Origin of the sequence: Mesorhizobium sp. ES1-6, assembly GCF_020164775.1 — a bacterium.
GTDB lineage: Bacteria > Pseudomonadota > Alphaproteobacteria > Rhizobiales > Rhizobiaceae > Mesorhizobium.
In genome coordinates, this window is sequence record NZ_JAIUGU010000012.1 from 1 (window position 1) to 56,912 (window position 56,912).

Consider the following 56,912-nt stretch of genomic DNA (forward strand, 5'->3'; position numbering starts at 1 on the left):
GATCGAACCTCGAAGTTCGCCTATACCGAATTGCACGTGCGCGTTCCAACCCGCGTTGCAGCCGAGTTCCTGCGGAACCTCATCAAAACTGTCCCCTACAAGATCCACACTGTTCTTACGGACAACGGCATCCACTTCACCGACCAAGCGGTGAGAGTTGGACCGCAGCCGACATCAAGGAGAAGATCGAGCGGAAGGAACCCTTCTGGGCCCATGCCTTCGTCGCGGCCTGCGCTCGCAACAACATCGATCACCGCCTCACCAAGCCTAGGCATCCTTGGACCAATGGGCAGGTCGAGCGCATGAACCGCACCATCAAAGATGCGACCGTCAAGCGCTTCCACTACGAGAGCCACAACGAGCTGCGCAGCCATCTCACCGATTTCGTCACCGCCTAAACTTCGCTAAGCGGCTCAAAACCCTCAAAGGCCTCACACCCTACGAGTTCATCTGTAGGGCCTGGACAAAAGAGCCCGAACGATTCACCCTCAATCCGCTCCAGCAAATGCCGGGACTAAACATCTAGCATAGAGGTTGGGCGACGCCTCGGCATCAACGAGCTCGATGCCAGATCCAGACTTGCCGCGCAGAATGGACAGGGCGCCGCAATCGGCGCGTTCTTGTTCGACCATCCCAACACGCCTTTCAATGAAGTCGACCTGCTGGTACGCATCAAGTTCCGCCCAGAACCCGTCCGTCGCAACCAGCAGTGGCCGATCGTCGAGTTGGATCGAATTCAGATCAGGAGCAATGAAGCGCTTCGAGCGGAAGCTACGCGTGAGCCTGTGCCGGGCGGGGTTCTTCGCGACACTCTCGATCGCCACGGGCAGCAGCGGATTGGCGAGCGTATGCGGCTGCATCAGCCATGCGATCCGTCCATCCTCTTCGTGTCGGCCTACCAGGCAATCGCCTGCATGCAACACCAGCGCTGGGCCTGTTGCTTCAAGGTGAAGAAGGGAGTAGCTCGCTGAATCGGTGCGAAAGTCCGTCGCGAGCGCCGCGTGGGTCATGCGAAGTTGCGCGATCAGGGCGTCGGCGGTCACCTCTTCAGTCCCGGTTACGAACCAGTCGACCATGCGGCGCGCAATCTCGCGCGCAAAATCGCCGCTGGCCGAACCTGATGTTGATCCATCGAGAACGATGGCCAGGACGGCGTCGCCGCGGATGCCTATGCCTGCATGGTCTCGGTTGTCGGCCGTCCGCATCCCATGCCGGCAATGCCACCGGATTTGCAAGGTGATGTCAGTGCGAATCCAGGGTGCTGATCGTGACCAGCCGCTCGTAAACGATGTCGACACGGCCCGCCGGTCCGCGAATGTTTCCCTCCAGGAAATGGTCGAAGTTCGGATCGTCGAGCAGCGCCGCAATCTGTTCGGCGATGTAGACCCGGATCTCCGGCTCGCCGCTCGCGATCTCCTCGACGAGCTCCTCCCGCCCATCGACCAGAAGGAGAATGTCCTCGGCATCGCGGCTGCCGATGAGATCGCCTTCGCCGCGTCCGCGGTATGCCTCCAACTTGGTTGCGACAAACAGCTGCGGCGTAAGGCGCCGGATCTCGAGCGCCTCCTCCAGCTGTTCTGGTACGGCCGTTGCGATCCCCTTTGCGTACCAGCGATTACTGAACCCGAGAATCGCCTCGTCGTCCGGCATGAAGTCGACCTTGAGCTCGCCGAGCTTCATACGGCAGATGACGGTATCGTCAGCCGCCTCGGTAAAGCCGCGTGCGCGCAAGCGCTCCGTCAGCTCAACCCATTCTGCAAAGCCAGCGAGATCGACGATCAGGTCGACATCGTCGGTCGCTCTCACCCCTTCGAGAACGATGGGGTCGGTGATGTAGAGCGCGGTCGTGCAGCCGCCGACGAAGACCAGGCGCGCGCGCAACTCCTCGCCGAGCGCCTCGGCAACGGTCTTCAACATCGCTTTCAACTGACCCTGGACAGTCATTCCAGCCTCTGTACGAGCAGGTTGGCGGCGTGCTTGCTTTCGCGCTGATTACCGATGCGGATCGCGTCGATGAGGGCGAGATAGGCGTAGAGCCGCTTATCTTTCTCGCAGGCCTCCGGCACGCTTTTGAACAGTGGATCGACCGATTGACCCATGTCTTTTGCGTGCGCGTGGGGCCAGACGCAGATGAGATTGCCGGCGCTGCGCAGGGATTCCCGCAGCACGGGGGCGGCGAACGCCGTCGGCAACCCGCGCTGTACGGCGCCAGGTTTCGCCGGAAAGACGAATTTCAGACCGTGGACGATGAAGTCGCGCAGATGGCGCCGGCTCGGTTTGGGCCGACCTGTCTCCCTGTCCTTGATCGCGAGGCCCGACGCGATGCTGCGCTTGAGCGAAGCGCTGATCTCGGTCTTGCTGATTCCGAGTGCTGCCTCGAGAGCGCGCACAGAATAGGGATCCTCGCCCGCGGCTAGCCCGGCCGGTGGAGATTCATGACCGATATCCTTTGCGTCGTCCTCCAAGCTCGCCAGCTTGAGCAGGACGACAACATCCTGGCCCTTCATCATAAGTTCCGTCCTCTGTCCTCGGACAGAGGACGCTAGCACTGCGCGGCCCTGCCAGTCAACGATCACGGCTGCAAAACGGGTTGGTCACGGATGGTGCAGCAGCGCAACCGAAGTCCTTAAGCTTTGTCCTCAGTCCCGGGACAGTGGACAAGCATGGGATTGGCGGCGCACACCAGCATAGCGGTTCAGCTCCGGTCAGCGGGCTGTTCGGTGTCAGCCGACGTCTTCGGTCCCAGCAACTGGGCGTTTCGCTGCTGACGTATGCCTAACGCATTGGCTGATTATATGTGGCGAAGGTGTTTGCCTCGAGATGGTTTGGCGGACCAAGTGGGTTCGTAGCGGCTGTGTTCCACAGATCAGGCATGTTTTAGCTTTGAGGCGCTGTCGGTTCCTCTAAATCTTTGAAAATATTACATTATTCGGAATATTTCTGGCGGAGAGAACGGGCACGCAACTTTGGCACATGACCCTCGAAAACCCGAAACCAGAACTGATAGTCATCTTGGCGGCCGTCGCAGCGTGCCGACAGGGCATGCCAGGCTGCGGTGAGGGCCGCAGCGTGGTGCTGGTCGCCGGTAGAGGAGGGGGCATCGGTTACTTTGATACCGACGTTTGAATCGCTCTTTCCTTTTCGTTTGGTCATGGCAATGTTCCCGCGTGAATGTCCGACGCAGGGTTTGAAGAATGGCCGGACGTTCGAACTCTACGTGAGCCACGATCGAGACGGATCGTCTCGACTTTGCCGTGTCGTCCCTGGCACACATAGCCATCATTCTGCCGTCAAATCCGCTCCTTCCAACAATTGACGCCGTTTGCCGAACAAGGCGTCAGGCAGCAACCTCCCGCGCAAGCGTCTCGATATGTTCGTTGCAGATGGTCCCAACGAGATCATGGAGGATTGCAGTCCGCTCGCCGAGCCATTCCAACGCCTCAACGCTGATCTGGTAGTGCTCGGAATAGCGCGCCTTCACGTAGGCCTCGTTCAATGTGTTGAACCATGCCCGAAAGCGCTGCTGATCCCGCGGCCAGGCTTCGGTCAATCGCCGGTCACGCTCTTCCGCAAGGGTGCGCAGGAAGTTAAGATTATGCGATGGAGGGCTGTAGCTTGTGAGTGTCAGAAGTAGGGCCGAATACGAGTGCTCAATCGCTTGATGCAGCAAGAAGGCAGCCCGTGCATTCCAACTGTTTTTCAGAGCAAATTTATAGGTTTCAAAAAACTCGACTCCGGCAGGCATCCGATCCTGAAGATGCTTCTTTGCCAACTTCAGAGCATCGGCCGGGCTCTGTAGCTTGGGTTCCGCCAGCGGCTCGTCGTCAAGCTCATACAGAACAATCCCTTCGCGCCGTATGTCGGAGAAGAAATACTGCCCCTGCCGAAGCGCGGTGTTCACCTCACGACGAGAGTGAACGATCAGGCCCACCTGGGTGGAAACGCCGCGGTCGCGCAGCAGCCTGTCACTGGCCTTGTACCAATAGGTCGCAAAGTCGGTCAGCTTGCGGTTGTTGACGATCACCAGAATGTCGAAATCTGATCGGTAGCCTTTCATCGTGTGCGGCTCGTCGACCCAGTCGCCACGGGCGTAGGAGCCGAACAGGATGATTTTCAAGATCCTGCCCATTTTCTTGAATTCGGCCGAACTGCCTTTCAGCGCATCCTCGAGTTCCTCGAGCAGAATCTCGATGATGCGGGCAAGCTCGCGCTGCTTGGTCGAGGGCAGATGATCAAGACTGGATTTCATCATTGGATAATGCATTGTTTTTCACAATCTCTCCGAAAGCGACAGACTACGCCAGCGCCAAAATTCGCGGATGCCGCATAGGCCGTCTGCATCGCTCAGTTGAGCGTCATCCACAACTCCTGCTTGTCATGAACAGATCGAACGATTATGTTGCAACATAATCGTAACGTCAAACGGGACGTTGCGTCAAAGTGTATAAAAACGCCCGCCACAGGAAATACTTGCCCCCGCTCTTTAGTAGCTACATCTAATTTTACTAGGGCAGTTTCCTTGGCCTTGTTGCAACATCAGTGCGATGTCTCGAACATAAGTTCGAGGTGTCTCATCAACTGTGGGTCTGATCTGGATGAGGCCTTCCATTCTGGTTTGTTCCGCCGACGCCGGCTACTATCTGCTTATCAGCTACATCCTCGACGTTGAAGGCTTTGCCTGCGTGCCAGCCAGCGATTGCGCCAAGGCGCTGGAACTGTTGCAGCAACGGAGCTTCACGGCCGTCCTGCTCGATTGCGATGATCGAGCCTCGTTTGGATCCGATGCCATTGATCGTGTCTGCAAGGCAAGCCGGGAGCAGCATGTCCCGCTTGTCGCCCTGGTGCCGGCGGGCAACGAAATTCTCTACCTTGAACTTCTCAAGGCCGGCATCGACCACATCTTCGTATCGCCTCATCCGCCGGCGCAAATCCTGCGCGCGCTGCGCCTTCTGTCTGAAACTGGCGAGGAGCCGGCAGCCGCGCCGGAGGTCGATGAACGCATGCTGTCCTGGGGAAAGCTGACGCTCTCCGCGCAGCGTCATCAGGTCCAGTACGACGGCAAAGACATTGTCGTGGGCGCGATACAGTTCAAGCTTCTGGCAATGATGCTGCATCAGCCCGGCCGGATCTTCAGTCGCGAAGAGCTCATTGCGGCCGCGTGGGCGCCGAACATTTACGTCGAACCCCGCACCGTCGACGTGCATGTCGGTCGCTTGCGCGACGCCTTGCGCAAGGTGACCGGGCGCAATCTCATCCGCACGGTGCGCGGTGCAGGCTACGGTCTCAACGGAGGCGTTGAGCCGGCAAACTCCTAGCGTTCGATCATGTGGCTTCGCTGAAACGTCATAAAATCTTGTCGCAAACTTGTTGCCGGCTTTGTGGAATTTCCCGAAGCCCGGACCGACTATTCCAGTTGAGGAGGCAGGTGCTCGGATCTCGTTCAGAGCTTGCCTCCTCGTTCGATGTGTCGTTGCCTCGAACGCTGGAGGAAGTCGATGGTTACGCAACACGGAGATGTCGGTGCGAAGAGGAACAAGCGTGTTCGCCGAAACACCCAAGGGTTGATCGACAAGGCCGGAGGTCATTTCGCCGCTGCGCGCCTCGAAGGGCTGATGGCGGTCTACGCGCGCCCCCTCGCCGGAAGGGCCGTGGCCATCAGCACCGGCAAGGACGAGGAGCGGCGGGTCGTCGATTTCGTCCGGTGTGCCTATCTCGGCCTCGACAACCATCCAGACATCGTGCGCGGTGCGATTGAGGCCGTCGAGCGCTATGGCACGCTGCATTGGTCGTGCGCCCGCACCCGCCTCAATTTCGGTCTGATCGGCGACCTTGAAGGCAGCCTTTCCGATCTTTTCTCGGCTCGCGTCATCGCTTACACGACGGTCCTGGCCGCCAACATGGGCGCGTTGCCGATCCTGGCATCCGGCCATCTTACCAACGGCAAAAAGCCGGTCATGGTCTTTGACAAACTGGCGCACGCCTCGTTGGCCTTTCACAAAGGCACGATCGCCGAGGAAACCGAAGTCGTCACCATCGCCCATAACGATCTGGAGGCATTGGAGACCATCTGCCGCGGGCAGCGTCCCGTAGCCTACATCTGCGATGGTATCTATTCCATGGGTGGTAGCGCGCCGATCGCGGACCTGCTTTCCCTGCAGCAGCGCTATGGGCTTTTCCTGTACATCGACGATGCCCATGGCATTTCGATCTTCGGCCGCAATGGCGAAGGTTACGCCCGCTCGCAGATCCCGGGCGAGCTCGGCGAGCGCACCATCATCGCGGCCTCGCTCGGCAAGGGGTTCGGGGCGTCCGGCGGCCTGATCATGCTGGGCACCCAACGACAGGAGGACCTGTTTCGCAACTTCGCGGTGGCGCATGCCTTCTCGGCATCGCCGAATGTGGCTGCGATCGGCGCGGCCCTGGCGTCGGCCAGCCTGCACCGTACCCCGGAACTGCACCGCCGGCAGGCGGCGCTCCAGGACCGGTTGCGCCAGTTCGACGGGCTGTGCGAGACGAGCCATGCCCAGAGCAGGCTGCCCATACGCATGGTCACCATTGGTGACGAGCTCGCAGCAATCGGCGCGGCGCACGCTATCCTGGACCGCGGATTCTACCTGTCGGCAGTGTTCTTCCCCACTGTCCAAAGAGGGCGAGCAGGTCTTCGCATCTGCCCGACCGCCGGACACGTGCCCGAAGGCATCGAGAACCTGTGCCGGGCACTCGCGGCGATCGTTCCGATCGACGAAGCCGCCAAAGAGAGCCTGAAGCCAGCGCCACCAGCAGGACACCGCAGGAAAAGCCAATGATGATCCTGGAAACCGATCGCCTCTTCCTGCGTCCCCTTCAGCGATCGGACGCTGACGCCTTGTTTCAGCTTCATCGGGATCCGCTTGTCGTGGAGTTGACCACTGACGGGCAGCCGATGAGCCGCAACCAGTCGGACGAACGGCTCGACCTTTATCTGCGAGAGGCGAGGGACCTCGGATTTACCTTCTTTGCCGTTTTCGAAAAGCAGCCGAATGGGGATCTGCTCTTCGCCGGGCGCTGTGGTCTGCGAAGCCTCTCGGACGACGCCGTGGAATTGGGCTACAGTTTTTCTCAACGCGGCTCCGGACGCGGGCTGGCCACCGAGTCAGCCCGCTTGATCGTTGAAGACGCTTTCACCAGGCTTGGTTGTGGCAGGCTGGTCGGGCTGGTCAGGCCGGCAAATCTCCGGTCGCAAAACGTGCTCCGCAAACTTGGCTTCACGCAGCGCGGCATGAGGCGTCATCGCGATGTCGACTATGTCTGCTTCGAGCTTGATGCGCAGGACGCTCGGGCTTAACGAAACCTGTTGAGGCTTTTGTCCCTGTCTGTGCGCCATACCCCAAAATGAGGAACATATTCCTGTGAGGTCAAGGGGGATTGACTCTTTTGTTCTCATTTCGTTCACTGTCGGCGAAATGGAGACATTCCAATGAAACCGCTCCGTGCGACTGAATCTGAGCAACCTGAGATTTTTGCCACCGTCAGACGCGAACTGCCTGCAATCCATCGTGCGGTCTTGAAGATGGCAAAGCCAATGCGCGGTCTCTCCGACGTCAGCCAGAAGATGGCTATCGCGCAAATGACGGCCGCCTGGATCAAGGCCTACTATCCCGATAACCTCGAATTGCAGTTGTCGCTCGCTGATGCGATACGCGACCAGATCGACATCGATCTGAAGGCGGCCGCTCGCCTGGAAGGCCGGCAGCAACAGCACTGATGGTTAGCCGCAGCGTCACTGCCGGTGGTTGGTTGACGGGGAAAGTTTTATCTAGACCTCAAACAGGTCGCTCGGACCCCGGCCGATCTCGTCGATGATGTCGGGAGTGTTGTTCCGCGGCGATCCGGCCATGCTGCCGATGGGCCACATCTTCATCAGATCCGAGGGGAACGGCTTCATCAGGTCGCGAGGATCCGGTTCCGGGCCGAGCCAGCGCATGTAATCTGTCGGCGCCAGGATGACGGGCATGCGGTCGTGGATCGTCGCCATCAGGGAGTTTGGCTCACAGGTGACGATGGCGAATGTCCGGATCAATTCGCCCGTCACCTTGTCCGCATACTCTTCCCAGATGCCAGCCATGGCGAAGGGCTGATCGTCCTTCATGGCGATGGCGTAGGGCTGCTTCTTCTTCCCCGATGCATCGAGCTTCTGCCATTCGAAATAGCCGTCGACGGGCACCAGGCAGCGGCGGGACGCATACGCCTTGCGGAACATGCCATTGCTGGCGATGGTCTCGCAGCGGGCGTTGACGGGCGGCGGCCGACCGCCACCGTCCCAGCCCGGCACCAGACCCCAACGGGCCGAGACAAAGCCGGCCATGCTGGTCGACAGTTCTTCGCGGATGATGATCGGATAGGTCAGGCTTGGCGCGCCATTCCACAACGGGAAGCTGTTGCCCAGCCGCTCAACCTCGCCTGGATGAGCGAATTCGAACCGGGGAACCATGTCGGGATTGTGGTCTTTACGAAAACGCGTCCGCACATTTTGAAGCCGGCCCGATTGCGATAGGGAAGACCAAAAATGGGAACGCATTGAGAACGATTCAAGCCAACGCTACTCGGGCACGCCGGCGTCATGGTGCACGATGGCCTCAAGCACCGTTTCATAGACGCTGCCGTTTTCTTCCTCGATTTCGGTGCTGCTGATCCCGATTGCCTTTGCGTCGGCGAAAAGCTTCTGGATTGCCGTCGGCGACGGAGATCACGTCTGAACTGACCAAGCCAGACACATTGCTGCTCAGCCACTTGTCAAGAAAGTTGACGCCGCGCGTGCTCATCAAGCCCCCTTTGTTCCGCCTTGGCTCTTGAATAAAGGTTCTGCCCATGCCGGAAACCTTATGTGAATCGAGCGAATAGATCAGGCCGACATCCCTCGATCCGCAGACTTCGCATTTCAACTTCGGTCGTAAATCCCATTCCATAGCAGGAGCATCCGGGCCGAAGCGGGTGCGCAGCTCTTCCAGCGGTAGGGTTTTGCTGTGATTGCAGCTCCCCTTGTGGCAGAACGCCGTCACCGTCATCTTGCCGTCGATCAGCGATTGGAGCGTCCAGTTCTTGCCGATCATTTCGGGTCTCGGTCGACCGCCGAGGCGTCAAGCTCCGCCTCCATCTGACCGCTGACGGCCTTCGCTGTGGTCGCGCCCGCCAGGGGGACATCGTCGAAGCCTTGTAGCCACGCCTCAGCGTGTTCCTCCCAATACTCCGGCACGACGCGCTCCTTGCCGTCCTTGCGCGCCTGGGCGCCGTACATCCAGGCATAGTTAGCGCGCTCCTGGTCCTTCTTGGCTACGGCCATCAGTCGTCCTCCCAATAATCGAGCAGCTTCGCGTGGTGCAGCTTGTCCTCGCCTTTCAAGGTTTTCACCCTGCCAACGAGGCCGGGCTTGAGCCATTCAACTTTGTCTCTCTTATGCCTATTTGGCACCGGGCCGCCAACCATGCCCTGTACGCGGTCCCAGAGCGCTTTCCGCTTGTCGGCTTGAACGCGATGAAGGCACCGCCCTTGTACCGGCCAGCGTCCGCCATGAGCACCTGTGCAGCGTTACCCGGCTCGCGCTTTACGCCGATGATGTCCATATCCTTCTCTTCGAAGCACTTGATCTTGCGCCACTGATTGGTCGGCACGCTGAGGTAGACGCTTCCCCTTCCGCTTCGACACCACCCCTTCGAGATTGGCCTTGTCGACGAGGTGGAAGACGGCGTCGCCAGTGCCAGGCATAGCCTCGCTGAACTGGATGCGTCCGCCTTCCGGGATCACACCCTGCAGCATCTGGCGCCGGTCCTCCACAGGCATGGAGCGCAAGTCATGGCCGTTGAGATGGAGGAGATCGAACGCGACCAGGTACAGATCAGGTGACGGCCGGCGGCCACTGACCGCCGCTTGCAGCCCGTGGAAGTCAGACAGGCCGGCATCATTGATCATGATGGTCTCACCTTCGAAGATGAAGGTCTCGGCCTCCATCCCGGCGGCTTCTGCGGCGAGGTACTGATACCGCCTGGTCCACTCGAAGCCACGCTTGGTGTAGAACCGGATGCCGTTCTCATCCTTGATCACCTGGGTGCGATAACCGTCGAACTTGATCTCGTGAATCCAGTCGTCACCCTTCGGAGGGTCGTCGTACAGTTCGGGCTCCATCGGCCGGATGAACGTCAAACGCATGCACACACTCACGAGACCGCGACTCAATCAGCTTTAGCTAAAATGGTTCCGAAACTGCAAACGGCATGCCGATGCAACAAAGCTGAGTGCGCCACGTTGCCACCCACCGGAGTGGCGACGATGACGAAGTACCGGGTGGAAGAGATCTACGGCGACACAGTCGTGGTGTCTGGCGACGTTGTGGAGATCGATCCAAGGACGGCCGCAGAGAAGTTGGCCGGTCAGCCTGTGTCGCCAGGGGTTTTGCAGGATCACTGGTTCCGAGTGGTCGATGAGGAGAAGTCCGCCGTATATGGATACAGCCTCGTTGGACCTGACCAACGGCCTGATTTCCTGGCATGGAGCGAAAGCGCCGACTTCGGTCCGCCGATTAGCGGCAAGGTGCACGGGGGCGAACTCGCAGACGAGCAAGATCATTTCTATAATTGTCCGGCATGCGGTCAGCGCGTTGACATGCGTGATTCCGCCAGGTGGTCTGGCACGAAGAGCCGGGTCACGCTCCGATGAAGCCGCAGACCGAGGCCACGGTGATCGAGTTTCCTAAACGGAAATGATTTTTGCGCCCGGAGCTAACGGTGCTCGACGCGCCGGAGTGCTTCAGTTGCACCCTTCATGCTCTTACGCATGCTCTCAAGCAGGCGCTTGTCCTGCCCCAGAGGCCGACCCTTTGCCCGCTCTCGCTCGATCGCCCTGTCCTGGATCGACAGAGCTTTCTCATAGTAGTGAACGACATTAAAAAGATACGATCGGACGGTGCTCATGCTCCATCTCCCTGTTCGGGGCGAAAGCATGATGTTCACTTCCAAGCGTCCGATTGCCGGAAACCGTCACAGACGACCAAGGCACTGTACGCCCTGTTGGGGCAGATAGCGAATCGAGAGCCATCACACCGGCCGCGGCGCCGCCGCTCTTGTCAGTGCCTGGCAGCCCTGCGGCCAACCGCAGCCGGCACGGGCGCGACGGGGGACTTCTCGTCTTTTGAGGTCGCCTCGGCCCGCCTGTCGAGCGCCGCCTGCAAACGTGCGCCGGCCAGGAGAATGCTGTCCGGTATCGGTTCAGTGGGATCGGCCTTTTCCATAGGCGTCTAACAGATGTGAATCTCGATTGTTCCGATCCGGACAACGCAAAAAGCCCGCCGGCCGGAGCCAGCGGGCTTGATGGTTAACTAGGCTTAATTGTCGAATAGATCAGTCGAGCGCTACAGGCGGCGGCGGCGGTGGCACCGATGGGCCGGGTCCGGCCGTCACAAAGGAAAGTCGCTCGCGCTTGGTCAGAACAGGTTTCTCATAGGTTTTCTTCATAGGTCTTCCCCGGTCAGCCCTCAATGGGCGGAAACTGCCGTCACTTGGAGATTCTTGTCAAGCCATCAAGAAGCCCGCGCTCGTCGCCGCTCCGATATGACTTCGCCAAACGTCTCCTCCAAGAAGGTGAACAAATGGCGCACGGCGGACGAATTGCACGAGTAGTATATCGAATGGCCATCTGGCCGAGTGTCCACCAGTCCGGCTCTCCGTAGCTTGCCCAAGTGCTGAGAGAGTGCCGACTGAGTGTAGGTGAAACCCAACTTCTCCGACAAAGCGTTTACCGAAATCTCGCCATCCAGCAAAATGGCTAAAATCAGTAGCCTGGTTGGGTTGCCGACGGCTTCGAGGAGTTTCCGCGATTTTACGCACCAGCCCTTGGATGTCTTCGAAGCCATCTGATTAATCTCGCGCCGCCGCCCGGGAGGTTAACCATACGCGCCCGATTTAGTCCATCGGTTGTCTGGCGCAGTTGGTTCCATAAAAGGCCCGCCACTCTTTGGGGAGAGTAGCGGGCAAGTTTTGGAGTGTGCTGGATCAACCAGCATAGGTCAACGGGTGGCGAGTAGGTCGGTTGCTCGGACTATGCTATGATTCGAGCCGTGGGAAAGAAGCAAAAACCAATCACCGAACCTGTCGCCGATCGTGAGATTACGACGGAGGCGGATTACTTTGCCCGCAAGTGCGGCCTCACCCGAGAAGAGGCCCAGCGCATCCTCGACGAAGCCAACCACCGACCCAGCCCCCAACGTGACGCTCGCAAAAAGAGCCCGCCACCGGAGAGGTCTTGGTAGCGGGCGGCTCATTCGAAGTTACGGAACTTTAACTTTCCAGGTGCATTGACTTGGCATCAACACCTATCATATTGATAGGCCATGGCAGATGAAGGTTTGCTACGTCCCGTCGCCCAAATGGCGATGCGACCAGATGAATTTACGCAGCGTGTCCGTTTTTTGGCCTCGGACACAGGTTGCATTGGCTAGTCTCGACATGCACGCGACAGGATGCACGAGCGCGACATCTCGATAAGAGTAGCCTTGACCGTCATTCGGGAAGGGCTCGTGTCAGGTGCGATCGAGGCGGGGAACTCGCAAGGCGAGTGGAAGGGCAAGATCGTTCGAAACGTGAAAGGACGCAGGGACGTGGGTGTCGTTGTTCTTCTCATCAGGAACAACAAGCTTTTCGTCAAAACAGTGGAATGGGAAGATATGAGATGACTATCCAACAGTTTTACCGACCCGGTGAAAAGCTCTCCAAGGAGCCTCTGCATTACCAGGATTGCGGCTTGGATAACATCTATCTGAGCAACGGCTTTTCTGTGGATACAGTTGATGGCGAGGAGTACCTTACGGTCAAGGACATGGACGGGTTGCACCGTGCAATTGGCTTGCACATAGTACTGGAGCGCAAGGCTCCGTCCGGCAAAGAACTGCGCTTTCTGCGCGGCGAGCTTGATATGTCACAGGCCGACTTGGCGAGGGTGTTAGGGGTAACCGACCAAAGCGTAGCTAGATGGGAAAAAGGGCAGTGCGAGGCCAATGGTCCGGCGGTGCTGTCACTACGAATGATCTATCTACTATCACTCCTGCCGCCGAAGGAGCGCGAAGAGGTCATGAATGGCCTCTTGCAAAAATTGGAGCAGCTGTCCGAGCAGGACGAGACCGACGACAGCATCGTGCTGTCTTATTCAGGCGAGCGCTGGCACGATCAATTGGCAGCGTAGAGTCTCATTGAAGCCGCCAGGATTGGCGGCTTCTTCGTTGGCTTTCCTCGAAGATTGAACCAATGCGCACGGCGAACTGCGAACGGCAGGCGCTGCACTTGTAGAGACCATGACGCTCGACGCCGTGGGGGTTCTTTTTGGATGGCTTGGTGCGAACGCCCTTCAGGGAATAGTGGCGATCGACGCTACTGCACTTGGGCAAACCGGGCCGTTCGCCCACAGTTTGGATTCCACATGTTCGAAAGCCTTGGCTTCGTCGTGGAACTCGGGGCGGGACAGAACGGACATGGAAATCCTATGTCCTTACCCCACGTAATCAGATCGGGTCTGTCAACCAGATAATCGCCCTGCGGTAGCGAGGTCGTTCTGGCCGGCACCGAAAGCGCGCATGCCGCCCCAGGCCTCTCTATGGCCAACCTTGTCAAGACAGGTCCTGCCCCGGAAGGGATGAACCGACCGTGCCTGGCTTGATTGATGGTTGGATCGGGTTGGCGGCAAAGATGCGACCGTTGCCGCTTGGTTCGGCGATCTCATGTTCGGGCCAGAACCGGGCCTTGCGATAGGTCAGCGCACCTTTGGTGTAATATCCGACGCCTGGCGTGCGAACCATCAGCGGGGTAGCCTCGGCGCCGAAGTTCAGCTTGAAATGATATCCCGATTTGACCACGAAGAAATCGCATGTGCCAAGGCCAATCCCTTGGCTCGTGAACACGGCCGGGTCATGGCTGAACGCTGCCTTGCTCGTGAGCACGATCATCAGCCGGCCGTCGATCTCGATCACCGCGGTCGGTCCCATGTTGGATTGTTCGCCGCCCTGAAAGGGGCCGGCCAAGGTGAACGCGCCGTCGCTGAGATGAACGACCTTGCCGGAAATCGCGAATGATTCAAAACCCGGTGTGATCCGCCCGCCGACCGCACATGAAATCCTGCCGCCCAGCCCTGCCGCGAAGGCGGCATCGACGCTATGGGGATCCGTGATCGGAATGGCGCCACGCAGGCCATCCTCACGGGCAAGTGCCGCCGCCAGGATGGCCGTGCTATCGCCCGGCGCACCGGCGAGCACGCGGTCGCCCATGTCGGCGACGACGAAAGGCCGGCGATGCGGTTCGAGGGCAACCGTGTCGAGCGCTTCATCAATCGACATCAGGTCGTCACTGAAACGGTCCCGCTTTTCCCAGAAGGCTTTTGCCAGCGTATCTGCCACCTGCTGGCCTTCCTGAGCGGCATCATTGGTCAGTACCACAGCGGCCTGTCCGATGTCCTCGTCGTCGGCATAGCGGAACACATTGAACAACGAGACGTCCCAGATCGCAGCATTTTCCTGCTCGGCGGTGCGCGCCTGATCGTGAATCTCGCGCAGTGGCCCCGCCGCGGTTTCGGCCGCACCGGGCAGGATCATCGCAACCTTGGCCATTGCCGTCACCGGCCGCAGGGAGCCGTCAAGCATCGCCAGCAGACAGGCCGCGACTTTGTGGCCGCATTCGACCACGTCGGAATGCGGGTTTTCCTTGCAGGCGATACAGATGTCGACGGCGGTTAGCATGGCGTCGGTCATATGGGCGTGGAGATCGAGCCCGATACCGATCGGCACCGTCTCGCCCACCGCTTCCCGCAGCGCGGCAAGCAGATCGCCCTCGGCGTCCTCAATCAGGGTGGTTCCCATGGCGCCATGCAGCTCAAGCGCGATGGCGTCAGGTTTGTGCTCGATGGCATCGTTGACCAGACGCTCCTTCACGGCGGTGAAGAAGGCATGATCGACAAGCCCGCTCGGCGGTGCGACCACCGAAATACTGGGAAGGACCCGTGCCCCACCCTTGGCGAGCTGCTGGATGATGCCGGCCAGCGTCGAGCCCGATGAGCTGGCTGCCGCCAGCAGCGCCTGGCCTTCCAGGATTTGAAAGTCGGCAGCAAGCGTCGGCTGCGGATTGAAGCCGTTCGACTCATGCCAGAACCGCCCGACCAGCACGCGCGGTGAGGAATTGTCCATGATAGTCTGTTCTCCATGCTTGCTTGTCATTGGACCCACGCGTTCCAGCGCTCGAGCAAAAGGGCGGCATTGTCGTTGATCCATTTGGCATCTGGTACGACCGCATTGCTGTCCGCCCCGCCCGGCATGTCGGCGCGCGCTTGCGATGACATCAGTTTTACCGCTTCGCTGCTCGGCGGCTTGCACGACAACGCTTCACAGACCTTGGCCTGCGCCGCCGGCGTGCTCAGCCAATAGTCCGCAAGCTTCAGCGCATTTTCGCGATGGGGCGCATTCTTGATCAGGGCAATGCGGTCGCCGACGAGGAACGATGCGGCATGCGACCAGGCGATCGGCAACCCTTCCGCTTTGAGGGCCCTGGCGCGGGTCAACCAGATCTGGCCGATGACATACTCGCGATTGCGAAAGCCTTGCATGCTTTGATCCCCGGTCTTCCACCAGAGCGAGACAGCCGGCCGGATGGTATCGAGCTTGGCCAGGGCGCGGTCGATGTCGAGCGGAAACAGCTTGTCGGGGCTGACCCCGTCGGCCAGCAAGGCCGCAGCCATCACGCGCCAGGGGTCGTTGAAGTCAGGGAACGATCGCCCGCCGGGGAATTTCCGCAGATCCCACATGTCGGCCCAGGTCCGGGGAGCCGCTCCTCCGAAGGCATCCGACCGGTAGGCAAGCAGGGTCGAATTCGACACCAGCCGAACCCCGGCGGCGGTGCAGTCGTCGGGCGCGAGGTCCGTGCGCGTAGCGAACCGCTTGCAGAAGTCCGACAGGTTTTCAGCCGCCTGCATGTGTTGTGCCGAAGCCGTCTGGATTTCGCCCTGCAGATAGAGATCCCAGCTGACATTTCCGGTCTTGACCATGGCCGCCGCCTTGGCCCGCATCTCGGCGTTGGTCGCCGCCACGGTGACAACTTCGATGCCGGTCTTGGCGGTGAAAGGGCCGAACCAGGCCTCACGCAGCGCTTTTTCATAGGCGCCACCGGTCGTCGCGACGATAACCTGTTCGGCGGCGGCCGCGGCATTGATTTGCAAGGCCGCGCACGCTGTCACGACCAAAGCCGATCGGATAGATCTGAGCATTGAACATTCTCCCTGTTGCGTTAGCTTCGATTCTATTGGTGCTGACGCGCGCTTCGAATGAGCGCCATCAGGAGCAGCGACACCCCGGCCAGGATGGTCGAGACCGCGGCAATCACCGGCGTGAGATTGAAATCGATGTCCTCGAACATCTTGCGACTGATGGTCTTTCCCCCTGTATCGGAGATGAAGAAGGCTACCGTTGCTTCGTCAAAGGAGGACAGGAAGGCAAACACCGCGGCGACCGCGATCGAAGGCGCGATGTTTGGCAGCACGACCAGCACAAAGGAACGCGTCCGGCTGGCCCCGCAGCTCAGCGCTGCAAGCTCCAGCGTGAAATCAAACCGTTGCAGCGCCGCAGTCACCGTTATCAGCACATAGGGGACCGCCAGCACGGTGTGGGCGATGAGAAATCCGACAAAATTCCCGGTCAGCTGCAACGGCGCGAAGATGAGATAGAGCGCCACGCCGAAGACGATGTGCGGGACCACCATCGGACCCAGCGACAGTGCCTGCAGGGCCTGTTTTCCCGGCAGGTCGCCACGTACCAGGACCAGGGACGCCAGCGTGCCGACCACCGTGGCGGACAGGCTGGTTGCAAGCGCGATTTTCAGGCTGAACCAGGTCGCCGCCATCCAGTCGGGATCGAGCAGATACTGACGGTACCAATGAAAAGTGAGCTCGCGTGGCGGGAGCTCGATATAGTCGGCCCGGCCAAGTGAGATCGGCAGGATGATGAGGGTCGGCAAGACGAGGTAAAACAAGATCACCGCCAGCACGGCGCCCTTGAGCAAGACAGCCAGCGTCGCCCCGTAAGGTCGATCGATTGCGGTGGCAGGACGCTTGACGCGTGCAGCACCAGGGTTGGCGATATTGGTCTCAATCGACACTTGCGAATCCTTTGGACAGGGAAAAGGCCTTGCGAAAGACCAGCACGATGACAAGCGTTGCGACGAGCAGCGTGGTCGAGAGGGCAGCCGCGAAGGGCCAATCGAGAAGGACGGTCGCCTGCTGGCCGATCAGTGTCGCCACCATCATGGACCCTGATCCGCCGACCAGCGCGGGGGTGATGTAGAAGCCAAGAGCGAGGATGAAACACATGACGCTGCCGGCGAAGACGCCGGGCAGGCTGAGCGGCAAGGTCACGCGCAGGAACGCTGTCGCCGGACCTGCCCCAAGATTGCGTGCGGCAGGGACAAGCTCTCGCGGGATTGACCGAAGCGCCACGAAAATCGGTAGGATCATGAAAGGCAGCAGGACATGGGTCGTGGCCAGGATGACCGCTCCCTCATTGTACAGGAGCTTGACCGGCGCGTTGATAAGCCCAGCCTGCGCCATCAGCGTGTTGACGACGCCATTTCGCTGCAGAAGGACGATCCAGGCGTAGGAGCGGACAAACACCGGCGACCAAAGAGCGATGAAGACGGCCGCCGCGGCAATCGTTGCCAGACGCCGGTTGAGGCTGGCCATGGCCAGTGCCACCGGATAACCGAGCACGAAACTAAGAATGCTGACGAGCAACGCGATGCGGAATGTTCGGGCCATTATGGCCAGATAGATCGGCTGCTCGACGATCTTCCTGTAGGCCGACAGATCAAGCGTCGGCATGAACAGGCTAAGCTTGATCAGCGCTCCTATCGGGTACAGGAAACCAACCGCCAGCAGCAGGAGCAGCGGTGCCGTCAGGGCAAGCGACAAAACCGGCGTGTAGCGGCTCGCGGCGCGTCCGCGTCGGGCGGATCTGAAACCGGCTGGTTTCACGGTTGGCGAAGGCCGCTCCGGACTGGCAAGCAGATCAGCCATGGTCAGGCCTCAGGCGCGGCAAAGACATGGAACGCGTCCCTGGCGGCGTACAAGGTGACGCGCTCGTCGCGTGCGAAAGGTCCGACGTGGGTGGAGGTCGCCAGCTGAGCCTGCACCACCGGCTGGCCAAATGTCGCCAGGCGCAGGAGGTAAAGGCGGAAAGGGCCGACGAAGATTTCCGCCTCGACGGTGCCAGGAAGCGCCAGCGCGCCATCAGTCTTGGCGAAGGACAGGCTTTCGGGCCGCACCGCAAGCCGTACGGCACGGCCGCGCCGCAGCCGATCGGCACCATGCAGGGCAGGCGAGGGGACAGCGAGGGTAAGCGAGGTCGAGACGCGAATGTGGCAGGTGTCGGCATCGTCATGCTGGCATTCGCCATCGATGAAATTCATCTTCCCCACGAACTGGGCGACAAAGGCCGACCGTGGCCGATGGTAGATGTCGCTCGGCGCGCCGACCTGAACCAGCGTGCCTCCCGCCATGACGGCCACCCGATCGGACATGGTCATGGCCTCGTCCTGATCGTGCGTCACATAGACAACGGTCGCCCCGAGCTTGGTCTGAATGCGTTTGATTTCGAGTTGCATGGCCTCGCGCAGGTTCTTGTCCAAGGCCCCCAGCGGTTCGTCCATCAGAAGAACGGGCGGTTCGCCAACCAGGGCGCGCGCCACGGCAACACGCTGCTGTTGACCTCCCGAGAGCTGGCTGGGGTAGCGCTCGTCGAAACCGACGAGCTGCACCAGCTCCATCATCTGTTTCACGCGATCCTTGATCGCCTCGCGCGCCAAACCGCGCATGCGCAGCGGGAAAGCGACGTTCTGAAGCACGGTCATATGGGGAAACAGCGCGTATTTCTGGAACACCATGCCGATGTTGCGCCGGTTCGGCGCCACACCGGTGATGTCGTAACCGCCAATCGCAATCCGGCCAGCACTTGGCGGCTCGAACCCGGCAATCATTGTCAACAGGGTGGACTTTCCCGAGCCCGAAGGTCCCAGCACTGAGACGAATTCGCCAGCGGCGATGTCGAAAGAGACGTTGTCGACAGCGGCGGCGCGGCCAAAGTGCTTGCTGAGGGATTGAAGGGAAAGCGATTGTCCAATCAAGCTAAATGTCTCCCCGAAGATGTGAGCGCGCGAGTTTGCCGCGCCGGCCCGGATTCGCGATTTTCGTCATCAAGCGTTGCACGTGGCTGCCGCGGCTCAACTCGACCATCACAAGGCCTGAAGGAGAGACGCGAGACCCAATTTATGTTATGCAGATGTCACACTGGCTTTACCCAGGCTTCATAATCTAGTTTGATGCAACAAAAATATCACCCTGTCAACGCTGAGACTCTTTGATGATCACCTCGACCCAGTTCGTCGCTGAAGACGACAGGCAGCAACCCCGTCTGGGCGATCGCGTCTACCAACAGATCAAGGAACGACTGATCAGAGGAGCGCATGGACCTGGCGACAAATTAACGGTTCGCGCGCTTGCCGAGGACCTGGGTGTCAGCTCGACGCCCGCACGCGATGCGATCAATCGCCTGGTTCTTGAGGGCGCCCTCGTTTACGCTGGCCCCAAGACGGTTATCGTTCCCTTCCTTGACGCTCAAGCTCTTGAAGAGATTACGCTTATGCGCCTTGCGCTCGAAGGCCTTGCCGCCGAGAAAGCCGCGGCACGGGTGAGCGGCGAGGACATCGATTTGCTCAGGGAGACCCAACTCCGCATCAATGCCGCTCTCGACCAAAGGCGCTACGCGGACGCGCTTTGGAGCAACAAGGAGTTCCATTTCGCCATCTACAGACTATGCGGCATGCCGCACCTGCTGGCGACAATCGAGACCCTATGGCTCCGGATCGGCGCCTCCTTCAACGATCTCTACCCTGAATTCGCCGAAGCCAAATACGGCGTACACAACCATATGGCGGCGATGGAGGGTTTGGCTGAAGGCGACAGCGGCGCCGTTCGCGCCGCCATAGAAAGTGACATTCGGGATGGTTATCGACGCTTGAAACGCGCAGATCGAGAGCGCACGAGCGCTCAAACGCGGCCAGACTGACATTTTATGTTGCGTCAATGCGATTTGTGTGATTTTTGTTGCAACATAATCTTGCAACAGGGAGAGAGCCACAATGATCGCGCAGAACCTGCCGTGGCGGGGGAACCGCCAGGTGTCGGCCGAGCTTTACGACCGTGGGCTCGCCGTCTTTCCAGACGGCACGACGCGGATCACCGTCGAGCGCGACCCGACCCCGCGCTACATCAAGGCAGGGAAAGGAGCCTATCTTGAGGACGTCGACGGCAACCGGCTCCTCGACCTGAACAACAACTTCACCACCCTCATTCACGGACACGCCTTCGGGCCGGTAACCGAAGCGGTTTCATCACAGCTTGCCCGGGGCAGCTGTTTTGCCAACCCGACCGAGCATGAAATCAACCTTGCCGAGCTTTTGATCGATCGCATCCCCTCGATCGAGCGTGTCCGCTTCGTCAACAGCGGCACCGAGGCGGTGATGTTCGCGATCAAGGCGGCTCGGGCGTTCACGGGCAGGCCTGGGGTCGCGCGCATAGAGGGCGCCTTTCACGGTGCCTATGACTGGGCCGAGATAGGCCAGGCCGGGACCCCCGCCAATTGGGGGGCCCCGGAAGATCCGGCCCCGGTCCCGCTCTATGCCGGTGTTCCTTCAAGCGTCGCGGACGATGTGCTGGTCTTGCGGTTCAATGATGTCGAGGGGCTGCAGCGCCTGGAGGACGCCGCCGAGAGATTGTCCTGCGTCCTCATCGACCCGATGCCCAGCCGCGCAGGCTTGATCGCGGCCGTTCCCGACTTCCTGAAGGCGCTGACGGCGATGGCGCGCCGCAACGACATCCTTCTCGTTGCCGACGAAGTGCTCAACCTGCGCCAGGGTTATCACGGCGCCTCGGCGCGATACGGGCTCAAGCCCGACCTTGTCGCCATGGGCAAGATCATCGGCGGCGGCTTTCCAATCGGCGCCATCGGCGGCCGCGAGGACGTCATGCGGGTCTTCGGTACGCAACACGGCAAGGCGAGATTGCCGCAAGGCGGTACGTTCTCCGCCAACGCCGTTTCCATGCTTGCCGGCTACGTCGCGATGCAGGCGTTGACTGAGGACGAATTCGATCGGCTGGATCAGCTGGGCGAGAAAATCAGGACGGGCCTGATCGAAGCGATCAAGCGCCACGGCGCGGCGTTCGCGGTGACCGGCGCGGCCTCGCTGTTCCGGATTCATCCGAAACAAAAACCGCCCCGCGAGTTTCGCGACGCCTTCTGCACCCCCGACGAGGCAGTCCGATCGACTGAACTCCAGCGCCATTTCCTGGCCCACGGCATTCTCCTGCCCGGTGGCGCGGCAGCATCACTGTCGACGGCCATGGGCATGGCGGAAGCAACCATGATCGTCGATTGCTTCGACGATTTTCTCAGCCAAGCCAATCAGCATTGAAGTGGGATACATGTCAGCAGATCTATCCAATACAGTTGCCGGCCGCATAGCGCTTGCCCTCAAACGCCATGACGTCTCCCATATATTTGCCCAGAGCCTGCCATCCGCGGTTATCTTGGCGGCCGAAGCCCTTGGCATCCGGCAGGTCGCTTACCGCCAGGAGAACATGGGCGGCGCGATGGCGGACGGATATGCCCGCCGCTCCGGCAAGGTCGGCGTCGTGGCCGCGCAAAACGGACCGGCGGCCACGCTTCTGGTTCCTCCGCTGGCCGAGGCTCTCAAGGCCAGCATCCCGATCGTCGCGCTCGTTCAGGATGTCGAGCGCAACCAGGCCGATCGCAACGCTTTCCAGGAGCTCGATCATTTGAGCCTGTTTCAATCCTGCACCAAATGGGCGCGCAAGGTCGTGGTGCCCGAGCGCATCGAGGACTATATCGACACAGCATTTGCCGTTGCCGGTTCAGGGCGCCCCGGCCCAACGGTGCTGGTCTTGCCGGCGGACCTGTTGCGGTCGGCCTGGACGGGCACCGACTTCACGCGGACCGCGAACCTCGGACACTGGCCCATCGACCGGTTGCGTCCGTCCGACCAGGATATCGCCGCGGCCGCAAGGCTTTTGAGCACGGCGCGTCTGCCCGTCGTGATCGCGGGCGGTGGTGTGCATGCGAGCGGAGCTTCAGGGGAACTCTCTTTGCTTCAGGACGAATGTGCAATTCCCGTTTTTACGACGTTCATGGGTAAGGGGGCGGTCGATGAGTTTCATGAGCTCTCGGCGGGTGTCCTCGGATCGCTTGTCGGCCCTTCGTCACTCGGCCGTCATTCGCTGGAGCTTCTGAAAGAGGCGGACGTCGTTTTGCTGGTCGGAACCCGAACCAACCAGAACGGCACGGACAGCTGGACCCAGATATCCGCGGACAAGGCCATCATCCACATTGACGTGGATCCGGCGGAAGTGGGGCGCACCTACGAGGCACGGATAAGGCTGGTCGGCGATGCAACTGAGACGTTGCGCGCGTTGCGCGGCGCCCTTTGCCGGACGGACCTTTCCGGCCGCAGCGCCGGCAGGGTCGTGATGGCCAATCGTATCGGTCGTTTCTGGAGTTTGTTTAACGAGGAGCGCCGAATTCGCCTGGAAGGCCGTCAGGGTCCCATCCGCCCCGAACGAGTTATGGTCGAATTGCAGGCGCAGCTAACCCCTGAAACAACCGTCGTTGCCGACGCCAGTTACTCATCGATGTGGGTTTGCGGCCAATTGCGCGCCTTGTCGCCCGGCATGCGTTTCCTGACGCCTCGCGGGCTGGCGGGCCTGGGCTGGGGGATTCCCCTTGCGATTGGGGCCAAGGTGGCGCGACCGGACCATCCTGTCGTCGTGCTGGTCGGCGACGGCGGATTTGCGCACAGCTGGGCAGAGCTTGAGACCATGGTGCGCAGCAATCTTCCGATCACGATCGTCGTGCTCAACAATGGCATTCTCGGCTTTCAACGCGATGCCGAGTCGGTCAAGTTTGGTGCTTATACGAGCGCCTGCCACCTGGGTCCGGTCGATCATGCAATGATCGCCAAGGCCTGCGGCTGTTCGTCGGTCAGACTTGAAGCGGCTGATCAGCTCGCCGATGCCTTGCGGAAAGGTTTGGCGTCAAAATCTCCATTTTTGATCGAAGTCATGACAGATCCTGCCGCCCATCCGCCTTTGTCGCTCTTTGCAACCGTCGACGCAGCAGCATGACAATCCCTGGCAGTCAATCGCAAGTGGCCGTCATCACCGGCGGCACCTCCGGTATAGGGCTGGCCACCGCCCGCCGGCTTCTGGCGCGCGATCACAAGGTTGCGGTGTTCAGCCAGCGAAGCGAAAGCGTAGACGCGGCGCGCGAGGAACTGACCAGGGAATTTGGTCACGAGAGGGTCATTGCCCGATCTGTCGATTTGGCCGTGCCGGCGCAGATCGACGCATTCTTCCGCGACCTTCGCGCGATCTGGGGCCACCCGACCGTGTTGGTCTGCAATGCCGGGGTCTCGCCGAAGGGGCCGGACGGCGCCACCGTCTTTCATGATATCGAATTGGCGGAGTGGAACGAGGTGCTGGCGGTCAATCTGACCGGAGCGATGCTTTGCTGTCAGGCGGTTTGCCCAGCCATGATGGAACGGCGATTTGGACGCATCGTCATGATCGGCTCCGTCGCTTCGCGGACGAGGCCCAAGATTGCAGGCGCAAGCTACGTGGCATCAAAGGCAGCATTGTCGGGTCTGGCAAGGTCGTTGGTAAGCACCTACGCTCCCTACGGCATCACCTCGAATCTGGTCGCTCCCGGGCGCATCGCGACCAATATGGCCGGAGAGCCGGACTCACCCACCAACAGGGCAGCGCTGGCTGCGATTCCGTCAGGCCGGCTCGGCCAGCCTGACGATGTCGCGGCGGTCGTTGAGTTCCTGATCTCTCAGGAAGCAGGATTTGTGAATGGCGCAATTATTGACATCAACGGCGGCGAATTCATCCCGGTCTAGGGTCCAGCCAGGGATGCCGATGCCGAACGCAAGTGAGGCGTAAATGAAACCTGTCGTGGTCTTAAACTCCGTGGACGCCGAGTTCTGCCTCCTCCTTCAGTACATCCTTGAAGCCGAAGGGTACGCCGTTTGTCTTGCCACCAGACCCGACCATGTCCTCCGTCTTGCGCATCATTCCGGGACCCGCGCCATTCTCCTGGATTGCTCCCAGGACGTTCGTGCGATTTGCGAAGGTCTGAAGCAGAACGGCCTCGACGAGCGCGTGCCGATCGCGGCGCTCGTCGGCGCCGACAGCAATTATCACATCGACCTGATCGAAGCAGGAATCGATGAAAGTCTGGTGCGCCCCTTGGCGCCCGCGCGCCTTCTTCACTTTCTGAAAGCGGCTGCTGCCCGTAACTCATCTTATGAAGAGGGCCGGGAACGACAGCTCGACATCAAAGTGAATCCGGCACGCCAGTATGCGTGGTGTAACGGTCAGCAACTCAATCTGGCGCCAATTGGATTCCGGCTGCTCCAGCATTTTGTCCGGTTTCCCGACACCGTGCACAGCCGCCCAACCCTGATCGCCGCCGCATGGCGCGGAACCGGGCGCGTCAACGCACGCACGGTCGACGCCCATATCGCACGCTTGCGACAAGCCCTGCGGTCATCGAGCGGCCACGATGCAATACGAGCCATAAGATCCGAAGGATATATGCTGGAGGCCGGCCGCTATCGCGCCCCGCCCACGGTCGATCCGGTCGCGTGAAACGCCTAGGACTCGCCGGCGCGGTGTTCGAGCTGCCGGATGCGTTCGAAGATCGCTTCGTGATCAAAAAGCGCCGGGCCCCGCTCCTTCCGGCTTCGATCGCGGACGCCAGGGGCGGATCCAGGCGAGGCAGACCTGCATTTGTTTCCGCAAGTTGACGATTACGACGGCAATTCCAACCAACCAAAATACCAAGCGGACTCTTTCCTACGGGGAGCCACACATGATTGAATCCTTTAGTTATAGAAATGAACCACAACAGGACGAGCTTTCAGGCTTGATCGCAAAAGAAATCCAACGCGTTCTGGTCCGCTACAATGAGATTGCGAAGGCTCGCGGTTCAATCTCATCGCTCATGGGGAGGGGCAATGTTGGCGTTGCCAATTTGCCATTGTACCAACAAGCCATTCATGCCGATCTGGCCGACCTAGCCTCGGAATTTGTTGGCAGGCTCGCAGCCGAAGCGGCGCGACATTTCGATGCCAGCATCCGTGAGGCAACTCCCCTCGAGGCGCGAACCGCGGGCGGGCCGCGGTGTGCCGTTCGAACGCCGCCAGACGATTCCATGCGCATTGAAGACTGGGCAGGTCAGGTTGCAGGGCCAACATATCTGGAAGAACGCTTTGGCATACCGCGGTCAACATTGCATTGGTGGCAGCGGCACAACGACGTGATCGCATTGCGAAAAGGTGCGCGCAAGCACGTGTTCCCCTTGGCTCAGTTCGTCGACGGCAGGCCTGCGTCCGGAATTCGGCAAGTGCTTTCTTTGAGCGACAAACCCAGACTGGCATGGCTCTGGCTGATCCAGCCATCGCCTCCTCTGGATGACCGCGTTCCCATAGAAATGCTCAGACAAGACCTGACTGAAGACGTCGTCCTGGCCGCACGGGATTTTTTCTCGACATAACGCCGGGCTGACGAGCCAGCTGCCAATCAATGCTCCGTCGATCAGTTGGCCACGGTACCCGCTGTGCGGGCGCGCCCACTATATGGCGCGCATCCTGCAGTCTTGACTGCCATATATGGCAACCATGTTTAATTGTCCAGTTCGTACAACAAGTATAAATTGTGCAGATAGTCCGAGTTTTACCAATAAATTTGTTGTATAACGGCAACGTTACTTGCAAAATCGGGCGATATCCGCGCTTGCGAGCTTGAAACCATCCATGGTGATCGATAGCACACGGACTGCGAGGAGCTGCGCAATGCGTGGTGTCTCGGATTGTGGGGAACGGGAGGGATGCGGTCGTCGGGAACGACACCCCTGCCTTTTTAATCTTGTGACTGGAGATCAAAATGAAAATGAAGAGCCTTCTTTTCGGTTCCGCGGCGGCCGTGGCCGTTGCCAGCGGCGCGCGCGCCGCTGACGCCCCAGTGGCTGCTGAGGCCGAGCCGGCCGAATACGTCAGGGTGTGCGAGGTCTACGGCGCCGGTTACCTCTACATCCCTGGCACCGAAACCTGCCTGCGCATCGGCGGCTACGTCCGTTACGATGTCGGAGCCGGTGACGTCGGATCGTTCGATGGTGCGCGCACACACGACGTGCAAGACGGCGGCGCCCAAGCCACCTGGTACAAGAACACCCGGTTTACACTAAAGACCTGGACCGGCCAGGAAACGGAGCTCGGTACCCTCAAGACTTACACGGAGACCCGGATTAACTTCGGCGACCGGAACGCCTATTCCGGCCCGGATAGTCCCCAGAATTATGCCTCCAACAAAGGCCTGACGTTGAACTTCGCCTGGGTCCAGCTGGGCGGGCTGCGCGTCGGCAAAGACTATTCCGCCTTCGATACGTTCATCGGCTATGCCGGCAACGTCATCAATGACACACTCGTTCCCTACGGCGACTTCAACACCAACGTGGTGCAGTACTACTTCGACGTTGGCCAGGGCCTCTCTGCCGTGGTGTCGCTCGAACAAGGCCAAGGGAAGGTCGGCACGATCGACAGCTATGTTCCCCACGTCGTTGGCGGTGTGAAGTACAAGCAGGGCTGGGGCGCTATCACCGGCGTCGTCGCTTATGACAGCAACTATGCCGAGGTTGCCGGCAAGGTTCGCATCGACTTCAACGTCACCAAGGACTTGTCCCTGTTCGGTATGTTCGGCTACGGCAGCGACGGCAACCTCAACGACGACACGACCAACGCCATCCCCGCACATGGCCGCGGTTTCCACAAGGTCTGGGGCGGCAACTGGGGCTTCTGGGCCGGCGGCACCTACAAGTTCAACCGGAAAACCTCGTTCAACCTTCAGGTTTCGGGCGACCAGCTGAAGAATTATGGCGTAGCGGCCAACATTTCTTACGAAGCCGTTCCCGGTTTCACGGTCACGGCCGAAGTTGACTACGTTCATTATGGCGACTTTGGTGTCGCCACGACTAAGCCGTCCAACGTCAACTTTACCAATGCCGACAAGAAGAACAACGTCGGCGGCATCCTCCGCTTCCAACGTTCCTTTTAGCGGATCGAGAACCTTGCCGGCGAGGAGGAATTTTGCGGCATGGCCAGCGTGCTCGACGGCACGATCGAGGCTACCGCGTTCGCAGCCCGCAAGAGATAGTTTTCACGAGCGAACCGGTTGAAGCATCAGTGATCCCGCCCGTATTTTCCGCGTGGATACGGAAAAGCGCCGGCGGGGACGTGAAAGAGGCGGCCTGACGGGCTTGCAGAGCGCCCGGCAGGCCGTTCCTCTCCTCCCAGCTCGGCAGCCACCCGCTGCGCGCGCTCGGAGCGGCTCCTGATGGAGCTGCTGGAATACGACCTTATGTTCCGCCGGGTCGTCGGCATCAGCGTTGACGATGCGGCCTGGGATTATCGGTGTCTCGAAGAACCCGCGCCGGTTGCTGGAAGGGAACATTGCGGCGAAGTTCCTTGCAGTGCTGGCGCGTCCGAAGGTGAATCGGCCTCAGTCGATTTGATCGTTTTCTCGGTCGACGGCACGCTGGTCGAGGCCTGGATCCGATGAAGGGTGTCAAGCCGAAGGACGGCCCAGGGGCGGTCGTGGCGAGCCGCCGGCGCAAGGCGACGGGCGCAATGCCGAAGCGGATCTTCTGGTCAGAAGCGATCGAACGCATGCCTCGACCATCGAACCGCAACGGCAGGTCGGCAGTCGGCTCGAGATTCTTTTCGTTCATGTTCTTGCCCAGGTTGGGATTTTCGTAACACGCGGCGATTGTAGCCGCCTCGTCGGTGCGGGAAGAACGCTTCCTCGCAGAGCCCTCGATGATGCCGGCTTAGGTCGGGTGCAAAGTGCAGCAGGCTTGAATCAGCGAGGTTGCGCGCTGGGTGCCGGCTCCGGTGCAAAGACCATCCCCCGCTCTTATCGGCTTAATTCCCTTGTTCCAGCCCGGACCTTTTCGATCAACCCGCTGCGGGGTCGGACTACGCAAGCGTGCCGTCGCTCACGGCTTCGCCATCGCGATGATCGCGGCCCTGTCTGGACCCGACGGGCGCCTGTCGAGCGGGGAATGGTCCCCGCGAACGGGAGCCAAAACAAATGTCGCACGAACTCAGCCTCGCTCAGAACCACGCCTGGAACCTTGCCCGCACCCTGATGACGCCGGTCATCCTCTTCAAGGTCGATGACGACGAATACGGTGTTCTTCCTGCCGACGACCTTGACGGTGACGAGGTCGAGGCGATCTACGAATATTGCCCCTACACAGGGGGCCGGCCGGTTCATTGAACCGGCTTTTCCCGTCCGGCTTGCCGCAACCAAGCGGCAGGCCGCAAGGGAAGCTCCGCCGCGGCAGAAGCCGCGCCCTTGCCCCCTTTGCTTGTTGCGGCGGTTGCGGCGTGTTCCGCGAATTGTGCGGAAGAGATAGACTTGGAGAAAGGTCGGCCAAAAGGTGGCCGGGAGAAAGAATGGAAAAAGCAGATATCGAAGAATTGCGAGGCCGGGTGGGATGTGCGGCCGTGTTGGAGACGGGCGGCTTCGCGATCGATTTGAAGGAAAGCACGCGCAAGGCCGTAAAATATCGGCGCGGCGACGACATCATTATAGTCATCCACGACGGCAAGGGCTGGTTTGCCCCGCTCTCGGATGCCAAGGGCGATGTTTATTCGCTCGTCCAACATCTGGACCGCTGCGATTTTCTGCAAGCCTTGGTGCAGGTCGCGTCGCTCGTCGGTTTCCAGCCGCGTGAACCTGAATGGCAACGGCAATCGCGGGAGACGGAGTTGGATCAGTCGATACCGGACCGCTGGGCCGTGCGCCGCAGGCCGTGGCGGAGATCGGGGACCTGGCGTTATCTGCGCGACGAGCGACACATTCCCGAGCACGTGATCCGTGCTGCGATTGCCCAGAACCTCGTGCGCGAAGGGCCGCGCGGCAGCATGTGGGCGGCTCATCAGAATGACGATGGCGTCGTCACCGGCTGGGAGGAGCGTGGGCCGGAATGGCGCGGCTTTGCCTCCGGCGGCAGCAAGGTGCTGTTTCGGTTCGGACAGCAGCATGCGAATCGCATCTGTGTGACCGAAGCAGCAATCGATGCCATGAGCCTTGCCGCGATCGAGCGGATCCGGCGCGATACGCTCTATGTCAGCACTGGCGGCGGTTGGTCGCCGGCCACCGACAACGCGATACGCCTGTTGGCCAAACGGCCCGAAGCTCGCCTTGTCGCCGCCACCGACGCCAACGCACAGGGCGAGGCGTTCGTGTCCCGGTTGCGCGAGCTTGCCAGTGAACTCCCCTGTGACTTCGAACGTCTAAGGCCCTTGGCCGAGGACTGGAATGCGATGCTGAAGGACGCGGCAACCGCCTAACAGCGCAGATCGGACCTACTGCGGCACGACCTCCGCCGTCGTCATCGATGCGCAACGGGTGCGCCCAGGCGAGATTGGCTTCTCTTCGGACCGCCTCGACATCGCACTCAACCTGTGGCGCGTAGATCTCCAGCACAAGCCATGCGTGCTTCGGCATAGGTTCCTGCGGGCCGGTGAACCTGGCGCGAAACCATTCCAGATTGCCGCTGTGGAGCTTCTCGAGCTCTCCCCTCGTATGCATCTGACCTGAGACGAACACGACTGTCAGCGGCTCGCCGCAAACTGTCATTCTCTTGTTCTCGACAGCCTCTTGTCCCGCCAGCGGCAGGATGAGCCTGCTTTCCTTTCCCCCGCGCTGACCCCAGAACAAGCCGGAAAGCCTGGACGCGCAAGTCTGCCACAGGCGTCGACAAGCGCGTCATCCCCCGACTGGACAAAGCTTCGTCTTTTCGGGCGTGACAGCGTCAGGAATAGGCGTCGAGCAATCCAGGACTGGATCTGTCCTATCCGGCGCTTCCGGTTCGCCGGCCATGGCGGCGCCATGTTGCGACCAAGACAATGCCGAAGACGCGCCCGTGCGTCATGGGCGTATATCAGCTCGCCCATGCGGCAGAATCAGGGAGAAGGAAAGGAGAGGGGAGAAAACCCGGCTGCCGCATGCCCGCCAGCCGCGTCAAGTGTGAAGCTTCGCCCGGCTTCGCCGGCACTTGACCCGCCCGGGCGGAGAGGCGGCCGCAGGAGGGTGTCAGGAAGGGCTGAAGATGATGGTGATTCCGAAGAAGCACCGCGCTCCAGCCCGACGAGGCTGAAGGAGCCCGCCAATGAACCCCGATTCTCCGATCCGCAAAGTCTACCAGGGTATCGCCGATCGTCGGCAGATGTTCCGCATGTTCGACCGCCATGCACAGCGTCCTAACCGTTTCGACGCCGACGCCGGTCCCCTCTATTCCGGCGAATGGTTTGAGCATTCCGAAACCGAGCATGACTATATGTTCAATATCCTGCCGCCGCTCTTCATGAACGGCGAGATGTTCGCCATGCGCGAATTCCTCCTAGGCCAGATCACCAGCGTGTTTTTCACGCTCAAGATCGATGACCGCATGCGGTATTTTCATGCCTATTGCGATCTTGCTGACAAGAGGTCGCCCGCGCGCATGCGCGCCGCGATTGTCGAGCGGGAAAGCCGGCCCGTCCGCGCGATGACGCGTGAGGAACGCATCGAGCATATCTGGAGCTCGACCCACGACGAGTATCGCGGTTACGCCGATCGGCGCTTTCCGCGGGCGCACCGGGGCGGGCGGACAGTCATGTTCTTCGGTCCCGACCGAAGCCACGACTTCAAACTGCTTGACCAGCTCACCGACGCGGAAATCGCGGCAAAGCTACCCGTCAATTTGCGCCATCTCCCCATGGCCGTTGCAGCGTGAGGAGGCGACGATGTTCACATTTCCCATTGTTGCCGTTCGCAAGGTTATCGAGCGCGGAAAGACCGATGCAGTCAACAACGGTGGATTCCGCAATCCCTATTATGGTCTCAAACCGGGCGAGGGCGAGAAGCCAGGCCTATGGCTGGTCGGGGACGAAGGGGTTTACCTTCTTTCCAACGGCAAACTTGCCGAGGGTCAGAAGGCCTTCATCTGCTACGCCGAGGAGTGCAATCCTTCGATCAATCCCGACTCCTGGCACTACAAACGCCAGTATTTTGGGGGCGATGATGGCATCGAGTTCATTGATGCGGCCGAGGTCCTCCATCTCCTCGATAAAACACCTGATGCCACGCATCTCTGTGTCCAGCTGACCGACACAAGCATCTCACTCACCCCGACGCGCCAACCGCGCCAGCACTAACCAACTTCACCCCACTGCGCACATGCGCCGCGGCCGATCCCCGATCGGCTGCGTGCTTCCGCGCGCCTTCACTCAGGAGAACTTCTCATGTCCCATGACGACCCCTTCACCATCGATCTTTTCAGCAACACCGCTCTTTCGTCGGGTCTCGGTCTCGGCGTGACGGCTTTTGCCGGCAATTTCGAACCCGATGATGACCCCGATCCGTCGTCGCCCGCGCCAGCGATGCCGGTCGCGGCGATCGCGCGGGCACCTTCGAGGACCTCTAAGGAGCGTGCTTCGAACTTCTATCTCGCCGACACCCGTGGCCTGGCCCGGGGCTGGAAGGAGCGGGCCCGGGACAGTGTCGCAGCCATCCGGCTTGCGGCAGCGATCGAGGCCGACGAGCGTCCTGCCACCGCGCAGGAGCAGGAGCGTTTGATCCGCTTCACCGGTTTCGGTGCCTCCGATCTCGCCAACGGCGTCTTCCGCCGTCCGGGCGAGATTGAATTCCGCAAGGGCTGGGACGAGATAGGCTCCGAGCTGGAGTATGCCGTCGGCGAGAGCGATTATGCCTCGCTCGCGCGCTGCACCCAGTACGCCCATTTCACGCCCGAATTCATCATCGAGGCGATCTGGTCGGGCCTCCGGCGCATGGGATGGCGCGGTGGCCGTGTGCTGGAACCTGGGATTGGCACGGGGCTGTTTCCGGCATTGATGCCGGAGGCGCTGCGCAAGCTCACCCACGTCACCGGAATCGAACTCGATCCCGTCACGGCACGGATCGCCCGGTTGCTGCAGCCACAGGCGCGCATCGTCACGGGCGATTTCGCCCGCACCGATCTTCCGTCGAGCTTCGACCTCGCTATCGGGAACCCACCCTTCTCCGATCGCATGGTCCGCTCCGACCGCGCCTATCGCCCGCTTGGCCTGCGTCTGCACGACTACTTCATCGCCAAGTCCATCGACTTGTTGAAGCCGGGAGCGCTGGCGGCATTTGTCACCAGTTCCGGCACGATGGACAAGGTCGATGTTTCCGCGCGCGAGCATATCGCGAAAGCCGCGGACCTGATCGCAGCCATCCGCTTGCCCGAAGGCAGCTTCCGCGCAGACGCCGGCACGGACGTCGTCGTCGACATCCTCTTTTTCCGGAAGCGCAAGGTCGGGGAGCCGGAGGGCGACCTTTCCTGGCTCGACACCGACGAGGTGCACCCCGCAACCGATGACGAGGGCGCGATCCGCGTTAATCGCTGGTTTGCGCGGCACCCGGACTTCGTCCTCGGCACGCACGCCCTCACATCGGGTCGTTTCGGCGAGACCTACACTTGCCTGTCGCGCACGGGCGACGATCTCTCCGCCCTGTTGTCGGCCGCGGTCACTCTCCTTCCGGAAGACCGCTATGACGGCGAACCCACGGAGATCGATTTCGATCTTGAGGATGCGGCCGACGACGCCCCCGTCGATCTTCTGTCCGAGCGCCATGTGCGCGAAGGCAGCTTCTTCTTCGACAAGGCCCGCGGCCCTATGCAGCTGATCGACGGCGAGCCCATCGCTGTGAAGGTCCGCAAAAGCCGCAGCGCTGATGGGATCCCGGAAAAGCATGTCCGCATCATTCGCAAGCTGATCCCGATCCGTGACGCGGTGCGCGAAGTGCTCAAGGCGCAGGAGCTCGGTCGGCCCTGGAAGGATCTGCAGGTCAAGCTGCGTATCGCCTGGTCAAGCTTCGTGCGTGACTTCGGCCCGATCAACCACACCACGGTGTCGATCAGCGAGGATCCGGAGACCGGCGAGACGCGCGAGAGCCATCGGCGACCCAACCTCCAACCGTTCCTCGACGATCCCGATTGCTGGCTGGTCGCTGCAATAGAGGACTACGATCTCGAAAGCGATACCGCCAGGCCCGGGCCGATTTTCACGGAGCGCGTAGTCTCCCCGCCCGCTCCGCCGATCATTACGAGTGCTGCCGACGCGCTCGCGGTTGTCCTCAACGAACGTGGGCGCGTCGATCTCGACCATGTCGCCGAGTTGCTGCACCGCGATCCGCAGGACGTTGTCGCTGAGCTCGGCAGCGCGATCTTTTGCGATCCGACCGATGGCTCCTGGCAAACGGCAGACGGCTATCTGTCCGGCCATGTCCGCGACAAACTGAAGGTCGCGGAAGCCGCCGCCGCGCTCGATCCGGTCTACGAGCGGAACGTAACGGCATTGCAGGGGGTGCAGCCCGCCGACCTTCGCCCCTCCGACATCACTGCCCGTCTCGGCGCACCGTGGATTCCGGCCTCTGACGTTGTCGCCTTCGTCAAGGAGACGATGGACGCCGACATCAGGATTCACCACATGCCGGAACTGGCATCATGGACCGTAGAGGCGCGTCAACTCGGCTATCTCGCGGTCGGGACCTCCGAATGGGGGACGGGACGCCGGCATGCCGGCGAGTTGCTGGCAGATGCACTTAACAGCCGGGTTCCTCAGATATTCGATACGATCAAGGAGGAGATGAGTGAACGCCGCGTGCTCAACGTCGTCGATACGGAGGCCGTCAAGGAGAAGCTTCACAAGATCAGGCAAGCGTTCCAGCGCTGGATCTGGTCCGAACCTGATCGCACCGAGCGCCTTTCGCGCGTCTACAATGACCGCTTCAACAACATCGCACCCAGAGCCTTCGACGGGTCTCATCTGAAACTTCCAGGCGCCTCGGCCGCCTTTACTCTTTATGGCCACCAGATGCGAGGGATCTGGCGCATCATCTCCGCTGGCGCAACCTATCTCGCGCATGCGGTCGGCGCCGGAAAGACGATGACTTTAGCCGCTGCGATCATGGAACAACGTCGTCTCGGCCTTGTCGCCAAGGCCATGCTCACCGTTCCCGGCCACTGCCTCGCTCAGGTCGCGCGCGAATTCCTGGCGCTCTATCCGAACGCCCGCATCCTTGTCGCCGACGAGACCAACTTCACCAAGGACAAGCGCGCCCGGTTCCTGTCGCGTGCGGCGACGGCGACATGGGATGCGATCATCATCACGCATTCGGCGTTCAAGTTCATCGGTGTCCCTTCGGCCTTCGAGCAGCAGTTGATCCATGATGAGCTGGAGCTGTACGAAAACCTCCTCACCAAGGTCGAAAGCGATGACCGCGTTTCGCGCAAACGCCTCGAGCGGCTGAAGGAGAACCTGCAGGAGCGGCTCGAATCACTCTCCACTCGCAAGGACGATCTTCTCACCATCGCCGAGATCGGCGTCGACCAGATCATCGTCGATGAGGCGCAGGAGTTCCGCAAGCTCAGCTTCGCCACGAACATGTCGACGCTGAAGGGCGTCGATCCGAACGGCTCGCAGCGGGCATGGGACCTCTATGTGAAGTCCCTCTTCATCGAGACCAAGAATCCCGGCCGGGCGCTCGTGCTCGCATCGGGAACTCCGATCACGAACACACTTGGCGAAATGTTCACGGTCCAACGGCTCATGGATTACGCCGCGCTGATGGAACGCGGCCTGCATGAATTCGATGCCTGGGCGTCGACCTTCGGCGACATGACGACTGAGCTGGAGCTTCAGCCATCAGGCAAATACAAGCCGGTGTCGCGCTTCGCCAGCTTCGTCAACGTCCCCGAGCTGATCGCGATGTTCCGATCTTTCGCCGACGTCGTCATGCCCGAGGACCTGCGCCAGTTTGTGAAGGTGCCGGCGATCTCCACCGGCAAGCGCCAGATCATTACGTCCAAGCCGACGCAGGCCTTCAAACATTACCAGATGATCCTGGCTGCGCGGATCGCGGAGATCGAGAAACGCGACCGGCCGCCAGAACCTGGCGACGACATCCTGCTCTCCGTCATCACCGACGGTCGCCATGCTGCTATCGATCTGCGCCTTGTCGATCCCGACCATGACAACGAGGCGGACAACAAGCTCAACAACCTCATCTCGAACGCCTTCAACATCTGGAGGACCATGGCGGATACCACCTATACTCGACGTGACGGGAAGCCGTTCGAACTTTCGGGCGCCGCCCAGATGATCTTCTCGGATCTCGGCACCATCTCGGTGGAAAAGAGCAGGGGATTTTCCGCCTATCGCTGGATCCGTGAAGAACTCATCCGTTTGGGCGTGCCTGCGGCCGAAATCGCGTTCATGCAAGACTATAAAAAGTCCGAGGCCAAGCAGCAGCTCTTCGGCGACGTTCGTGCCGGCAAGGTCCGGTTCCTCATCGGCAGTTCAGAGACCATGGGTACCGGTGTCAACGCCCAGCTTCGCCTCAAAGCCCTCCACCATCTCGATGTGCCCTGGTTGCCCTCGCAGATCGAGCAGCGCGAGGGCCGCATCGTGCGTCAGGGGAACCAGCACGACGAGGTCGATATCTTCGCCTACGCCACGGAAGGTTCGCTCGACGCCACCATGTGGCAAAACAACGAGCGTAAGGCCCGCTTCATCGCCGCAGCGCTCTCGGGCGACACCTCTGTGCGTCGCCTCGAGGATCTTGGTGAGGGCCAGGCCAACCAATTCGCCATGGCCAAGGCCATCGCGTCCGGCGATCAGCGCCTCATCCAGAAGGCGGGCCTCGAAGCCGACATTGCGCGGCTGGAGCGACAGCGCGCCGCTCACATCGACGACCAACATGCCGTTCGCCGGCAGCTTCGCGAAGCCGAACGTGATATCGAGTATTCCACGCGGCGGATTGCTGAGACTGGTCGCGATATCGAGCTTCTCGTTCCGACCGTTGGCGAGGCGTTCACCATGACCGTGGCCGGCAACGTCTACACTGAGCGCAAGGAGGCAGGCCGGGCGCTCATGAAGGAAATCCTGACCCTGGTGCAGCTCCAGAGACAAGGCGAGTGCATCATTGCCTCCATCGGGGGCTTCGATCTCGAATATGAGGGCCAGCGCTTCGGTAAGGACGGCTACCGCTTTACCACCATGCTGCTGCGCACCGGCGCGGATTATGAGATCGAACTTTCCATGACGGTCACGCCGCTTGGCGCGATATCCCGCCTCGAGCATGCACTCGATGACTTCGAGGGTGAGCGGCAGCGCTTTTCCCAGCGTCTCGCCGATGCCCGCCGCCGGCTCGTGTCGTACCAGTCTCGCGACAATGGCGCCGAATTCGCGTTCGCCGGTGAATTGGCCGAAAAACGACGACAGCTTGCGGAGGTGGACGCGGCTCTATCTGCTGATGTGGAAACACTGGCCACGCCTCTCAAAGGAAGCCGCATAACTCCGTTCAAGAGAGTTGTAGGCTGAAGAAGGCCTCTTAGCAGCGGCTGTCGAATGGGACGAGTCCGGTCCCCAAAACCAAGCGCCGGACGACCTTGGTTCGCGAACGTCTGTCGGATGGCTCGCAGGTCATGAACCTCCACTTTTGAAGGGGAAGTCCAGGGTGAAGTTTCGACGATGAGAAGGGAGAGAATGGAAAAAACACCGCTCGCAGATCGGGCGGACCGCTGACGCTTGCGCTCAACCGCGCCGCTCGCGATCCCGGCCACGTCGTCCTTCGCAGGGCTGTTAGCCCCGCTTGGCCTGCCGGGCAGGGATGCTCGGCCGCAGTTGCACCGGCCCGTCCGCTCTGCGGGCCGGGGGATGTCTTCGGGAAGAAGACGAGAAAGGACGCCGCGATTGGCGGTGTCCGGCAACCCCGTAAGGAGCATTTCCATGGAACTGAAGTTTGTTGATCCGCGCGCGCTGAAGGCGAACCCCCACAAGGCGCGGCGCGCCAAGTCCAGCCCACAGGCCGACACATTGCTGCTGGCAACGATCCGCGCCGTCGGCATCGTGCAGCCGCCTGTCGTCGCGCCCGAAATCGACGGCGGCAACGGCTATGTCATCGATGCCGGTCATCGCCGCGTCAAGCAGGCCATCGCCGCAGGGCTTGAGGAGATCGCGGTGCTGGTGATCGAGCGCGCCGAGGATGGTGGCGCGATGCGCTCGCTCGCCGAAACGCTTGCGCATGAGCAGCTCAATCCCGTCGACCAGTGGCGGGCAATCGAGCGTCTGGTTGCGCTCGGCTGGACCGAGGAAGCAATCGCGGTCGCTCTGGCTCTGCCGGTTCGCCAGATCCGGAAGCTGCGTCTGCTCGCCAATGTCCTGCGGGCTATGCTCGATCAGATGGCAAAGGGCGATATGCCCAATGAGAGCCAGCTGCGCACGATCGCTTCGGCCTCGCTCGACGAGCAGAAGGAGGTCTGGAAAAAGCACAAGCCCTCCAAGGCTGACCCGCAGGTCTCCTGGTGGAGCGTGGCGCAGGGCCTGCAGAAGACCCGCATGTATGCCCGCGATGCGAGCTTTGGCGACGAACTCGCGCAGGCCTACGGCATCGCCTGGGTCGAGGACCTGTTCGCGCCGGCCGATCAGGACAGCCGGTACACCACCGACGTCGAAGCGTTCCTTGGCGCGCAGCAGGAGTGGATGACGCAGCACCTTCCCAAGAAGGGCGTCATCACGGAGGTGAACAACTGGGGCCAGCCGGAACTGCCGAAGAAGGCCGAGCGCGTTTACGGCAAGCCGGGCAAGTCCGATCACACCGCCCTCTATCTTGATCGTGAGGGGAAGGTGCAGTCGGTCCACTTCCGCATGCCCGAGGCGAAGAAGCCCAAGAAGGGCGAGCAGACGCTTAGTGAGGGGGACGATGCTGCAATCGTCGTCAAGACGCGTCCCGATGTCACCCGCAAGGGCATGGAGATGATCGGCGATCTGCGCACCGATGCGCTGCACGAGGCGCTGTCGCGGGCGCCGATCGAGGACGACACGCTGATGGCGTTGCTGGTCCTCGCCTTCGCCGGGCAGAACGTCACGGTGGCGTCGGGTGCGCGCGACGTCTCGTATTGCGGGGCGGCGGGCCTTGGCGAACATGCCGCGCGCCTGTTCGACCAGGAGGGCAAGCTCGACTTCGACATGGACACGCTGCGCATCGCCGTGCGGTCCCTGTTGATCGACGTGTTGTCTTGCCGGGAGAACCGTTCGGACAGCGGGGTCGTCTCCCGCGTGGCTGGCGGCGTGATCGGTGCGGACAACTTCCTGCCCAATATGGGCACGGTAGACTTCCTCTCGTGCCTGTCGCGGCCGGCGCTCGAGGCGTCCTGCGCCGATACGTCGGTCCTGCCGCGCCAGAAGGTCAAGGACACCCGCGCGGCCCTGGTCGAACACTTCAAGGAGGGCCGCTTCGTCCATTCGTCGGCGCTGTTCGGGCCCGACCAGGCGAAGCTTGCGTCGTGGCTGAAGAAGAACGAGCGCATTGAACAACCGGACGATGGCACGCCGGAGGACCAGGATGAGTTCGACGGCGATGCAGTTGTCGAGCCCGCGCATGACTACGTCGATGAGGATCCGGCTCCGCAAGACGACGAGCTCACCGACGAACAGCGTGAAGCCTACAAGGTCGCCGCCGAGTAGAGCGGCTCCGCCTCAACTCTTGCGAACGATCTTTCCGCCGCCGGCACATCGCCGGCGGCGGTTTTGTTTCCACCATCAACATCATGGAGAAAAACCATGTCCGCCCAACTGATATTCGACCTCATGCCCCTGGGTTCGATCCTGACATATTCTGGTGGTTTCCCGCGACCACCGGAGCGGTTCGCCAAGAAGCTCGCCGCTTGGGAAAACCGCAATTCCGGCGGCCACCTGACCCGCAAACAGGCCGAAGCTCCTGTCGGCAATACGACGATCCCCGCGTCCATCACCCTGCACGAGGGCGACTACGGCAGTCAGGGCACGATCGTCTTGCGTGTCCACCGGTCGTTCTCGGTGAACAACGACCTGAAGTTCGCAGTCAAGGAGTGGCCGGCGATCGGCTCGGTCCTCGTTCTCGACCGCGCGGGCTACGATGCCGAGCTTGTCCATCTTGCCGCCCATCGCGCGGCCGCCGAGGCCTGGCTGACTTGCCACGGCTATCCGAACGCCGTTCTGCAGGAAATCTCGGCCGATACCGTCGCGGCGGATGCGGTGGAAGGGAGGGCAGATGCATGAGTGTGCGCAGCTCCGAGCATGATGTCGTCGAAAGCCGCCTGACTCCGGCGCGTTCCTCGAACGGTATCGTGCAAACCTGGCCGCCAGTACCGCCGACCATCGGCCGGAAATCGACGCCCTGTCGCGCAAGCTGGCACGGCAGGAAAGCACCATCACAGCGTTGCGGGCTCAGCTTCAATCAGAAGAGCTGTGTGCGTGATGCATGATGGCGTCCCCCCGCCAGGCCAAGCATCGATCCGTAGCTGAAATAATGGTCGCATCCACGGTGACCAGGCGGCCCGCATATGTTGGTGATGCGCTTGTGGAGCGGCAGGGCCAAGGAATGGCCAGGGCGGCGGATCGACCGGACGCTTATCGGTCTGCACGCCGGTGTCGTTGACCATCCCTCGGCCCGTCTTCCCGGCGGGTTTGCTGCGGTCTGAACCTGCGGCTGGTCCCTTCAAGACCGCTATCGCGCCGCGCAACGGCCGGAACCCGCCGATCTCGACAAGGCGGGCCCGCGTCCCGCGCAGGGACCAGTGAAGGACTGGCCCCCGCTTGTTCGCAAGCCGACCTCGCTCGCCTGGCAGGCTCCGGACCCTGAAGCGCCCAGCTTCCGCCGGTTCCTTTTGACCACACCCGCAGGGAAGACCGGCCGAGGGCCGGATCACCTGGAGGGCATCGCTAGAAAGGTAAGCTTCATGTCCAATTCAACCCGCTCCCCCAAGTCCAAAGCCCGTGTCGTCCCACTCCGCAAGGGCACGACCCTCGAAATGGTCCGGCTCTGCTGCCCGGACGGCAACCAGGCCACCCTCATCTCCGAAAGCTTCGGCCTCCCGGTCCTCGACAGCGACGGCATCCGTGAATTCCACCAGCGCAGCCTGATCGAAGGCGCCGATACCCTCTCCGAGGGGCTTTCCGACAAGGCCATGCAGATCCACCTGCAACGGATCGTCGGCTCCTATGTCGGCTCCGCCTATGGGGCAGGCCAGTTCTATTCGAAGGCCGTCACCGAGGCAAAAGATGCCACGGCCAAGCTCGCCAACGACATCCGCGACGAGGACCTCGACGGTCCGGTCGGCTTCGACAGCAACTCCCAGCGCAAGCGCGAGTTCGCAGCCGACATGGGTCTACAGTCGCACGCCTTGCGCATGGCGGCCGAGGGTGCCGTCGCGGCTTACGAGCACATCGTCGGCGAAAGCTGGAAGCCCTATGAGCGCCAGGTCGACAATCCCGGCCACAACGCCAGCCGGCAGGCTGCCGATCTCCAGATGGCGGCACTTGGCTGACCGCCAAGGGCGGACCTTCGGCTCCGCCCAATTTCCACCCAATGAGGCTGGTGTCCTTTCGGACGCCGGCCTCTTCGCATGTCTCGATGATCCAAACCCGACACCAGCAACAGACATTTGGCCCGCGCCAGTCGCGGCCAGCACGAATGTTGGTCCTGCTCCGGTCCTCGTTCCGCGAAACGGCTGCGCCGTCCTTCACTGACGTTGCGGCCCGCCGTGCGACATCTCCCTTCCTATCCGATTGCGCATCTGCGGGTTCGCCGACCTGCGGTCCTGCGCGTGTCGACCTCGTGACGGCCGCGACTGGCGCGGCCTCGAATGGAGGCTCGAAAAAAATGAGCAGGAAAGAAAGCAAACCCCGCGTCGATATCTACGCGAAAATCACCGACCGCATCGTCGCGGAACTGGAGAAGGGTGTGCGCCCGTGGGTCAAGCCCTGGAGTGCGGCGAATACGACAGGCCGGATCACCCGCCCGCTCCGTCATAACGGTCTGCCGTATCAGGGGATCAATGCGCTGCTTCTGTGGTCGGAGGCGGTCGCAAGAGGATTTGTCTCGCCCACCTGGATGACGTTCAAACAGAGCGTCGAACTGGGTGGCCATGTCCGCAAGGGCGAGTCCGGCGCAACAGTCGTCTACTCCAGCCGCTTCACCCGCACCGAAACCGATGCTCGCGGCGAGGAAGTTGAACGCGGCATTCCCTTCCTCAAGGCCTACACCGTGTTCTGCGCCGATCAGATTGAGGACCTGCCCGCGCAATATTATGGCAATCCCGCACCCGTGGACGATCCGGTGGAACGGATCGAACATGCGGATGCCTACTTCGCCAATACCGGAGCGGTCATCCGACACGGAGGCGACAAGGCATTCTTCAATCCGGCTCTCGATATCGTGCAAATGCCGCCGTTCGAGAGCTTTCGCGATGCGCCGAGTTACTATGCGACTTTAGGACACGAGCTGACGCATTGGGTCGGATCGGAAAAGCGGCTTGATCGCAACCTCTCCCGCTATCACAAGGATCGCTCCTTCAGGGCGCACGAGGAACTCGTGGCCGATTTGGGCGGTTGCTTTTTGGCGGCCGATCTCGGCATAGTTCCCGAACTGGAGCCGCGCCCCGATCACGCGAGCTACCTGGCAAGCTGGCTTAAAATCCTCAAGAACGAGAAGCGGTTTATCTTCGCCGCAGCCGCTCATGCGCAGCGCGCCGTCAACTATCTGCACGATCTCCAGCCGAAGGCGACATGGGTCGCAGAGGCTGCGTGATGTTGCAATCTCAAAGCTTTGAAGGGGAGGGCGGCGAGCCTTCCCCGATCCGCCTTCGTGTTCTCAGCCTCGGAGTCGGTGTCCAGTCCACAACCATGGCTTGTCTGTAGAGGACCAATTACCTCAAGCAGAGGCATCGGATTTTAAGGCAGTTCTGATTAGGTTGCGAACCAATAACGTAACGGCAGAATCGATTGTCGATTCCTACAGACGACAATGCCGGTGACCCCCACGCGGCTGCCTTGACCTCGCAACGGCTTCGCCGACAGGGAAGAAAGCGGGACTGCTCAGATCGTCCAACCCTGCCTTGACGTTCCGAAGGCTCCATGGACTTCGTGGTACCCCCAAAATGCTGACGCATTTCGGCTCCCCCCACTCCCCGGCTCCGCCGGTCGCTGCGCGCTCCTTGACTCCTCCGGCGCACCATGGCCGCCGTTGGTGACAGCCCCCACGGGGGATGCTGATCTCACAACGACCGCCGCGTCGGCCAAATAAGCCTCTGACCAAAAGGCCATCCGCGGCAGGGGCGATTGAAAACCCGGCACATCGTCACGTCGCAGGATCCCAAGGGTTGATGACGTTCAGCCCCGCGGCTGCAAAAGGGCTGGTGTCGCGGGTAGCGACCATGTAGCCGCCCACTGCGGCCGTGGCAGCTATGTAGCCATCGGCCTTACCCACAGCCTTGCCGGCCAGCCGCGCCCGGGTCATCAAGTCAGCATAGGCTTGCGAAGCATCCAGATCGAAAGCGAGAACGCGCCCCGCAAAGGCTGGCAGGACCTCTGCTTCCAGCCGTTTTTGGTAGATCGTGCGGCGCTTGCCCTCTGGCATCGCCGCCAGGCCAAAACGAAGCTCGGCCACGGTAATTGTCGATAGATAAAGAGTTTCGACCGCCTGAGCATCGACCCAAGTCCGAACGTTGGAATCCGGCGCGAGCTTCCACAGTTCCGAAATGACGTTGGTATCGAGAACGATCATTCGAAGCTCATCGGCTTGGCTGGGGTCTTGTCGCGCAGTTCGTTCAAATTCTCGGCTTCCGCGTCGGTCAGACCGCCGGCCTCGTGGGCGATCGATGCCAGCAGCGAACCAAGCTTGAGGCGCTCCACCGGCCGAACCGTCGTTTCGAGAATGTCGCGGATCTCCGCCTCAGTGCTACGGCCATGCGTAGCAGCGCGCACGCGAAGCGCGCGATGCACTTCATCCGGCAGGTTTCTGACGGTTACGCTTGCCATGATGACCTCCAGAGACAACCGCCTGCACTGCAGGCAATATAGTACACGTGATATCACTCTACAAGATCAGCAGTCGGGATCGACAGTCGAGGGCAGGGCCACGGCGGATGACTTCCCTGCCTGCACAGGCGTCCCCATCGGGACCGATCCCATTGGAAACGAAAGCCGGATGTGCGGTTGCCTGCGCTTTCCTGGTATCGCGAGCTGCAGACGCAGCTTTGACTTCAGCGCGCCGGTCAGCCTGGCAGGTGGTGAAGCGCGGTTAGCGCATCGGCCTCCCACGGCGTCTCTGTTCCGAGGCCGGTGGGAGAGACTGTCGAGACGATCCCGGTCGGTGGTTCCAGGGCGGTGCGCGGGCTGCCTGTGGCCAAGATAGGCCGTCGCTCGAACAATCCTCCGTATCTTGGGGATGACGCCGACGACGGAAACGCCGGTCTTCATTCAGGTTTTCGTAAAGGCCACGTCCACCTGCGTCCTCGATGTGACTGGTCTGACCGAAGGGCGATCCCGCTTTAGCGGGCTCTCGATCCCGTCCCGGCAACGGCCTTCGAGACTTTCTTCCCCTGACGGCTGCGCCGCCATTCCTCGCGCATCAACAAAGTCTCTCCCGGCCGCCTTCCACTTCGTTCGAGCCCTGCGGGTGTCGGTCGATCGCCTCCGGTCCATCGACCGTCATCGAGGTCGCGATGGGCGCGGCCCGAACAAAAAAGGAATGAGACACATGGCTACCATCGGCACCTTCGCTTCCACCGGCAACGGCTTCAACGGTTCGATCAAGACCCTCAACCTCAACGTCAAAGCCAAGCTGGTCCGCATCGAAAACCCCTCCGACAAGGGACCGCACTTCCGCATCTTCTGCGGCAATGTCGATCTCGGCGCCGCATGGCAGAAGGTCTCTGCTGAAGGTCGCGACTACCTCTCGGTCAAGCTGGACGACCCGAGCTTCCCCGCTCCGATCTACGCCACCCTGATCGAGGTGGAAGGCGAGGAAGGCCTCCAGCTGATCTGGTCCCGCCCCAACCGGGACTGACCGCCCCCGACAGAGGACCCCGCCGCACAGGCGGGGTTCCTCGCTGCGTCTGGTGAAGCCGACACCAGGCATCGAGCCTGGTCCCGGCTTTTTGGCGCCAACCGTTGGGGGGAAGTCTGCTCAGATCGTCCAGCCTGCCATGGCGATCCGGAGGCTCCAAGGTCTTCGTGGTACCCCCAAAATGTTGGCGCATTTCGGCTCCCCCACTCGCCGGCTCCGCTGGTCGCTACGCGTCCCTCGACCCCTCCGGATCACCATGACCGCCGGTGACATCTTTCAAAAACGTCAAGGAGACGAAGATGTCGATAGATCAGGTAATCGAAGAATTGCGCGCCGAACTGCGGAACGCTGTCTACCGCGGCGAGCGTGGCGAGATCAAGGCCGCGCTTGAAGCCGCTCTCGCCGAGCGCGAAACCATCTGGGCCGAGCAAGAGGCGATCATGATGGCGGAGCCTCCTTTCTAGGAGGCTTTCCGCCCGGAGAAAACCCACAGGCCGGATCGACCAGCCTATAGAGTTGCCGGAGTCCGGCGACTGTGCTGTTGACGCCACGCTTGCGGGCCGTAACCGCGCCCGCGTTTGTTGCGCAGCAGTTCCAGGAAGAGCCGCACGGCGTCTTCCTCCTTCTTGAAATGATGTTGTATGGCTTGGCCACGCGCGCCGATGCGTCCCCATCTGCGGGTGAGGCAGACGTCTCCGAACAGTGTCGCCTCGATCGACATGGCGTAGAACCGGGCCATGTTCTTCGTTGGATCCGTCCGTTCGACGTACAGTTGGTAGGGTTGCGCGAGCATAGGGACAGACTCGCGCTATTCGATTTCTAGGTCCAACGACTTCTTTGAATCGGGTGCGGGCAAACGATTCATTTTGGTTATGGATCAGCCCACCAGCTCTGTCGTCGTCCATTGCGTCGATGAGAGTACACATGCTCGGCCAACGTCTCCTCCCTCGACTATGCGCGCCGTGCGTCGATAACGGGGTGTATCAAGAAAGCGGGAGAGTCGCCTTCCGGCCAAGGGACCAAGGCGTCGGGTAGGGACAAGGTTGGGCGAGCCCTTCGGGGACGGCTCGGCGCGTCGCCAGGATCGCCGAACGCCTCTGTGCAGAGACTGATGTTTGGCACTACCGCGATAGGGCGAAGAACATGCTTAATCGTCATCTTGTCAGATCAGAGGGCTGAGGTGTTCGTAGACCGCATGCGCGCGCCGTTGCCGGAGCGTTCACGCTCCGACGTTTGGTTCTACGCCGAGTTGCCGACGGGCTTCGCCGAGGTGCTGCTCATCGCTGCTTTCCAGGGCGAAGAGCGCGTAGGTGATCGGAAACGCCGATAATCTAGAGGCGACATGGCAGCGCATCTTCGGCCATGTTCGGCCCCCGGCGGCCTCATATTCGTCGATCAGCCGGTCGAGCCCTTCCTCACCGAAACCCATGAGATGAAATTTGAAGTCCGTGGCCGGATCGCCGATCTCAGCCTCGGTCCAGTCGATGATGCCCATTGCTCGATCATCAGCGTTCACCAGCACATGGCCGGCGTGAAGATCGCCATGCGTAAGCACTGTGAAGTCGGGCCAAGAGGCGTCGTCGTCGAGCCAGACCTTCCATGGGCGCTCCACCGCCTCCGCGATTCCAATCTCGCGTTTGACCCGTTCTAGGTCCTCGGAGAAACGCCCCCGAGGATCGTGCGATCTGGCCTGATCGTCGATAGCTGCAATCGCCTCCTCGACATCAAGCGCGTGGAGCGCTGCAAGCGCCGTCGCGAAGCTCTCGACGAAGGCGCGGGAATTCTTGTCGATATTCCAAGCCGGCTCACCGCCTTCCGGGAACACTGACACGGCGGTCGCAAACGGCAGGCGCGGATAGGCAATCAGTTCCGGCGAACATATCCGCCATTCCGGCGTCGCCACGGGAAGACGCCGCCTTACAAAGCGGAGCAAACGCTCCTCTCGCTCTGCTTTGGGCCACACCGCTGCACGCCGCGGGACGCGCAAAACCCACGGCCGCCCGTCACCATCGTCAGCCAGTGCGACCCGAAAATCCAAACCGGTCTCAATGATTTCCATCGGGCCGGACAAGTCGATGCCATGCTGCTGGGCGAGTTGCCGTAGCTGGGTGTCGTTACTGTCGCGAGGTTGTTCCATGGCGTGCACCTAAATCACTAGAGCGCCATATAATAACCATCGTGTCGGTTATATTCAAGGAAAGTGTTTCAGTCGGGCTGCTGGAAATGGATTCCGGGAAACAAAAGCCCCATCAGCGGATGAAGCTGGGCAAGGATGAACGCATCGAGCGCTCCGGTTCTCCGCAGGAGCCACTGCATGGAAGCGCCCCCGATGGCCGAGTGGATCATCTGCGCGACATCGTTCGGCGCCGTCGCGCCATCAAGGGGAGCTCTCGCGGCGATGGCGGCGATGGTGAGATCGTGCCGCTCTACGGCGAGCCGCCGCAACTCGGTGTCTTGGCTTTCATACCAAGCGAGCAGGACGTTTGACGCAAAGTCGTCGCCGGATCCCATGACGCCCACGAGGTCAATAAGAAAGCGCCATAGCGCCTGCGGCCCCACGTCCACGGGCATGTCATTGAGATGGCTTCTCGTCAGTTCAACGCTGTGCGCCATGATGTGACGTAGCAGCGTCTGACGATTGGTGAACCGCTGGATCAGCGCCGCGCGCGAGATTCCGACCGCCGTCGCAACGTCGTTGAGTGTGAATGCCTCGGGGCCGCGCTCCTTGAGAACCTTCCTGGCACCCTCAAGCACTGCCTCGTCGCTATGAAGTTTGGGGCGTGGCATCGTCGTTATCTTCCACGGATACGCTTCAGAATCTAGGTGCTGAACCCATCGTAATTGCCGCCGGCCCCTTCGTCAGGTTTAGTCGGCTGAGGTGCCTGCTGAGCATTTCGCCCTCGCGAACGCCCGATCCGGAGTGATGAATCGTTCGAGCATTGGCACGATCAGCTTTACCGGATTCTCGATTGATCGACCCTGTTCGTCGAGCATCACCAAGGGGCAGACGCCACGGAGCAGATTCAGGATCACGTCGGGGTAGCACTTGATCGACTTCAACGCGGCTTCTAAGGCCGGATGGTCAACGGCAACGGCACCTACATGCGTCGCTCGGATTTGGTCGAAGCGCAGAGGGCCATCGAGGCGGCGCTCTCCCTCATGGGGAGCTCCACTGGCCGACGAACGCAGAATATGACGCGCACGACCGGGCGAGCGAAGAGCCGGTCAGCTCGACTTGACGAACCTGTTTGGTCTAGCCTCGGCATCCATGTCCTTTCTCCGGAAGTAGATTGCCCGCCCGCAGCGGATTGGATCGTGCCCCTGTACGATGATGATCTGCTCGTCCTTGCGCATCTGCTGCGTGATCTCATGCGGCATGATCAGCGGCCTGCGTTGCAGATTGAGACTTTCCGATTTTCGGTTGCCGCTGTTGGCATTGCTCCAGCCGACATTGCGGGATTTGCCCTCGACCTCGACGGTCATCTCGCCGCATTGGGCCGAAACGTTGCGCGCCGTCTCCAGCGCCTTGATCGCGGCATAGGAGGTGAAGGCGCATCCATCGATCCATGACGTCGCACCGTCCTTGCCGAAATGCCGTTCGAGCTGGCCGACTGACTGATACATCAGCATCAGCGTGATGCCGTATTTGCGGCCACGGTCGCGCGCTTCCTCGAGCACCCGCATGTAGCCGAGCAGGTCCACCTCATCGAGCATGAACAGGGCGCGGCGCTCGAACGCTCCGTCGGCCTGCGTCATGGCATTGATCAGCGAGCCGATGATCACCCGGCCGATCCCCGGATAGGAGCGCAAAATCGCCGCCGGAATATTGAGGAATACGTCCTTCCCGCCCGCAATGATATCGCTCGATTTGAACGAGCGGCCGCAGACGAGTGCCGCGTAATCGTCGAGCGACAGCCATTGGGTATCCTTCGACGCGGTCGAATAGACCCCGGAGAATGTCTGCTCGGTCATGTTGGTGAAGACGCCCAGCGTCTCGCGGATGAAGCTGGACTGTGACGTCGCCTGGATGTCCCGCAGCATGGCGAGAACGGAGGGCTCGGGCTCGGAGACGATCTGGCGCAAACTGCGAAGTGAGCGCCGTCCGGCATATTCCGGGGACAGCACGACATGGGCGAGCAATCCCGTCAAAAGGTTATGCGCCTGATTCTGGAAATAGCTGCCGGTCGAGGATTCGAAACGTGAGCCTTCCGACAGCAGCATATGTGCAACCGCGACGATGTCCTCTTCCTTGTGTTTCGACGTCTCGATCCAGTCGAGGACGTTGAACCCGGTCACCGGGTTCGCGGGATCGAGCACCATGCATTCTCGGCCGAGCTTCTGCGTCCGATACTCGACAACCATCGGGGCCACCTCGGTCGAGGGGTCCAGACAGATCAACGGACCTGTATATCGAAGCGCTGTCGGCACGACATTGCTGGTGGTCTTGAACCCGCCTGATCCGGCAAAGAACAGCATATGGGTGGAATCGAAATCCTGCTGGTAGGTGAGCAGCGGTGCGACCCCACCACTGCCCCACGTCTCGCGGTCGGACGGATCGAACGGCAAGTCGCGGATCGTCTCCTTGTCGACCCTATAGCGCTCGCCGACGACGATCTCGCCGTCAGACGGAAACAGTTTTCCGGCCGCCGACATGGTGAGCCAGTCGGCATCTCCGAAGGTTCCCCGCTTCGCACGCTTCACCGGGTCGGAAACGACGATCGACATCCGTGCCGAAATCGCAACGATGACAAAACCGACAGCCGCGGCGATGACCGCGAAGAAGTCGAGATAAGAGAGCACTCCGTTCCAGGTCACCGCGCCGCTTTCGACGGATGGCGAGAGGCGGGCATATTCGCGCAACGCGTAGGAGCCGGCGATACCAAGAAAGCAGACAAGGCTCACCATCGCCACCGGCCGGCGGCGATGCATCGGCAACACAAGCACGGTGATCAGCCCCGCAATCGGACCGAGGAGCAGATTGGGAACAGGCGCAGAGCGCAGAAACCAGTACGCGTTGTCCGGCGAGAACGCGGCCGCCATACCCTGCCATCGGTACGATGTTATCACCAGCGTGATCGCGGCGACGGCGGCAGGCACGATTGCCCATACCAGTGCCGGTTTCAGTCTGGTCTTGCCTGCCATGTCCGGCATCCTTTCGCCGGCGCTTAGTCGCCGGTGAAGTTTTCTGAATCATCGCCAACAGGCGATCCGGATGTCGCCGCGTCCGCGGCGTCCAACCGATCTCTTTGGAAGGCCATGCCGCCTCTGACTTTCAGGCGGTGATGCTCGGGCGATCCCACCCGAACGGTCGCTGCCTCCAGCAACACACCCAGCAGGAAGGCGCGGTCGGCCTGGCGCAGCCCGGCCTTCACGACCAGCCCCCCAAGCGTGATCTTCTCCCGGGCATCCTTTTTGCGTTCCTCGGTCATCGTCTGCCGCCGCCTTCTCTCCAGAGCCAGAATGCGCCGATCGAGGCGCTTAAGCAGATGCGCCTGAAGGCCCCTTGCCGCCTTTGCGAAATCGCGCGGCGATCTCCTCGAACATCGCGTCGAGTTCGTTGTCCGCAATTTCGAGTTCTGCCAGCCCCGCCTTGGCGGCAGCGCGGGCAAAGCGCTCATTGGCCTTCACGAGAATTGCACGGCGTTTTTCGCGTAGTTTCTCAATCTGGGCATCAATCTCTGAAATCGATGATTTTGCACGCATTTTCTACCTTTCACTTTCCGGTAGCCTTCTTTTGTGCGCCGATTATACCGTATATAAACGAATAGTAAAAGATGCTACTTTCCATCGAGCCGTGAGGCTCATTTTGGGTTTGCGCCCGAAAGGGCGCATCCCGAGAAGCGGCATCGGCCCTTCAGTCCGATCGGTTCGAGGGCGCAATATACGTCGCTGGAGCGACTTGGCTTGGGAGAGGTCTTGGATCGTATGGCGATCATGTTCGTACGGGCACAGGTGATCAGTCGGGGAGCGGGGCGCAGCGTCGTCTCGGCTGCCGCCTATCGCCATCGCACAGGGATGGAGGAAGAGCAGACCGGGATGAGGTTCCGCTACGAGGGCGGCAAAGCCGAGCTCGTGCATGAGGAGCTGGCGCTGCCGGATCAGACGCCGGCCTGGCTGCGCACCATGATAGACGGACGGACAATCGCCGGCGCCAGCGAGGTCGTGTGGAATGCCGTCGACACGTTCGAGAAAAGGGCGGATGCGCAGCTTGCCCGCGAGATGATTTTCGCGTTGCCCGAAGAGTTATCGAGGGTGGAGAACATCGCCCTGGTGCGCGAATTCGTGCGCGACAACCTCACGTCAGCGGGCATGGCTGCCGACTGGGTGTATCACGACAAGGGTGGCAATCCGCACATCCATCTGATGACCACCTTGCGGCCGCTGACCGATGACGGGTTCGGGCCGAAGAAGGTCGCGGTTCTCGGCAAAGACGGTGAGCCGCTGCGTGTCGCCACCCCCGATCGCCCAAAAGGCAAGATCGTCTATCGTCTCTGGGCCGGCGACAAGGACACGATGAAAGCATGGAAGATCGCCTGGGCGGAAACGGCCAACAGACATCTGGCGCTTGCCGGTCATGACATCCGTCTCGACGGGCGCTCCTATGCCGAACAAGGTTTCGATGGTATCGCGCAAAGCCACCTCGGCCCGGCCAAGGCGGCGCTGGTTCGGAAGGGCAGGGAGATGTATTTCGCGCCGGCTGCCTTGGCGCGGCGGCAGGAAATGGCCGACCGTCTTGCCGACGAACCGGGGCTTCTGTTGAAGCAACTTAGCCGCGAACGCTCGACCTTCGATGAGCGGGAAATCGCCAAAGCGCTGCATCGCACTGTCGACGATCCGACCGTCTTCGCCAACATCCGGGCGCAGCTGATGGCGTCGTCCGATCTGGTGACATTGAAGCCGCAGCAGATCCATCCGGACACCGGAAAGATCAGCGACGTTGCCGTGTTCACCACGCGGGCGATGCTGCGCACCGAATACGATATGGCGCAGTCGGCGCGAGAATTGTCCGGCCGATCCGGGTTCAAAGTAGCATCCGATAGAGTCGATGAGGCCATTCGCGTGGTGGAGAGCCGCGATCCGGAAAACCTGTTCAAGCTCGATATCGAACAGGTCGACGCGATCCGGCATGTCACGAACGATACGGCGATTGCTGCCGTGGTTGGGCTTGCGGGCGCAGGCAAATCGACGTTGCTCGATGGGGCGCGACGTGCCTGGGAGACCGATGGTCGCCGCGTCATCGGCGCGGCACTCGCCGGCAAGGCGGCAGAGGGTCTGGAAGACAGTTCCGGGATCAAATCGCGGACGCTGGCTTCCTGGGAACTGGCCTGGGCCGATGGGCGCGACAAGCTGCAGAAGGGCGATGTGCTGGTTGTCGACGAGACCGGCATGGTGTCGTCGGAGCAATTGGCCCGTGTGCTCAAGATCGTGGAACACGCTGGTGCAAAAGCGGTGCTGGTTGGAGACCCGATGCAGCTTCAGCCGATCCAGGCGGGTGCCGCGTTTCGCGCGATTGTCGAGCGCATCGGCTTTGCCGAACTCACCGGCGTGCGTCGTCAGCGCGAAGCATGGGCCCGCGATGCCTCACGCCTGTTCGCCCGCGGAAAGGTCGAAGAGGCCCTCGATGCCTATGCGCAGCGTGATCGCATTCTTCAGCTCGAGACCCGCGATGCTGCGATCGAGCGGATCGTCACCGACTGGGGTCAGGCGCGCGAAGAATATCGTGCGCGGGCCGAACGCGAAAATCGTAAACTCAGCGGTTCCGAGCTGCTCGTTCTGGCGCAGACGAACGACGATGTGCGGAGGCTCAATGACGCGATCCGCACCGTGATGGCGGGGCAGGGTGCGCTTAGAGAGGAGCGCGCTTTCCAGACCGAACGCGGCGCGCGCCAGTTCGCAATCGGCGACCGCATGATCTTCCTCGAGAACGCCCGCTTCTTCGAGAAGCGAGCGCAGCATCTCGCCGTCCAGCATGTCAAGAACGGCATGTTGGGCACCGTCGTCTCGACCACGACCGAGCGCGGCGAAACCCTGTTGACCGTCAAGCTCGACGCGGGCCGCGAGGTCACGTTCGGGCCGGACACCTATCGCAATATCGACCATGGCTATGCTGCCACTGTGCACAAATCTCAAGGGTCGACGGTCGACCGCAGCTTCGTTCTCGCCACCGGCATGATGGATCAGCATCTGGCCTATGTGGCGATGTCGCGCCATCGCGATCGGGCCGATCTCTATATGGCGCACGAGGATTTTGCGCCGCGCCACAAATGGGGTCGGGGGACGCGTGTCGATCATGGCGCCGGTGTCACCGGCGAACTGGTCGAAACCGGCAAGGATCATTATCGCGGCAACCAGGATGTCGAAAAGAGCCCCTATGCCGACGTCCGGACCGACGATGGAACGGTCCATCGTGTCTGGGGTGTCAGCCTGCCAAAGGCGATAGAGAAGGGCCGCGTTGAAACCGGCGATACCGTCACCCTGCGCAAGGACGGCGTGGAGAAGGTCACCATCAACGTGCCCGTCGTCGATCCCGAAACGGGCAGAAAAGAATTCCAAAAGCTCGAGGTCGAGCGCAATGTCTGGGCCGCCGGGCAGGTCGAGACGGCGCAAGTCCGTCAGGAACGCATCGAGCAGGAAAGCCATCGGCCGGAGCTCTTCAAGCAGTTGGTCGAGCTTCTATCCCGTTCGGGCGCCAAGACCACCACGCTCGATTACGAATCCGAAGCGGGCTACCAGGCGCAGGTCGTCGACTTCGCCCGGCGGCGTAACATGGATCACGCAATCGAACTTGCTGCCGGAATGGAAGCAGGGGTGGAGCGGCGCTTGTCGTGGATTGCCGCGCAATGCGATCGCGTGGCGCGGCTCTGGGAGTGCGCCAGCGTCGCGCTTGGACTTGCGATCGAGAAGGAACGCAGCGCCACTTATGACGATCGGACCGTCCGGCCTGAGGCGGTCGTTTCTGCACCGGTCGCGGCAGAGGAAACCCAGCCCACGCAGCCCGCGCCGTTTTCCGGCGAGGCCCGATATCTGCTGGCGCCCCAGGCGAGCTTTGCCCGCTCGCTGGAGGAGGATGCGCGCGCCGAGCACCTAGCGTCGGCACGATGGAAGGAGCGCGAGGCGATCCTCCTTCCAGTGCTCGAGCGCATCTATCGCGATCCGGCGGCAGCGCTCGATCGGCTGAACCAGCAGGCATCCGCCTTCGCTGTCGAGCCCCGCCGGCTCGGTGAAGATCTCGCTCATAGCCCTTCGATGCTGGGCGCCATGCGCGGCAGCGCAAGCCTGGTCGACGGACAGCCGGCTCGCCAGGAGCGAGCGGATGCTATCGCCGCCGTTGCAGACCTCGAACCGCTGGTGCGCAGCCACGCCGAGAGTTTCAAACGCGATCAGAGCCTTTTCGCAAATCGCCAACATACGCGCCGGGCCGCCATGTCACTTTCGGTCCCCGCGCTGTCCCCGCATGCCATAGCGCGGCTCACGGAGATCGAGGCGGTGCGCGAGAGGGGCGGGGAGGGTGCCTACAAGACTGCCTTAGCCTATGCCGCCGAGGAACGGTCCCTGGCTAAGGAGATGAAGGCGGTCGGCGAGGCATTGACCGCTCGTTTCGGCTGGAGCGCCTTCACCGACAAAGCCGACCAGTATGCCGAAAAGCAGATGGCCGAGCGCATGGCCGAACGGATGGCGGACGGCAGGCGGGCGCAACTGACAACATTGTTCGCCGCCGTACGGCGGTTCAATGAACAGCAATATCTGGTCGAAAAGCGCGACCCGTCGCGGATCGCAGTACCGGGGGCCTACGATCCGGCCGTGATCCAGGAAACGTCAACGCCGCCCGCATTGCCGATGCTCGCCGCCGTCACCGAGTTCAAAACCTCCGCCGAGGGCGAGGCCAAGACGCGCGCGCTTGAGGTTCCCCGCTACAAGCAGCTGCGCGCGGTGCTTGCCGAGACCGCGCAGCGCGTCTGGCGTGATCCGGCAGCGTCGCTTGCGATGATCGAGGATCTTGTCGTCAAGGGTGTGGAGCCGGAGCGGATCGCGCGCGCCGTCACCAACGAGCCAGCTGCCTATGGTCCGTTGCATGGCTCCGACCGGGTCATTGACCGGCTATTGGCCCCCGGGCGGGAACGCAAGTCGGCGGTTGCTGCCGTGAAGAGCGTTGCCGCCAATGTCATCTCGATGGGGAAGGCATGGCAAGGGGCGCTCGACGCCGAGAAGGCCGCCGTCCTCGCCGATCGGGAGCGGATGAGCGTGGCGGTGCCAGGTCTGTCCGCGAGGGCCGAGGCCGATCTGGTCCGTCTGACGGCGGCGGTCGAGAAATCCCCCAAGGAAATCATGCAGCTTGTCCGCGCGCTCGACGCAAAGGTCAGGGGAGAATTCGCCGCCGTCAGCAAAGCCCTCGACAGGCGGTTCGGGCCAAACGCGATCGGGCGTGAACAGGGTGACGTCGTCAATCGGGTTCCGACCGCTCAGCGCAAGATGTTCGAGGCGATGCAGCCCCGCCTCAAGGTTCTGCAGAACGCCGTTCGGCCCGGCGGGGCTGAGGATATTGTCGCCGAGCGCCAGATGCGGGCGCTCAATCACGCCAAGGTTATCACCAGGTAGGAAAGACAAGACAATGGCCGGACAGACAATCGATATCGACACGACCGTGCGGGCCGAGATTGCCATCGAGATCATGAACCAGGCGCGGGCTTGTATCGGGACGCGTCGCTGCCATCGAGGCGGACGATCCCGCCGGCGCCGAGGCTTTGCGCGCAAAGCGGCGCGACTTCCCGCGGTCCAGAACAGCATTCGGGTGGGTGATCCGGACCACGTTGAAGCCGTGCCGGCAGAAAAGCGTTGGCTTCTTCGATATCTGAGATGCCAGCAAGACGCAGTTCCTTCACGAGCCGGTCCTGCAGCGTGCGATTGACACGTTCCACCCGGCCCTTGGCCTGACTCGAATTGGCGCACAGGATCTCAATGTTGAGCTCGAACGCCTGGTTAATCCAAGCACATGTGCTGCCGCGACAGTCGTCATCCTTTGCTCGATGGCCTTCGATAGAACCTCTATGCGTTGGAGTTCGCGTTCGCTCATCAAAAACAAATCCCACCTGCTGTCTCCCTCACAAACGGCGGTGGGGAGAATGGCATTCAGCAAAGCGGAGCGACATTCCTACTGCGGAATCAAGACATTTCTATTTTGCGGCAATTTGCAGCATAATATCTGTTATGGAACTGATATTTGTATTGTTAAATCAAGCGCTTATCATCGCACACTATCCATTATGCCGGCGCGGTCGATGCTGCCGGCTATGCGTCCCCAACCGTCGCCTTGGCCTGGCCGTCGGGGAAGTGGCCGGCTGAGGCACTTGCCCTGTTACCCAAGCCTGCCCAATCGCTCGGACTTCGCCAACTCGCGCCGCAAATAGGACAATCTGTATGCGACGCCCCGTCTCACGGAGGCTCCTACAGCTCGATTGAAAGAAAAGCCGGTCGGCCGCCGAGGCCGAGGATTCACATTGAGCAGTGCTTTGAATGCGCTAGCCAATGCCGCCCCTTGGCCGCCACTTCGCTAGATGCTGTATTTTGCGGCCCATGATCATCAACTGGCGAGCGGTGTTGTTGCGCAGCCGGCGGATACGCCATTCCAACCCGGTCTCAGTGACAATCGCCTTGGCATAAAGGCTTGCAAGCATTGCCTTTTGGTCTGCAGCGATCTTGATGGGATCGTCGTAAAAAGCAGAAACCTTTTCTGATCCCATGCCGGGTGTGGCAAGCCACAGGGGGATGTAGGTCGAACAGAGGCGATCGACATCAGTAAGCGCCCGGTGGATGCCGTCACCTTGGGCTGGGCATGTCGTGGAGAACGCGTCGCCGATGAAGACGACACCGTCGCGCCGATGACCGCTGGTGGTCGTCAGGCTGACCTGCCTCAGCTCCACCGGGCTGTTGATGGCGAAGTCGCCGCAATGGTTGGCGATCTCCGGCATCAATTCAAGCAGCATTTGTTGCGGATTTGCTCGAAACGCTTGGGTCCATGGATCAGCAGCGGTCCTGTAGACGAACATGTTTGCCCGCATGCGGTTGCCGATCCGGAACACCGTCAGAAAGGGAATGCGGTCTCTAACCGTCCCAAGATAGAAGGTCAGGGAGCGAGGACCGAATTGCTGCGGCGAAACTTCAAGGTCGAACCCGATCGCGAGGGAATGCGCCTTCGATAGCTCAACGCGCTCCACGCCGATCGTGCGCCGGACCGCCTCGCTATAGCCGGTAGCGACCACCAACAATCGGGCAGCGACAATGCTGCCGTTTGCGAGCACAAGCCGCTGCCAATTTGGCCCGGTCGAGACCTCGGCGACCTTCCCGACGGTCAGAGGCACCTCTGGTGGCAGGCCGTCGCGTAAACCGTTGACCAGCGGGCCGTAGGAGAATCCGAACTCCGCGCTTTCCTTGCGCTCAAAGAGCTGTCCGAAGCGAAAAACCTGAATGTCATTTGTCGGGGTGACCAGGGCTTTTACGACAGAACCGAGGCCCAGCTTCTCGAACAGATGGATCTGCTCAGAACGGGTCTTCTCGGCCCGGAACTCGTTATGGTGTACGCGGTGCGGATCAATCAGGGCGACCTTGCGCCCGGCTTTGGCCAAAGCCGTTGCCAGGGTGGTGCCAGCCAGTCCGGCGCCGACAATGGCCACGTCGACTGTCGTCGCCTCGGCGTGTTCGCCGAACAGTTCAGGATAGTTCTGGCTATTCATCGCTCTTCTTCAGACGTGTGCCCGAGTATCTCGTCGGCTCTTGTCCCCCGCCAAATGCCCTTGTTGTGATATCAGCAGTCA

The 56,912-nt window shown here is 61.2% G+C and carries 51 protein-coding genes and 4 pseudogenes; 27 read left to right on the forward strand and 28 right to left on the reverse strand.

The genetic code is table 11. The annotated features are described in order from the left end of the window. Positions 1–526: pseudogene (locus LB564_RS24495) on the forward strand (integrase core domain-containing protein); the annotation flags it as partial. Here LB564_RS24495 and LB564_RS24500 read toward each other — a convergent pair. From LB564_RS24500 to LB564_RS24520, 5 genes are all read right to left on the reverse strand, one after another. Then, on the reverse strand, positions 489–1,205 hold the full coding sequence (locus LB564_RS24500; RefSeq protein WP_224541686.1) for a protein phosphatase 2C domain-containing protein: 717 nt from the start codon (positions 1,203–1,205) through the stop codon (positions 489–491). The pseudogene LB564_RS24495 and the gene LB564_RS24500 overlap by 38 nt on opposite strands. A gap of 37 nt (positions 1,206–1,242) precedes the next feature. Further along, positions 1,243–1,944: a hypothetical protein gene (locus LB564_RS24505; RefSeq protein ID WP_224541688.1), complete on the reverse strand. Its 702-nt coding sequence runs from the start codon at positions 1,942–1,944 to the stop codon at positions 1,243–1,245. After that, a complete protein-coding gene (locus LB564_RS24510; protein WP_318012845.1) occupies positions 1,941–2,510 on the reverse strand; it encodes a hypothetical protein in 570 nt (189 codons plus the stop codon). The genes LB564_RS24505 and LB564_RS24510 overlap by 4 nt, the downstream gene beginning before the upstream one ends. Before the next feature lie 415 nt (positions 2,511–2,925). Then, positions 2,926–3,153 carry a hypothetical protein gene (locus tag LB564_RS24515; RefSeq protein ID WP_224541689.1) on the reverse strand — a complete coding sequence of 76 codons (228 nt, stop codon included), beginning with the start codon at positions 3,151–3,153 and terminating at the stop codon, positions 2,926–2,928. Positions 3,154–3,337: 184 nt separating this feature from the next. Beyond that, the gene (locus LB564_RS24520; protein ID WP_224541825.1) at positions 3,338–4,249 is read right to left on the reverse strand and encodes a nucleotidyltransferase and HEPN domain-containing protein; all 912 of its coding nucleotides are present in this window, start codon (positions 4,247–4,249) and stop codon (positions 3,338–3,340) included. 331 nt (positions 4,250–4,580) lie between these two features. Between LB564_RS24520 and LB564_RS24525 the strand changes: the two genes are divergently transcribed. The 4 genes from LB564_RS24525 (at position 4,581) to LB564_RS24540 (ending at position 7,744) form a co-directional block, all read left to right on the forward strand. Beyond that, a complete protein-coding gene (locus LB564_RS24525; RefSeq protein WP_224541691.1) occupies positions 4,581–5,315 on the forward strand; it encodes a winged helix-turn-helix transcriptional regulator in 735 nt (244 codons plus the stop codon). A 180-nt stretch (positions 5,316–5,495) separates the two neighbouring features. Beyond that, on the forward strand, positions 5,496–6,806 hold the full coding sequence (locus LB564_RS24530) for an aminotransferase class I/II-fold pyridoxal phosphate-dependent enzyme (RefSeq protein WP_224541693.1): 1,311 nt from the start codon (positions 5,496–5,498) through the stop codon (positions 6,804–6,806). Continuing rightward, on the forward strand, positions 6,803–7,324 hold the full coding sequence (locus LB564_RS24535; protein WP_224541694.1) for a GNAT family N-acetyltransferase: 522 nt from the start codon (positions 6,803–6,805) through the stop codon (positions 7,322–7,324). Before LB564_RS24530 ends, LB564_RS24535 begins: the two co-directional genes overlap by 4 nt. Positions 7,325–7,456: 132 nt before the next feature. After that, positions 7,457–7,744 (forward strand): hypothetical protein, encoded by a 288-nt coding sequence (locus tag LB564_RS24540; RefSeq protein WP_224541697.1) that lies wholly within the window; start codon positions 7,457–7,459, stop codon positions 7,742–7,744. A 51-nt stretch (positions 7,745–7,795) separates the two neighbouring features. On the opposite strand, the pseudogene LB564_RS24545 reads toward LB564_RS24540, so the two are convergent. The 4 genes and pseudogenes from LB564_RS24545 to LB564_RS24560 form a co-directional block, all read right to left on the reverse strand. Next, a pseudogene (locus tag LB564_RS24545) lies at positions 7,796–8,508 on the reverse strand (SOS response-associated peptidase). 119 nt (positions 8,509–8,627) lie between these two features. Continuing rightward, a complete protein-coding gene (locus tag LB564_RS31665) occupies positions 8,628–9,089 on the reverse strand; it encodes a hypothetical protein (RefSeq protein WP_318012846.1) in 462 nt (153 codons plus the stop codon). Next, positions 9,086–9,319, reverse strand: coding sequence for a hypothetical protein (locus LB564_RS24555; protein WP_224541698.1), 234 nt, complete (start codon positions 9,317–9,319; stop codon positions 9,086–9,088). Before LB564_RS24555 ends, LB564_RS31665 begins: the two co-directional genes overlap by 4 nt. Positions 9,320–9,564: 245 nt before the next feature. After that, complete coding sequence (locus tag LB564_RS24560) at positions 9,565–10,182, reverse strand: RNA ligase family protein (RefSeq protein ID WP_318012847.1); 618 nt, start codon at positions 10,180–10,182, stop codon at positions 9,565–9,567. A 120-nt stretch (positions 10,183–10,302) separates the two neighbouring features. Between LB564_RS24560 and LB564_RS24565 the strand changes: the two genes are divergently transcribed. Beyond that, positions 10,303–10,689 (forward strand): hypothetical protein, encoded by a 387-nt coding sequence (locus LB564_RS24565; RefSeq protein WP_224541700.1) that lies wholly within the window; start codon positions 10,303–10,305, stop codon positions 10,687–10,689. 62 nt (positions 10,690–10,751) lie between these two features. On the opposite strand, the gene LB564_RS24570 is transcribed toward LB564_RS24565, so the two are convergent. From LB564_RS24570 to LB564_RS24580, 3 genes are all read right to left on the reverse strand, one after another. Then, entirely contained in the window at positions 10,752–10,943 is a 192-nt protein-coding gene (locus tag LB564_RS24570; protein ID WP_224541702.1) for a hypothetical protein, read from the reverse strand. Positions 10,944–11,369: 426 nt separating this feature from the next. Beyond that, entirely contained in the window at positions 11,370–11,483 is a 114-nt protein-coding gene (locus tag LB564_RS24575) for a putative RiPP precursor (protein ID WP_224541704.1), read from the reverse strand. A 65-nt stretch (positions 11,484–11,548) separates the two neighbouring features. Then, a complete protein-coding gene (locus tag LB564_RS24580) occupies positions 11,549–11,881 on the reverse strand; it encodes an ArsR/SmtB family transcription factor (RefSeq protein ID WP_224541706.1) in 333 nt (110 codons plus the stop codon). A gap of 815 nt (positions 11,882–12,696) precedes the next feature. On the opposite strand from LB564_RS24580, the gene LB564_RS24590 reads away from it, so the two are divergent. After that, positions 12,697–13,206: a helix-turn-helix domain-containing protein gene (locus LB564_RS24590; protein ID WP_224541710.1), complete on the forward strand. Its 510-nt coding sequence runs from the start codon at positions 12,697–12,699 to the stop codon at positions 13,204–13,206. A 421-nt stretch (positions 13,207–13,627) separates the two neighbouring features. Here LB564_RS24590 and LB564_RS24595 read toward each other — a convergent pair whose 3' ends face one another. The 5 genes from LB564_RS24595 to LB564_RS24615 form a co-directional block, all read right to left on the reverse strand. After that, positions 13,628–15,277 carry a M81 family metallopeptidase gene (locus LB564_RS24595; protein ID WP_318012854.1) on the reverse strand — a complete coding sequence of 550 codons (1,650 nt, stop codon included), beginning with the start codon at positions 15,275–15,277 and terminating at the stop codon, positions 13,628–13,630. Continuing rightward, positions 15,220–16,266 carry an ABC transporter substrate-binding protein gene (locus tag LB564_RS24600; RefSeq protein ID WP_224541711.1) on the reverse strand — a complete coding sequence of 349 codons (1,047 nt, stop codon included), beginning with the start codon at positions 16,264–16,266 and terminating at the stop codon, positions 15,220–15,222. The genes LB564_RS24595 and LB564_RS24600 overlap by 58 nt, the downstream gene beginning before the upstream one ends. A gap of 32 nt (positions 16,267–16,298) precedes the next feature. Next, positions 16,299–17,066 (reverse strand): ABC transporter permease, encoded by a 768-nt coding sequence (locus tag LB564_RS24605; protein ID WP_263491333.1) that lies wholly within the window; start codon positions 17,064–17,066, stop codon positions 16,299–16,301. 76 nt (positions 17,067–17,142) lie between these two features. Continuing rightward, complete coding sequence (locus LB564_RS24610) at positions 17,143–18,066, reverse strand: ABC transporter permease (RefSeq protein WP_224541713.1); 924 nt, start codon at positions 18,064–18,066, stop codon at positions 17,143–17,145. A 2-nt stretch (positions 18,067–18,068) separates the two neighbouring features. Beyond that, positions 18,069–19,172 carry an ABC transporter ATP-binding protein gene (locus tag LB564_RS24615; protein WP_140707720.1) on the reverse strand — a complete coding sequence of 368 codons (1,104 nt, stop codon included), beginning with the start codon at positions 19,170–19,172 and terminating at the stop codon, positions 18,069–18,071. Between the two features lie 236 nt (positions 19,173–19,408). On the opposite strand from LB564_RS24615, the gene LB564_RS24620 reads away from it, so the two are divergent. The 17 genes and pseudogenes from LB564_RS24620 to LB564_RS24700 all read left to right on the forward strand — a co-directional run bounded on the left by LB564_RS24620 (position 19,409) and on the right by LB564_RS24700 (position 41,844). After that, a complete protein-coding gene (locus LB564_RS24620) occupies positions 19,409–20,113 on the forward strand; it encodes a GntR family transcriptional regulator (RefSeq protein ID WP_140707722.1) in 705 nt (234 codons plus the stop codon). A 73-nt stretch (positions 20,114–20,186) separates the two neighbouring features. Next, positions 20,187–21,518: an aspartate aminotransferase family protein gene (locus LB564_RS24625; RefSeq protein WP_140707723.1), complete on the forward strand. Its 1,332-nt coding sequence runs from the start codon at positions 20,187–20,189 to the stop codon at positions 21,516–21,518. Between the two features lie 10 nt (positions 21,519–21,528). Next, complete coding sequence (locus LB564_RS24630) at positions 21,529–23,244, forward strand: acetolactate synthase catalytic subunit (protein WP_224541715.1); 1,716 nt, start codon at positions 21,529–21,531, stop codon at positions 23,242–23,244. Then, positions 23,241–24,020 carry an SDR family oxidoreductase gene (locus LB564_RS24635; protein WP_140707727.1) on the forward strand — a complete coding sequence of 260 codons (780 nt, stop codon included), beginning with the start codon at positions 23,241–23,243 and terminating at the stop codon, positions 24,018–24,020. The genes LB564_RS24630 and LB564_RS24635 overlap by 4 nt, the downstream gene beginning before the upstream one ends. A gap of 43 nt (positions 24,021–24,063) precedes the next feature. Then, complete coding sequence (locus tag LB564_RS24640; RefSeq protein ID WP_224541717.1) at positions 24,064–24,771, forward strand: response regulator transcription factor; 708 nt, start codon at positions 24,064–24,066, stop codon at positions 24,769–24,771. A gap of 223 nt (positions 24,772–24,994) precedes the next feature. Continuing rightward, a complete protein-coding gene (locus tag LB564_RS24645; RefSeq protein ID WP_140707731.1) occupies positions 24,995–25,678 on the forward strand; it encodes a hypothetical protein in 684 nt (227 codons plus the stop codon). A 389-nt stretch (positions 25,679–26,067) separates the two neighbouring features. After that, positions 26,068–27,234: a porin gene (locus tag LB564_RS24650; protein ID WP_224541719.1), complete on the forward strand. Its 1,167-nt coding sequence runs from the start codon at positions 26,068–26,070 to the stop codon at positions 27,232–27,234. A 213-nt stretch (positions 27,235–27,447) separates the two neighbouring features. Then, positions 27,448–27,877, forward strand: a pseudogene (locus tag LB564_RS24655) (transposase); the annotation flags it as partial. Between the two features lie 392 nt (positions 27,878–28,269). Beyond that, entirely contained in the window at positions 28,270–28,458 is a 189-nt protein-coding gene (locus LB564_RS24660; RefSeq protein WP_140707735.1) for a hypothetical protein, read from the forward strand. A gap of 179 nt (positions 28,459–28,637) precedes the next feature. Continuing rightward, complete coding sequence (locus LB564_RS24665; protein WP_140707737.1) at positions 28,638–29,537, forward strand: DUF3991 and toprim domain-containing protein; 900 nt, start codon at positions 28,638–28,640, stop codon at positions 29,535–29,537. A gap of 821 nt (positions 29,538–30,358) precedes the next feature. Further along, positions 30,359–30,964 (forward strand): DUF1419 domain-containing protein, encoded by a 606-nt coding sequence (locus LB564_RS24670; protein WP_140707739.1) that lies wholly within the window; start codon positions 30,359–30,361, stop codon positions 30,962–30,964. Positions 30,965–30,974: 10 nt separating this feature from the next. Beyond that, positions 30,975–31,385 (forward strand): DUF3085 domain-containing protein, encoded by a 411-nt coding sequence (locus tag LB564_RS24675; protein ID WP_140707741.1) that lies wholly within the window; start codon positions 30,975–30,977, stop codon positions 31,383–31,385. An 87-nt stretch (positions 31,386–31,472) separates the two neighbouring features. Then, positions 31,473–36,596 (forward strand): lactate dehydrogenase, encoded by a 5,124-nt coding sequence (locus LB564_RS24680; RefSeq protein ID WP_224541720.1) that lies wholly within the window; start codon positions 31,473–31,475, stop codon positions 36,594–36,596. Positions 36,597–37,004: 408 nt separating this feature from the next. Next, positions 37,005–38,741, forward strand: a complete 1,737-nt coding sequence (locus tag LB564_RS24685; protein WP_224541722.1) for a ParB N-terminal domain-containing protein — start codon at positions 37,005–37,007, stop codon at positions 38,739–38,741. A 96-nt stretch (positions 38,742–38,837) separates the two neighbouring features. Further along, on the forward strand, positions 38,838–39,314 hold the full coding sequence (locus LB564_RS24690) for a hypothetical protein (RefSeq protein ID WP_140707745.1): 477 nt from the start codon (positions 38,838–38,840) through the stop codon (positions 39,312–39,314). A 680-nt stretch (positions 39,315–39,994) separates the two neighbouring features. Further along, the gene (locus LB564_RS24695; protein WP_140707896.1) at positions 39,995–40,582 is read left to right on the forward strand and encodes a hypothetical protein; all 588 of its coding nucleotides are present in this window, start codon (positions 39,995–39,997) and stop codon (positions 40,580–40,582) included. A gap of 335 nt (positions 40,583–40,917) precedes the next feature. Next, entirely contained in the window at positions 40,918–41,844 is a 927-nt protein-coding gene (locus LB564_RS24700; protein ID WP_140707747.1) for an ArdC family protein, read from the forward strand. A 549-nt stretch (positions 41,845–42,393) separates the two neighbouring features. Here LB564_RS24700 and LB564_RS24705 read toward each other — a convergent pair. Both LB564_RS24705 and LB564_RS24710 read right to left on the reverse strand, forming a co-directional pair. After that, positions 42,394–42,819, reverse strand: coding sequence for a type II toxin-antitoxin system VapC family toxin (locus tag LB564_RS24705; protein WP_140707748.1), 426 nt, complete (start codon positions 42,817–42,819; stop codon positions 42,394–42,396). Beyond that, complete coding sequence (locus LB564_RS24710; RefSeq protein WP_140707750.1) at positions 42,816–43,073, reverse strand: FitA-like ribbon-helix-helix domain-containing protein; 258 nt, start codon at positions 43,071–43,073, stop codon at positions 42,816–42,818. Before LB564_RS24710 ends, LB564_RS24705 begins: the two co-directional genes overlap by 4 nt. A gap of 721 nt (positions 43,074–43,794) precedes the next feature. On the opposite strand from LB564_RS24710, the gene LB564_RS24715 reads away from it, so the two are divergent. Together LB564_RS24715 and LB564_RS24720 are read left to right on the forward strand one after the other, a co-directional pair. After that, positions 43,795–44,103, forward strand: coding sequence for a DUF736 domain-containing protein (locus LB564_RS24715; protein ID WP_140707752.1), 309 nt, complete (start codon positions 43,795–43,797; stop codon positions 44,101–44,103). 299 nt (positions 44,104–44,402) lie between these two features. Continuing rightward, complete coding sequence (locus tag LB564_RS24720) at positions 44,403–44,567, forward strand: hypothetical protein (RefSeq protein ID WP_181173748.1); 165 nt, start codon at positions 44,403–44,405, stop codon at positions 44,565–44,567. Between the two features lie 44 nt (positions 44,568–44,611). Here the strand turns inward: LB564_RS24720 and LB564_RS24725 are convergent, their stop codons facing one another. The 7 genes from LB564_RS24725 to LB564_RS24755 all read right to left on the reverse strand — a co-directional run bounded on the left by LB564_RS24725 (position 44,612) and on the right by LB564_RS24755 (position 49,806). After that, on the reverse strand, positions 44,612–44,896 hold the full coding sequence (locus LB564_RS24725; RefSeq protein ID WP_140707898.1) for a WGR domain-containing protein: 285 nt from the start codon (positions 44,894–44,896) through the stop codon (positions 44,612–44,614). A 426-nt stretch (positions 44,897–45,322) separates the two neighbouring features. After that, on the reverse strand, positions 45,323–46,240 hold the full coding sequence (locus tag LB564_RS24730) for a macrolide 2'-phosphotransferase (protein WP_140707756.1): 918 nt from the start codon (positions 46,238–46,240) through the stop codon (positions 45,323–45,325). A 68-nt stretch (positions 46,241–46,308) separates the two neighbouring features. Continuing rightward, the gene (locus LB564_RS24735) at positions 46,309–46,890 is read right to left on the reverse strand and encodes a TetR/AcrR family transcriptional regulator (protein WP_140707758.1); all 582 of its coding nucleotides are present in this window, start codon (positions 46,888–46,890) and stop codon (positions 46,309–46,311) included. Positions 46,891–46,968: 78 nt separating this feature from the next. Next, the gene (locus tag LB564_RS24740) at positions 46,969–47,097 is read right to left on the reverse strand and encodes a DUF2274 domain-containing protein (RefSeq protein WP_318012855.1); all 129 of its coding nucleotides are present in this window, start codon (positions 47,095–47,097) and stop codon (positions 46,969–46,971) included. A gap of 231 nt (positions 47,098–47,328) precedes the next feature. Then, the gene (traG, locus tag LB564_RS24745; RefSeq protein ID WP_224541724.1) at positions 47,329–49,245 is read right to left on the reverse strand and encodes a Ti-type conjugative transfer system protein TraG; all 1,917 of its coding nucleotides are present in this window, start codon (positions 49,243–49,245) and stop codon (positions 47,329–47,331) included. 23 nt (positions 49,246–49,268) lie between these two features. Beyond that, the gene (locus tag LB564_RS24750; protein WP_140707762.1) at positions 49,269–49,532 is read right to left on the reverse strand and encodes a conjugal transfer protein TraD; all 264 of its coding nucleotides are present in this window, start codon (positions 49,530–49,532) and stop codon (positions 49,269–49,271) included. A gap of 49 nt (positions 49,533–49,581) precedes the next feature. After that, positions 49,582–49,806: a TraC family protein gene (locus LB564_RS24755; RefSeq protein WP_140707764.1), complete on the reverse strand. Its 225-nt coding sequence runs from the start codon at positions 49,804–49,806 to the stop codon at positions 49,582–49,584. A gap of 222 nt (positions 49,807–50,028) precedes the next feature. Here LB564_RS24755 and traA point away from each other — a divergent pair, with 222 nt between their 5' ends. Continuing rightward, complete coding sequence (gene traA / locus LB564_RS24760) at positions 50,029–54,699, forward strand: Ti-type conjugative transfer relaxase TraA (protein ID WP_224541830.1); 4,671 nt, start codon at positions 50,029–50,031, stop codon at positions 54,697–54,699. Between the two features lie 212 nt (positions 54,700–54,911). Here traA and LB564_RS24765 read toward each other — a convergent pair. Both LB564_RS24765 and LB564_RS24770 read right to left on the reverse strand, forming a co-directional pair. Further along, positions 54,912–55,070 (reverse strand): annotated as a pseudogene (locus LB564_RS24765) (ISNCY family transposase); the annotation flags it as partial. Positions 55,071–55,619: 549 nt separating this feature from the next. Then, positions 55,620–56,831, reverse strand: coding sequence for an FAD-dependent monooxygenase (locus tag LB564_RS24770; RefSeq protein ID WP_140707768.1), 1,212 nt, complete (start codon positions 56,829–56,831; stop codon positions 55,620–55,622). Between the last annotated feature and the right edge of the window lie 81 nt (positions 56,832–56,912).

Excerpts from the sequence above, each read along its gene's own strand:
- LB564_RS24590 (WP_224541710.1), top strand. The coding sequence starts at position 12,697 with ATGACTATCCAACAGTTTTACCGACCCGGTGAAAAGCTCTCCAAGGAG.
- LB564_RS24690 (WP_140707745.1), top strand. The coding sequence starts at position 38,838 with ATGTCCGCCCAACTGATATTCGACCTCATGCCCCTGGGTTCGATCCTG.
- LB564_RS24610 (WP_224541713.1), bottom strand. The coding sequence starts at position 18,066 with ATGGCTGATCTGCTTGCCAGTCCGGAGCGGCCTTCGCCAACCGTGAAA.
- LB564_RS24740 (WP_318012855.1), bottom strand. The coding sequence starts at position 47,097 with ATGCTCGACGAACAGGGTCGATCAATCGAGAATCCGGTAAAGCTGATC.
- LB564_RS24675 (WP_140707741.1), top strand. The coding sequence starts at position 30,975 with ATGTTCACATTTCCCATTGTTGCCGTTCGCAAGGTTATCGAGCGCGGA.
- traG (WP_224541724.1), bottom strand. The coding sequence starts at position 49,245 with ATGGCAGGCAAGACCAGACTGAAACCGGCACTGGTATGGGCAATCGTG.
- LB564_RS24570 (WP_224541702.1), bottom strand. The coding sequence starts at position 10,943 with ATGAGCACCGTCCGATCGTATCTTTTTAATGTCGTTCACTACTATGAG.
- LB564_RS24640 (WP_224541717.1), top strand. The coding sequence starts at position 24,064 with ATGAAACCTGTCGTGGTCTTAAACTCCGTGGACGCCGAGTTCTGCCTC.
- LB564_RS24535 (WP_224541694.1), top strand. The coding sequence starts at position 6,803 with ATGATGATCCTGGAAACCGATCGCCTCTTCCTGCGTCCCCTTCAGCGA.
- LB564_RS24630 (WP_224541715.1), top strand. The coding sequence starts at position 21,529 with ATGTCAGCAGATCTATCCAATACAGTTGCCGGCCGCATAGCGCTTGCC.
- LB564_RS24710 (WP_140707750.1), bottom strand. The coding sequence starts at position 43,073 with ATGGCAAGCGTAACCGTCAGAAACCTGCCGGATGAAGTGCATCGCGCG.
- LB564_RS24645 (WP_140707731.1), top strand. The coding sequence starts at position 24,995 with ATGATTGAATCCTTTAGTTATAGAAATGAACCACAACAGGACGAGCTT.
- LB564_RS24515 (WP_224541689.1), bottom strand. The coding sequence starts at position 3,153 with ATGACCAAACGAAAAGGAAAGAGCGATTCAAACGTCGGTATCAAAGTA.
- LB564_RS24715 (WP_140707752.1), top strand. The coding sequence starts at position 43,795 with ATGGCTACCATCGGCACCTTCGCTTCCACCGGCAACGGCTTCAACGGT.
- LB564_RS24505 (WP_224541688.1), bottom strand. The coding sequence starts at position 1,944 with ATGACTGTCCAGGGTCAGTTGAAAGCGATGTTGAAGACCGTTGCCGAG.
- LB564_RS24695 (WP_140707896.1), top strand. The coding sequence starts at position 39,995 with ATGTCCAATTCAACCCGCTCCCCCAAGTCCAAAGCCCGTGTCGTCCCA.
- LB564_RS24575 (WP_224541704.1), bottom strand. The coding sequence starts at position 11,483 with ATGAAGAAAACCTATGAGAAACCTGTTCTGACCAAGCGCGAGCGACTT.
- LB564_RS31665 (WP_318012846.1), bottom strand. The coding sequence starts at position 9,089 with ATGATCGGCAAGAACTGGACGCTCCAATCGCTGATCGACGGCAAGATG.
- LB564_RS24755 (WP_140707764.1), bottom strand. The coding sequence starts at position 49,806 with ATGCGTGCAAAATCATCGATTTCAGAGATTGATGCCCAGATTGAGAAA.
- LB564_RS24700 (WP_140707747.1), top strand. The coding sequence starts at position 40,918 with ATGAGCAGGAAAGAAAGCAAACCCCGCGTCGATATCTACGCGAAAATC.
- LB564_RS24705 (WP_140707748.1), bottom strand. The coding sequence starts at position 42,819 with ATGATCGTTCTCGATACCAACGTCATTTCGGAACTGTGGAAGCTCGCG.
- LB564_RS24735 (WP_140707758.1), bottom strand. The coding sequence starts at position 46,890 with ATGCCACGCCCCAAACTTCATAGCGACGAGGCAGTGCTTGAGGGTGCC.
- LB564_RS24595 (WP_318012854.1), bottom strand. The coding sequence starts at position 15,277 with ATGGATCAACGACAATGCCGCCCTTTTGCTCGAGCGCTGGAACGCGTG.
- LB564_RS24600 (WP_224541711.1), bottom strand. The coding sequence starts at position 16,266 with ATGCTCAGATCTATCCGATCGGCTTTGGTCGTGACAGCGTGCGCGGCC.
- LB564_RS24720 (WP_181173748.1), top strand. The coding sequence starts at position 44,403 with ATGTCGATAGATCAGGTAATCGAAGAATTGCGCGCCGAACTGCGGAAC.
- LB564_RS24560 (WP_318012847.1), bottom strand. The coding sequence starts at position 10,182 with ATGCGTTTGACGTTCATCCGGCCGATGGAGCCCGAACTGTACGACGAC.
- traA (WP_224541830.1), top strand. The coding sequence starts at position 50,029 with ATGGCGATCATGTTCGTACGGGCACAGGTGATCAGTCGGGGAGCGGGG.
- LB564_RS24520 (WP_224541825.1), bottom strand. The coding sequence starts at position 4,249 with ATGAAATCCAGTCTTGATCATCTGCCCTCGACCAAGCAGCGCGAGCTT.
- LB564_RS24750 (WP_140707762.1), bottom strand. The coding sequence starts at position 49,532 with ATGACCGAGGAACGCAAAAAGGATGCCCGGGAGAAGATCACGCTTGGG.
- LB564_RS24500 (WP_224541686.1), bottom strand. The coding sequence starts at position 1,205 with ATGCGGACGGCCGACAACCGAGACCATGCAGGCATAGGCATCCGCGGC.
- LB564_RS24555 (WP_224541698.1), bottom strand. The coding sequence starts at position 9,319 with ATGGCCGTAGCCAAGAAGGACCAGGAGCGCGCTAACTATGCCTGGATG.
- LB564_RS24580 (WP_224541706.1), bottom strand. The coding sequence starts at position 11,881 with ATGGCTTCGAAGACATCCAAGGGCTGGTGCGTAAAATCGCGGAAACTC.
- LB564_RS24685 (WP_224541722.1), top strand. The coding sequence starts at position 37,005 with ATGGAACTGAAGTTTGTTGATCCGCGCGCGCTGAAGGCGAACCCCCAC.
- LB564_RS24680 (WP_224541720.1), top strand. The coding sequence starts at position 31,473 with ATGTCCCATGACGACCCCTTCACCATCGATCTTTTCAGCAACACCGCT.
- LB564_RS24665 (WP_140707737.1), top strand. The coding sequence starts at position 28,638 with ATGGAAAAAGCAGATATCGAAGAATTGCGAGGCCGGGTGGGATGTGCG.
- LB564_RS24725 (WP_140707898.1), bottom strand. The coding sequence starts at position 44,896 with ATGCTCGCGCAACCCTACCAACTGTACGTCGAACGGACGGATCCAACG.
- LB564_RS24670 (WP_140707739.1), top strand. The coding sequence starts at position 30,359 with ATGAACCCCGATTCTCCGATCCGCAAAGTCTACCAGGGTATCGCCGAT.
- LB564_RS24770 (WP_140707768.1), bottom strand. The coding sequence starts at position 56,831 with ATGAATAGCCAGAACTATCCTGAACTGTTCGGCGAACACGCCGAGGCG.
- LB564_RS24565 (WP_224541700.1), top strand. The coding sequence starts at position 10,303 with ATGACGAAGTACCGGGTGGAAGAGATCTACGGCGACACAGTCGTGGTG.
- LB564_RS24635 (WP_140707727.1), top strand. The coding sequence starts at position 23,241 with ATGACAATCCCTGGCAGTCAATCGCAAGTGGCCGTCATCACCGGCGGC.
- LB564_RS24650 (WP_224541719.1), top strand. The coding sequence starts at position 26,068 with ATGAAAATGAAGAGCCTTCTTTTCGGTTCCGCGGCGGCCGTGGCCGTT.
- LB564_RS24530 (WP_224541693.1), top strand. The coding sequence starts at position 5,496 with ATGGTTACGCAACACGGAGATGTCGGTGCGAAGAGGAACAAGCGTGTT.
- LB564_RS24660 (WP_140707735.1), top strand. The coding sequence starts at position 28,270 with ATGTCGCACGAACTCAGCCTCGCTCAGAACCACGCCTGGAACCTTGCC.
- LB564_RS24510 (WP_318012845.1), bottom strand. The coding sequence starts at position 2,510 with ATGATGAAGGGCCAGGATGTTGTCGTCCTGCTCAAGCTGGCGAGCTTG.
- LB564_RS24625 (WP_140707723.1), top strand. The coding sequence starts at position 20,187 with ATGATCGCGCAGAACCTGCCGTGGCGGGGGAACCGCCAGGTGTCGGCC.
- LB564_RS24620 (WP_140707722.1), top strand. The coding sequence starts at position 19,409 with ATGATCACCTCGACCCAGTTCGTCGCTGAAGACGACAGGCAGCAACCC.
- LB564_RS24730 (WP_140707756.1), bottom strand. The coding sequence starts at position 46,240 with ATGGAACAACCTCGCGACAGTAACGACACCCAGCTACGGCAACTCGCC.
- LB564_RS24540 (WP_224541697.1), top strand. The coding sequence starts at position 7,457 with ATGAAACCGCTCCGTGCGACTGAATCTGAGCAACCTGAGATTTTTGCC.